The organism is Streptomyces sp. NPDC003023 (assembly GCF_042888225.1).
Lineage (GTDB): Bacteria > Actinomycetota > Actinomycetes > Streptomycetales > Streptomycetaceae > Streptomyces.
In genome coordinates this window covers 356,267-413,937 of the sequence record NZ_JBIAPL010000001.1, presented here as the reverse complement: position 1 = coordinate 413,937, position 57,671 = coordinate 356,267, and the positions used below count along the sequence as shown (strand labels likewise).

The 57,671-nt window shown below is 72.0% G+C and carries 41 protein-coding genes and 1 pseudogene (1 of these 42 cut by a window edge); 15 read left to right on the top strand and 27 right to left on the bottom strand.

The window, feature by feature from the left end:
* Nucleotides 1–26: 26 nt before the first annotated feature.
* A pseudogene (locus ACFYV1_RS01535) lies at nucleotides 27–464 on the top strand (glycoside hydrolase family 92 protein); the annotation flags it as partial.
* 153 nt (nucleotides 465–617) lie between these two features.
* The gene (locus ACFYV1_RS01530; protein ID WP_389393306.1) at nucleotides 618–1,553 is read left to right on the top strand and encodes an FG-GAP repeat domain-containing protein; all 936 of its coding nucleotides are present in this window, start codon (nucleotides 618–620) and stop codon (nucleotides 1,551–1,553) included.
* 69 nt (nucleotides 1,554–1,622) lie between these two features.
* Here the strand turns inward: ACFYV1_RS01530 and ACFYV1_RS01525 are convergent, their stop codons facing one another.
* Together ACFYV1_RS01525 and acnA are read right to left on the bottom strand one after the other, a co-directional pair.
* Nucleotides 1,623–2,720 (bottom strand): lytic polysaccharide monooxygenase, encoded by a 1,098-nt coding sequence (locus tag ACFYV1_RS01525; protein ID WP_389393305.1) that lies wholly within the window; start codon nucleotides 2,718–2,720, stop codon nucleotides 1,623–1,625.
* Between the two features lie 212 nt (nucleotides 2,721–2,932).
* A complete protein-coding gene (gene acnA, locus ACFYV1_RS01520) occupies nucleotides 2,933–5,650 on the bottom strand; it encodes an aconitate hydratase AcnA (protein ID WP_389393304.1) in 2,718 nt (905 codons plus the stop codon).
* Nucleotides 5,651–6,023: 373 nt separating this feature from the next.
* Here acnA and ACFYV1_RS01515 point away from each other — a divergent pair, with 373 nt between their 5' ends.
* Entirely contained in the window at nucleotides 6,024–6,377 is a 354-nt protein-coding gene (locus ACFYV1_RS01515; RefSeq protein ID WP_389393303.1) for a VOC family protein, read from the top strand.
* Between the two features lie 403 nt (nucleotides 6,378–6,780).
* On the top strand, nucleotides 6,781–7,665 hold the full coding sequence (locus ACFYV1_RS01510; RefSeq protein WP_389393302.1) for an aminoglycoside phosphotransferase family protein: 885 nt from the start codon (nucleotides 6,781–6,783) through the stop codon (nucleotides 7,663–7,665).
* Here ACFYV1_RS01510 and ACFYV1_RS01505 read toward each other — a convergent pair.
* Both ACFYV1_RS01505 and ACFYV1_RS01500 read right to left on the bottom strand, forming a co-directional pair.
* A complete protein-coding gene (locus ACFYV1_RS01505; protein ID WP_389394540.1) occupies nucleotides 7,650–8,282 on the bottom strand; it encodes a response regulator in 633 nt (210 codons plus the stop codon). The two genes, ACFYV1_RS01510 and ACFYV1_RS01505, sit on opposite strands and share 16 nt — an antisense overlap.
* A complete protein-coding gene (locus ACFYV1_RS01500; protein ID WP_389393301.1) occupies nucleotides 8,282–9,577 on the bottom strand; it encodes a sensor histidine kinase in 1,296 nt (431 codons plus the stop codon). Before ACFYV1_RS01500 ends, ACFYV1_RS01505 begins: the two co-directional genes overlap by 1 nt.
* Nucleotides 9,578–9,847: 270 nt before the next feature.
* Here ACFYV1_RS01500 and ACFYV1_RS01495 point away from each other — a divergent pair, with 270 nt between their 5' ends.
* From ACFYV1_RS01495 to ACFYV1_RS01485, 3 genes are all read left to right on the top strand, one after another.
* A complete protein-coding gene (locus tag ACFYV1_RS01495; RefSeq protein ID WP_389393300.1) occupies nucleotides 9,848–11,377 on the top strand; it encodes a helix-turn-helix domain-containing protein in 1,530 nt (509 codons plus the stop codon).
* A gap of 42 nt (nucleotides 11,378–11,419) precedes the next feature.
* Nucleotides 11,420–11,914 carry a hypothetical protein gene (locus ACFYV1_RS01490; RefSeq protein ID WP_389393299.1) on the top strand — a complete coding sequence of 165 codons (495 nt, stop codon included), beginning with the start codon at nucleotides 11,420–11,422 and terminating at the stop codon, nucleotides 11,912–11,914.
* Nucleotides 11,915–12,008: 94 nt separating this feature from the next.
* Complete coding sequence (locus ACFYV1_RS01485) at nucleotides 12,009–12,527, top strand: GNAT family N-acetyltransferase (protein ID WP_389393298.1); 519 nt, start codon at nucleotides 12,009–12,011, stop codon at nucleotides 12,525–12,527.
* A 154-nt stretch (nucleotides 12,528–12,681) separates the two neighbouring features.
* Here the strand turns inward: ACFYV1_RS01485 and ACFYV1_RS01480 are convergent, their stop codons facing one another.
* A complete protein-coding gene (locus tag ACFYV1_RS01480) occupies nucleotides 12,682–12,813 on the bottom strand; it encodes a hypothetical protein (protein ID WP_389394616.1) in 132 nt (43 codons plus the stop codon).
* On the opposite strand from ACFYV1_RS01480, the gene ACFYV1_RS01475 reads away from it, so the two are divergent.
* Nucleotides 12,803–13,405: a helix-turn-helix domain-containing protein gene (locus ACFYV1_RS01475; protein ID WP_389393297.1), complete on the top strand. Its 603-nt coding sequence runs from the start codon at nucleotides 12,803–12,805 to the stop codon at nucleotides 13,403–13,405. The two genes, ACFYV1_RS01480 and ACFYV1_RS01475, sit on opposite strands and share 11 nt — an antisense overlap.
* A 131-nt stretch (nucleotides 13,406–13,536) precedes the next feature.
* Nucleotides 13,537–14,418 (top strand): class I SAM-dependent methyltransferase, encoded by an 882-nt coding sequence (locus tag ACFYV1_RS01470; RefSeq protein ID WP_389393296.1) that lies wholly within the window; start codon nucleotides 13,537–13,539, stop codon nucleotides 14,416–14,418.
* Nucleotides 14,419–14,617: 199 nt separating this feature from the next.
* On the opposite strand, the gene ACFYV1_RS01465 is transcribed toward ACFYV1_RS01470, so the two are convergent.
* Both ACFYV1_RS01465 and ACFYV1_RS01460 read right to left on the bottom strand, forming a co-directional pair.
* The gene (locus ACFYV1_RS01465) at nucleotides 14,618–15,394 is read right to left on the bottom strand and encodes a MerR family transcriptional regulator (protein WP_389393295.1); all 777 of its coding nucleotides are present in this window, start codon (nucleotides 15,392–15,394) and stop codon (nucleotides 14,618–14,620) included.
* Nucleotides 15,391–16,488 (bottom strand): serine hydrolase domain-containing protein, encoded by a 1,098-nt coding sequence (locus ACFYV1_RS01460; protein ID WP_389393294.1) that lies wholly within the window; start codon nucleotides 16,486–16,488, stop codon nucleotides 15,391–15,393. Before ACFYV1_RS01460 ends, ACFYV1_RS01465 begins: the two co-directional genes overlap by 4 nt.
* Nucleotides 16,489–16,773: 285 nt before the next feature.
* Between ACFYV1_RS01460 and ACFYV1_RS01455 the strand changes: the two genes are divergently transcribed.
* Nucleotides 16,774–18,420, top strand: a complete 1,647-nt coding sequence (locus ACFYV1_RS01455; RefSeq protein WP_389393293.1) for a PHB depolymerase family esterase — start codon at nucleotides 16,774–16,776, stop codon at nucleotides 18,418–18,420.
* Nucleotides 18,421–18,556: 136 nt separating this feature from the next.
* Here ACFYV1_RS01455 and ACFYV1_RS01450 read toward each other — a convergent pair whose 3' ends face one another.
* The 4 genes from ACFYV1_RS01450 to ACFYV1_RS01435 are packed head-to-tail and all read right to left on the bottom strand — an operon-like array spanning nucleotide 18,557 to nucleotide 25,527.
* Entirely contained in the window at nucleotides 18,557–21,811 is a 3,255-nt protein-coding gene (locus ACFYV1_RS01450; RefSeq protein ID WP_389393292.1) for an SAV_2336 N-terminal domain-related protein, read from the bottom strand.
* Nucleotides 21,812–21,822: 11 nt separating this feature from the next.
* Entirely contained in the window at nucleotides 21,823–22,842 is a 1,020-nt protein-coding gene (locus ACFYV1_RS01445; RefSeq protein WP_389393291.1) for an AAA family ATPase, read from the bottom strand.
* A 49-nt stretch (nucleotides 22,843–22,891) separates the two neighbouring features.
* Nucleotides 22,892–25,126 carry a trypsin-like peptidase domain-containing protein gene (locus tag ACFYV1_RS01440; protein WP_389393290.1) on the bottom strand — a complete coding sequence of 745 codons (2,235 nt, stop codon included), beginning with the start codon at nucleotides 25,124–25,126 and terminating at the stop codon, nucleotides 22,892–22,894.
* Between the two features lie 2 nt (nucleotides 25,127–25,128).
* Nucleotides 25,129–25,527: a CU044_2847 family protein gene (locus ACFYV1_RS01435; RefSeq protein ID WP_389393289.1), complete on the bottom strand. Its 399-nt coding sequence runs from the start codon at nucleotides 25,525–25,527 to the stop codon at nucleotides 25,129–25,131.
* Between the two features lie 180 nt (nucleotides 25,528–25,707).
* Between ACFYV1_RS01435 and ACFYV1_RS01430 the strand changes: the two genes are divergently transcribed.
* Together ACFYV1_RS01430 and ACFYV1_RS01425 are read left to right on the top strand one after the other, a co-directional pair.
* Nucleotides 25,708–26,427: an alpha/beta fold hydrolase gene (locus ACFYV1_RS01430; RefSeq protein ID WP_389393288.1), complete on the top strand. Its 720-nt coding sequence runs from the start codon at nucleotides 25,708–25,710 to the stop codon at nucleotides 26,425–26,427.
* Nucleotides 26,428–26,519: 92 nt separating this feature from the next.
* A complete protein-coding gene (locus ACFYV1_RS01425) occupies nucleotides 26,520–26,981 on the top strand; it encodes an SPW repeat protein (protein ID WP_389393287.1) in 462 nt (153 codons plus the stop codon).
* Between the two features lie 120 nt (nucleotides 26,982–27,101).
* Here the strand turns inward: ACFYV1_RS01425 and ACFYV1_RS01420 are convergent, their stop codons facing one another.
* The 3 genes from ACFYV1_RS01420 to ACFYV1_RS01410 form a co-directional block, all read right to left on the bottom strand.
* Nucleotides 27,102–28,586: an MFS transporter gene (locus ACFYV1_RS01420; RefSeq protein WP_389393286.1), complete on the bottom strand. Its 1,485-nt coding sequence runs from the start codon at nucleotides 28,584–28,586 to the stop codon at nucleotides 27,102–27,104.
* Between the two features lie 183 nt (nucleotides 28,587–28,769).
* Nucleotides 28,770–29,168: a RidA family protein gene (locus ACFYV1_RS01415; RefSeq protein WP_389393285.1), complete on the bottom strand. Its 399-nt coding sequence runs from the start codon at nucleotides 29,166–29,168 to the stop codon at nucleotides 28,770–28,772.
* Nucleotides 29,165–30,304 carry an acyl-CoA dehydrogenase family protein gene (locus ACFYV1_RS01410; protein WP_389393284.1) on the bottom strand — a complete coding sequence of 380 codons (1,140 nt, stop codon included), beginning with the start codon at nucleotides 30,302–30,304 and terminating at the stop codon, nucleotides 29,165–29,167. Before ACFYV1_RS01410 ends, ACFYV1_RS01415 begins: the two co-directional genes overlap by 4 nt.
* Before the next feature lie 140 nt (nucleotides 30,305–30,444).
* On the opposite strand from ACFYV1_RS01410, the gene ACFYV1_RS01405 reads away from it, so the two are divergent.
* The gene (locus ACFYV1_RS01405) at nucleotides 30,445–32,061 is read left to right on the top strand and encodes an AMP-binding protein (RefSeq protein ID WP_389393283.1); all 1,617 of its coding nucleotides are present in this window, start codon (nucleotides 30,445–30,447) and stop codon (nucleotides 32,059–32,061) included.
* 4 nt (nucleotides 32,062–32,065) lie between these two features.
* Nucleotides 32,066–32,878 carry a PaaX family transcriptional regulator C-terminal domain-containing protein gene (locus ACFYV1_RS01400; protein WP_389393282.1) on the top strand — a complete coding sequence of 271 codons (813 nt, stop codon included), beginning with the start codon at nucleotides 32,066–32,068 and terminating at the stop codon, nucleotides 32,876–32,878.
* Between the two features lie 140 nt (nucleotides 32,879–33,018).
* Here ACFYV1_RS01400 and ACFYV1_RS01395 read toward each other — a convergent pair whose 3' ends face one another.
* Nucleotides 33,019–35,430, bottom strand: coding sequence for a bifunctional salicylyl-CoA 5-hydroxylase/oxidoreductase (locus ACFYV1_RS01395; RefSeq protein ID WP_389393281.1), 2,412 nt, complete (start codon nucleotides 35,428–35,430; stop codon nucleotides 33,019–33,021).
* A gap of 1 nt (nucleotide 35,431) precedes the next feature.
* Nucleotides 35,432–36,259, bottom strand: coding sequence for an enoyl-CoA hydratase family protein (locus ACFYV1_RS01390; protein WP_389393280.1), 828 nt, complete (start codon nucleotides 36,257–36,259; stop codon nucleotides 35,432–35,434).
* Nucleotides 36,260–36,489: 230 nt separating this feature from the next.
* Here ACFYV1_RS01390 and ACFYV1_RS01385 point away from each other — a divergent pair, with 230 nt between their 5' ends.
* On the top strand, nucleotides 36,490–36,915 hold the full coding sequence (locus ACFYV1_RS01385; RefSeq protein ID WP_389393279.1) for an ATP-binding protein: 426 nt from the start codon (nucleotides 36,490–36,492) through the stop codon (nucleotides 36,913–36,915).
* A gap of 270 nt (nucleotides 36,916–37,185) precedes the next feature.
* Here the strand turns inward: ACFYV1_RS01385 and ACFYV1_RS01380 are convergent, their stop codons facing one another.
* The 11 genes from ACFYV1_RS01380 to ACFYV1_RS01330 all read right to left on the bottom strand — a co-directional run.
* The gene (locus ACFYV1_RS01380; RefSeq protein ID WP_389393278.1) at nucleotides 37,186–38,616 is read right to left on the bottom strand and encodes an amino acid permease; all 1,431 of its coding nucleotides are present in this window, start codon (nucleotides 38,614–38,616) and stop codon (nucleotides 37,186–37,188) included.
* A gap of 123 nt (nucleotides 38,617–38,739) precedes the next feature.
* Nucleotides 38,740–39,792 (bottom strand): ornithine carbamoyltransferase, encoded by a 1,053-nt coding sequence (gene argF, locus ACFYV1_RS01375; RefSeq protein WP_389393277.1) that lies wholly within the window; start codon nucleotides 39,790–39,792, stop codon nucleotides 38,740–38,742.
* Between the two features lie 74 nt (nucleotides 39,793–39,866).
* The gene (locus tag ACFYV1_RS01370; RefSeq protein WP_389393276.1) at nucleotides 39,867–41,099 is read right to left on the bottom strand and encodes an arginine deiminase; all 1,233 of its coding nucleotides are present in this window, start codon (nucleotides 41,097–41,099) and stop codon (nucleotides 39,867–39,869) included.
* A gap of 69 nt (nucleotides 41,100–41,168) precedes the next feature.
* The gene (locus ACFYV1_RS01365; RefSeq protein WP_389393275.1) at nucleotides 41,169–43,439 is read right to left on the bottom strand and encodes a hypothetical protein; all 2,271 of its coding nucleotides are present in this window, start codon (nucleotides 43,437–43,439) and stop codon (nucleotides 41,169–41,171) included.
* A complete protein-coding gene (locus tag ACFYV1_RS01360) occupies nucleotides 43,436–45,565 on the bottom strand; it encodes a hypothetical protein (protein WP_389393274.1) in 2,130 nt (709 codons plus the stop codon). Before ACFYV1_RS01360 ends, ACFYV1_RS01365 begins: the two co-directional genes overlap by 4 nt.
* On the bottom strand, nucleotides 45,562–48,120 hold the full coding sequence (locus tag ACFYV1_RS01355; protein WP_389393273.1) for a hypothetical protein: 2,559 nt from the start codon (nucleotides 48,118–48,120) through the stop codon (nucleotides 45,562–45,564). The genes ACFYV1_RS01360 and ACFYV1_RS01355 overlap by 4 nt, the downstream gene beginning before the upstream one ends.
* Entirely contained in the window at nucleotides 48,114–51,854 is a 3,741-nt protein-coding gene (locus tag ACFYV1_RS01350; RefSeq protein ID WP_389393272.1) for a tubulin-like doman-containing protein, read from the bottom strand. The genes ACFYV1_RS01355 and ACFYV1_RS01350 overlap by 7 nt, the downstream gene beginning before the upstream one ends.
* A 51-nt stretch (nucleotides 51,855–51,905) precedes the next feature.
* Nucleotides 51,906–54,362: a VWA domain-containing protein gene (locus tag ACFYV1_RS01345; protein ID WP_389393271.1), complete on the bottom strand. Its 2,457-nt coding sequence runs from the start codon at nucleotides 54,360–54,362 to the stop codon at nucleotides 51,906–51,908.
* Between the two features lie 6 nt (nucleotides 54,363–54,368).
* Complete coding sequence (locus tag ACFYV1_RS01340; protein WP_389393270.1) at nucleotides 54,369–54,905, bottom strand: Pycsar system effector family protein; 537 nt, start codon at nucleotides 54,903–54,905, stop codon at nucleotides 54,369–54,371.
* An 86-nt stretch (nucleotides 54,906–54,991) separates the two neighbouring features.
* Complete coding sequence (locus tag ACFYV1_RS01335; protein ID WP_389393269.1) at nucleotides 54,992–56,230, bottom strand: hypothetical protein; 1,239 nt, start codon at nucleotides 56,228–56,230, stop codon at nucleotides 54,992–54,994.
* Nucleotides 56,227–57,671, bottom strand: the 3' portion of a protein-coding gene (locus ACFYV1_RS01330; RefSeq protein WP_389393268.1) for a hypothetical protein. Its footprint extends 877 nt past the window's final position; 1,445 of the gene's 2,322 nt are visible here — the last part of the coding sequence; its start codon lies off the right edge, out of view — the gene reads right to left on this strand; the stop codon is at nucleotides 56,227–56,229. The genes ACFYV1_RS01335 and ACFYV1_RS01330 overlap by 4 nt, the downstream gene beginning before the upstream one ends.

Genomic DNA, 57,671 nt, shown 5'->3' with positions numbered 1-57,671 from the left:
GGATGCCTGGGCTGACTTCCGCTTGCCTCCAGTTCGACATGGGGCCGAAGCCGTCCGCATGGGGCACGGGGAAGGACGCGGCCCCCGTCTCGATCACCCAGGACGACAAAGTGCCCGCGCCGCGGCACGACGCGATCCCCGCGGGCGGACCGCTGTTCGACAACACCTCGGGCACCTCGGCCACCTTCACCTCGGTGGAGCTGCCGGTCGCGTCGGCGACCAGGGCCGTGCAGTACACGCTGACGTCCGCGGGGAAGGCCAAGGCCCCGTCCGGCTGGGTGCTGCAGGGCTCCGCCGACGGCACGTCGTGGACGGACCTCGACAAACGGTCCGGCGAATCCTTCGACTGGGACAAGCAGACCCGCGTCTTCGGCATCGACGAACCGGGTTCCTACGAGCACTACCGGCTGATCGCCACCGGCGAGGCGACACTCGCGGAGGTCGAGCTTCTCGAATCACAATAAAAGGGACCGAAGCGCACAGGGCAAGGCGAGTCGCTCGTAAACGAGTTGACACGTAAAGATCCTGTGGAACGATCCTGTGGAAACCGTGACCTGCCGCGCCGGCTTCGGCGCGGCAGGTCACGGTCATGACCACTTCGATCGGGGAGTAACTACGTGGCCAAATTCTCTGGCCTCAAGAGCACGGGCTTCCTCGCCCGTGCCACGGTCGCGGCGATAACCGCCGCCCTCGTCGGCACCACCACCAGCGCGGTGGCGGCCGACGGCCCGCAGGGCGCCGCCGAGGCGGCGTCCGGCATCCAGCAGTCCGCGCCGGCGGCCGGGACCTTCGGTGCCCAGGCGGACACCTCCGAGGCCGCCGACGCAGAGTTTCGTGCGCTGTACGGCCTCTCCGGCCCGACGCTGTACCAGTACGTGCCGAACGGCTCGGGTGGGTACGACGCGCGCGAGTGGCTCACCGACCAGTGGTCGTCCATCAAGAACGCCCAGCAGGCCGACAATGACGGCGACGGCTTCGCGGACGACTTCTGGGTGTGGGACACCTACGGCTACATGGCCTACGCGCCGGGCGAGGGCGACGTCATCGAGGTCGGCAGCGGCTGGAACATCTACAACAAGGTCATGTCGCCCGGCAATCTCGGTGGCGCCTCCGGTGCCGACCTGATCGCCCGGGACTCGGCCGGGGTCCTGTGGATCTACCTCGGCTACGGCGACGGCAGGGTGACCGGCCGTACCAAGGTCGGCGCCGGCTGGCAGATCTACAACCAGATCGCCGGTGTGGGTGACCTCAGCGGTGACGGCAAGGCGGACATCGTCGCGCGCGACGGTTCCGGCGTGCTCTACCTCTACAAGGGCACCGGCAACTACAAGGCGCCGTTCGAGGCTCGCACCAAGATCGGTGCTGGCTGGAACCTGTTCAACAACCTCGTGGGCGTGGGCGACCTCGACTACGACGGCACGAGCGACCTGATCGCCCGTGACAGCGCGGGTGCGCTGTACCGCTACTCGGGCACCGGCAACGCCGCTGCCCCGTTCAAGCCGCGCGTCATGATCGGCACCGCAGGCTGGAACACGTACCGCCTGATGTTCTGATCCACGGCGGCACCAGCGCACAACCGGGCCGCGCCCCTCTCGGGGGCGCGGCCCGTCCTGCGTTCCGGCTCAGCCGAGCCGGCAGGCGAGACCCGTGGCCGTGTCGGCCGCGGGCCCCGAGGCCACGTACCCGAAGGTGGCGGTCTCACCAGGGTCGAGACCGCCGTTGTGCCCCGCGTTGTGGACCATCACCGCCTGGCCCTGGGCGGTCATCGATCCGTTCCAGAGACTGTCGATGCGGTGCCCTGCGGGCAGGGTCCAGTCGACCATCCAGCCGAGCATGGGCACGGTGCCGGTGTTGGTGACGATCACCTCGGACTGGTAGCCGCCTCCCCAACTGCCGGTGGTCTTCCGGGTCGCGGAGCAGTCACCGGTCCCCGGCGGGTCGGTCGGGTCCGGGTCGGGGTCCGGGTCGGGGCCACCGCCGTCGCCCGGGTCCTTGACGCCGGTCACCTCGCCGTTGCCGCCGTCGAAGACGACGTCGGAGCAGGAGTAGAAGGTCTCCTGGCTGTCGGAGCGCTGCCAGACCATGTAGACGATGTGGCGGCCCGACTTGTTCGCGGGCAGTGCGCCGGTCCACGAGTAGTTGGCCTCGACCGTGCCGGGACTGCCGTTCAGCGGCGGGTGGTCGACGGTCAGGAACGGCTGGTCCTCGACGTCGTCCCAGGTGAGCGTCGACTTCGGGTCGAAGCCGTCCTTGGTGATGTAGACCTTGAACCAGCCCGGGTGGGCGGCCCAGGCGTTGTACGAGAAGTCGATGGTGGCGCCCGAGGTCAGATGGGTGAGCGGCCAGTCGTCACGGGCGGCGTCGAAGCCCGTGAAGTTGGTGTTCCCACCGCTGCACAACTGCCCGTCCGGCACGAAACCGCGGGTGCGGCCGGCTCCGTCGGAGCGCAGCACGGAGAACCAGTTGTAGAAGGGTGTGGTGCCGCTCTGCTGGGCCGCCGCGTCGCACGCCGGGTTGACCGGCTTGATCTCCCCGGTGTCGGTCAGCCCGTCCTGCCAGCACAGGAAGGTGCGGCTGGCCGGTTTCATGGGCGTCCCGTGTGCCTCGGCGGACCCGCCGGTGGTGAGGACGAGACCGAGGGCGGGGACGGTGGTGAGCAGGGCAAGGAGGGTCAGCAGCAGGGCGCGTGGTCGGCTCAGCGCCGTTGGTCGCCGGATCATCCGGTTGTCCCTTCGGGGATGTGGGGGTTCCTGGGCGGGCGGGAGCGACTATGGGAGCGCTCCCACGACTCAACCGGTGAAGCTAGCGCGGACCCGGCGGGCTGTAAACGTCTTGCGCACGGCACAAGCGGGAGAAGACGGCGAAGGGCCGCCACCGCGCACGGATGTGCGGGGTGGCGGCCCTTGCCGACGGGACGTCAGGCGCGGCTGGCTCAGCCGCGGATGAGGTTCCGCAGGACGTACTGCATGATGCCGCCGTTGCGGTAGTAGTCCGCCTCACCGGGGGTGTCGATGCGGACGACCGCGTCGAACTCGACACCGGTGTCGGTGGTCACCTTGACCGTGCGCGGCGTGGTGCCGTCGTTGAGCTCGGTGACGCCGGAGAAGGAGAAGGTCTCCTCACCGGTCAGACCGAGCGCGTCGGCCGAGCCGCCCTCCGGGAACTGCAGCGGCAGGACGCCCATGCCGATGAGGTTCGAGCGGTGGATGCGCTCGTACGACTCGGCGATGACGGCCTTGACGCCGAGCAGCGCGGTGCCCTTGGCCGCCCAGTCACGGGACGAACCCGAGCCGTACTCCTTGCCCGCCAGGATGACCAGCGGGGTGCCGGCGGCCTGGTAGTTCTGCGAGGCGTCGTAGATGAACGAGACGGGGCCGTCCGCCTGGGTGAAGTCGCGGGTGAAGCCGCCCTCGGTGCCCGGCGCGATCTGGTTGCGCAGGCGGATGTTGGCGAAGGTGCCGCGGATCATGACCTCGTGGTTGCCACGGCGCGAGCCGTAGGAGTTGAAGTCACGACGCTCGACGCCGTGCTCCGTGAGGTACTTGCCGGCCGGGGTGTCGGCCTTGATCGCACCGGCCGGGGAGATGTGGTCGGTGGTGACCGAGTCGCCGAGCTTGGCCAGCACGCGGGCGCCGGAGATGTCCTGGACCGGGGCCGGCTCCATCTCCATGCCCTCGAAGTACGGGGGCTTGCGCACGTAGGTCGACTGGGCGTCCCACTCGAAGGTGTTGCCGGTCGGGATCGACAGCGCCTGCCACTGGGCGTCGCCCGCGAAGACGTCCTGGTAGGACTTGTTGAACATGTCCTCGCCGATGGCGTTGGCGACGACGTCGTTGACCTCGGCCTCGGTCGGCCAGATGTCCTTCAGGTAGACCGGCTTGCCGTCCTGGTCGATGCCCAGGGCGTCCTTGGTGATGTCCACCTTCATGGAGCCGGCGAGGGCGTACGCGACGACCAGCGGCGGCGACGCCAGGTAGTTCATCTTGACGTCGGGGTTGATCCGGCCCTCGAAGTTGCGGTTGCCGGAGAGCACCGAGGTGACGGCCAGGTCGTGGTCGTTGACGGCCTTGGAGACCTCGTCCGGCAGCGGGCCGGAGTTGCCGATGCAGGTGGTGCAGCCGTAACCGACCAGGTTGAAACCGACCTTGTCGAGGTACGGCGTCAGACCGGCCTTGTCGAAGTAGTCGGTGACGACCTTCGAGCCCGGGGCGAGGGTGGTCTTGACCCACGGCTTGCGGGTCAGGCCCTTCTCGACCGCCTTCTTGGCCACCAGCGCGGCGGCGACCATGACGTACGGGTTCGAGGTGTTGGTGCAGGAGGTGATCGCGGCGACGGTGACGGCGCCGTGGTCGATCTCGTAGGTCGAACCGTCGGGGGCGGTGACGGTGACCGGCTTCGACGGTCCGCCGTTCGGCGTGTTCGCCGGGGCGTCGGAGGCCGGGAAGGACTCCTTGCTCGCCTCCATGTCGTCGGTGACGTAGTTGCGTACGTCCACGGCGAACTGCTGCGCGGCGTTCGCGAGGACGATGCGGTCCTGCGGACGCTTCGGGCCGGCGATCGACGGCACGACGGTTGCGAGGTCGAGCTCGAGCTTCTCGGAGAAGTCGGGCTCGGCCGCCGGGTCGAGCCAGAGACCCTGCTCCTTGGCGTACGCCTCGACCAGCGCGACCTGCTGCTCGCTGCGGCCGGTGAGCTTGAGGTAGTTCAGGGTCTCGTCGTCGATCGGGAAGATGGCGGCGGTGGAGCCGAACTCCGGCGACATGTTGCCGATGGTGGCGCGGTTGGCGAGGCTCGTGGCGGCCACACCCTCGCCGTAGAACTCGACGAACTTGCCGACGACGCCGTGCTTGCGCAGCATCTCGGTGATCGTGAGGACCAGGTCGGTGGCGGTCGTACCGGGCTTGAGCTCACCGGTCAGCTTGAAGCCGACGACGCGCGGGATGAGCATGGAGACCGGCTGGCCGAGCATCGCGGCCTCGGCCTCGATGCCGCCGACGCCCCAGCCGAGCACACCGAGGCCGTTGACCATGGTGGTGTGCGAGTCGGTGCCGACGAGGGTGTCCGGGTAGGCCTGGCCGCCTCGGACCATGACCGTACGGGCCAGGTGCTCGATGTTCACCTGGTGGACGATGCCGGTGCCGGGCGGGACGACCTTGAACTCGTCGAAGGCGGTCTGGCCCCAGCGCAGGAACTGGTAGCGCTCCTTGTTGCGGCCGTACTCCAGCTCGACGTTCTGGCCGAAGGCGTCCGCGGTGCCGAACTTGTCGGCGATGACGGAGTGGTCGATGACCAGCTCGGCCGGGGCCAGCGGGTTGATCTTCGCCGGGTCGCCGCCGAGCTCCTTGACGGCCTCACGCATGGTGGCGAGGTCGACGACACAGGGAACACCGGTGAAGTCCTGCATGATCACGCGGGCCGGTGTGAACTGGATCTCCTGGCTGGGCTGCGCCTGGGAGTCCCAGCCGCCGAGCGCCCGGATGTGGTCGGCGGTGATGTTCGCGCCGTCCTCGGTACGGAGCAGGTTCTCCAGCAGAACCTTGAGGCTGTAGGGGAGGCGCGCGGCGCCCTCGACCTTGTCCAGCCTGAAGATCTCGTAGGACTCGTCGCCCACGCGCAGCGTGCTGCGGGCGTCGAAGCTGTTCGCCGACACGACAGTCTCCTTCATCAATGTGCGCGTACTACCTCAATGCTGCCGCCACGGCTCCTCGCCGATCCGCTAAGGTAAGGCTTAGTTAGGTAACCCTTACCGACTGGCGGCTTGCGGTACGCCTTCGGCAGATATCTCGATGTCGAGATAACTCTAGTACATGACCGCTGAGGGTCACGCCCGGACACCCGCTGTCCTTGGACAGTGGAGTCAGTCGCACTGTCATCCAACCAAGGCGTTCGACAGCGAAGCCAGTCGTCAGCGCCCTCTTTGCCGGAGAACCTGGCCCCGTGAGGCAAACGCGCCGGGGGTGGTGGGGTGGGAAGAGTGGCGGCTCTGCAGGGGCGGGTCGCCGGTCTGCCTATGCTCAGGCCCCATGGCACTGGAATGGGAACAGATCATCGTCGACTCCGCCGACCCCGTCGCTCTCGGGCGCTGGTGGGCCGAGGCTCTCGGCTGGGTCGTGGTCGACGAATCCGAGGAGATCATCGAGATCCGGCCTGAGCCGGACCGGATGCCGGGCCTGCTCTTCGTACCCGTCCCCGAGGGCAAGACGTCGAAGAACAGGCTCCACCCCGACTTCCGTCCCGACGACCAGGAGGCCGAGGTCGCCCGGCTGCTCTCCCTCGGCGCCCGGCGCGTCGACACCGCGCCGGACGAGCAGCACTGGGTGACCCTCCTCGACCCGGAGGGCAACGAGTTCTGCGTCCTGAGCAGGCGCAAGAGCTGAGCGGGGACCGGGCAGTCGCCCGGGGCCCCGACGTCCGTAATCGACGTCCTTGATCGACGCCAGGAGTGGCGCACGCGCTCCGGGCGATCACACTTGCCGGTGCCCGGCCGCCGATCGCCGCCGACGACATCGGGGTGCCGCCCTCCGGGCCGCGTGCCCTTGTTCGCGCCTCGCTGGGCGTGCCTCTCGGCACGCGGCGCCCATGGGAACGGCTGAGCCGTGCGATCACCGTCCTGCCGGGCCGGTCGGTGGCGGACCCCCCGGCCGAAGCGGGCTTCTCCGCCCAGGCGCACATGAGCAGGACGTCCCGCGATCCGATCGTTCGCACGCCGGCGTCCCTGCGCCCCTCGGGCCGGCGGATATCGGGTTGACGGGCCCAGCGTGCCTTCGTTTGGCTCGCCGTATGCGAACCGAAGAAGCCCCCCTCGACGTTTCCCTGGTCCGCGCACTGCTCCACGACCAGTTCCCGCAGTGGGCCTCGCTCCCCGTCGAGCGGGTCGGCACCGCGGGCACCTCCAACACCATGTACCGGCTCGGCGACGACATGGTCGTACGGCTCCCCCGCACGGCCGGGTCCTCGGAAGACGTCGAGAAGGAGCACCGGTGGCTTCCGCGGCTCGCCCCTGCCCTTCCGGCCGCGGTCCCCGTACCGCTGGGCAGGGGCCGGCCCGCGGCCGGCTTCCCCTGGCAGTGGTCCGTCTACCGGTGGCTCGACGGTGAGACGCCGACCGTCGGGCGGATCGCGGAACCGGAGCGACTGGCGCTGGACCTGGCGGAGTTCGCCGCGGCGCTGCACGGGATCGACGCCGCGGGCGGCCCTCCTTCGTACCGCAGCGAACCACTCGCCGCGCGGGACGCCATCACCCGCGAGGCGATCGCGGACCTCGCCGGAGCCGTCGACACGGGCCGCGCCCTGACGGTGTGGGAGGCGGCCCTCGCGGCACCGGCGTGGCACGGGCCCGCCGTGTGGATCCACGCCGACCTGCAGCCGGGGAACCTGCTGCTGGACCGGGGCGGGCTCGGCGCCGTCATCGACTTCGGATGCCTGGGCCTCGGTGAACCCGCCGTCGACCTGCTGCCGGCCTGGTACGTGCTCCCGGCGGGGGCGCGGGACACCTTCCGCGACCGGCTGGGCGCCGACGACGCCACCTGGACGCGGGGTCGGGGCTGGGCCCTGTCGGTCGCTCTGATGGAGCTGCGGCACTACCGGGAGACGAATCCGGTGATGGCGACGATCGCGCGTCACGTCATCGGCGAGGTCCTGGGGACCTCTCACCCACGGAGGTAGGCCAGCACGGCCAGGACGCGGCGGTGGGTCTCGTCGGCCGGGGGCAGGTCCAGCTTGGCGAGGATGGAGCCGATGTGCTTGCCCACGGCCGCCTCGGAGACGACGAGTTGCCGGGCTATCGCGTTGTTGGACTTCCCCTCCGCGACCAGGCCGAGCACCTCCCGTTCGCGCGGGGTCAGACGCTCCAGCGGGTCGCGGCGACGGCGGATCAGCTGGCGCACCACCTCGGGGTCGACGACTGTTCCGCCCGCGGCGACGTCCTGCAGCGCGGCGTGGAACTCCTCGACCTGGCCCACCCTGTCCTTCAGCAGGTAGCCCACTCCGGCGCCGTCCCCCGAGTCGAGGAGCTCAGAGGCGTACGCGCGCTGGACGTACTGACTGAGGACCAGCACCGGCAGCGCCGGCCGCTCCGTACGGAGGCGGACCGCGGCCCGCATGCCCTCGTCCTGGAAACCGGGCGGCATCCGCACGTCGGTGACGACCACGTCCGGTGAGTGCTCGGCGACCGCGGCCTCCAGTGCGTCGGCGTCGCCGACCGCGGCGACCACCTCGTGGCCGAAGCGGCCCAGCAGCGCGATCAGCCCCTCGCGCAGCAGCACACTGTCCTCGGCCAGCACTACGCGAAGCGCTCGGTCCACTCGCAAGGGATCTCCACACGCAGCAGGGTCGGCCCACCGGGCGGGCTGGACACGGAGATTCTGCCACCGAGGACGGACACCCGGTCGGCGAGTCCGGTCAGTCCGGTGCCCCCACGGGCGTCGGCGCCGCCCCGGCCGTCGTCCCTCACCTCCAGGGTCAGCCGGCCCTCCTCGTGGCGGCCGGTCACCTCGGCGCGGTTCGCCCGGCTGTGCCTGCCCACGTTGGCGAGCGCCTCGCGGACCACGAAGTACGCGGCCGCCTCGACGGCTTCGGGGAGCCGCCCCGGCAGGTCGAGGGCGACGTCCACCGGGACGGCGGACCGGTCCGCCGCGTCGGTGACGGCGGCGTCGAGGCCGTGGTCGGCGAGGACCTTCGGGTGGATGCCCCGGATGAGCTCGCGCAGTTCCTCAAGGGCTCTGCCCGCCTCTTCGTGCGCCTTGGACAGCTGGTCGGCGAGCGGCCCGGGTGGGGCGTCGAGACGGGCGAGGCCCAGGGTCATGGTGAGGGCGACCAGTCGCTGCTGGGCCCCGTCGTGCAGGTCCCGCTCGATCCGGCGCCGTTCGGCCTCGAAGGCGTCCACCAACCGGAGCCGGGAGCGCACGAGTTCCGCCTCCCGCTCCCCCGGCTCCCCCGGCTCCTCCGGCGGGGCGACCAGCATCCGGGTGAGCTCGGCGCGGCCACAGGCCACGACGCCGAGCGCGTACGCGCCGACCGCGAGCAGCGGCACCCCCGCGGCCGCGGCGCCGAGCGCCTCCGGCCAGGACGTGGCGAGCCAGGTCTTCAGGACGCGTACCTCCTCGCCCCCGCCGACCGTCGCCATCAGTACCGGTGCGCCGATCAGCGACAGTGGTACGCCGAGCGCGAGCGCGGCCGCCAGCAGGTCCAACGGCCACAGCAGGGTCGCGAAGGCCAGCGTGTGACCGAGTTCCCGCCAGGTGGCGGGCTCCCGCAGCCGGGTGGCGACCCATGCCTTCAGCCCCGGCGCGGCAGGTTCGACGTGGGGTGTCGGGGCCGGTCTGCGGTCCACCAGCCGCAGCCGGCCGCGTTCCAGCGCGGCCACCGGCAGTCCGGCGAAGGCCAGCGCCGCGAGCAGCGGCAGCCCGATCAGGACCACCGCGAGCGTGCCGCCCACCACCACACCGAGGAGCAGCACGACCAGCACCACGATGCCGATCGGCGCACTGCTGAGCAGGTAACCGGCCGCCCGCCAGGGCCACGCGGAGAGCAGAAAGGCGGGTCGCGCCAGGGCCTGACGCAGGTTGAGGGGAGGCATGCGGTCACGGTAGGAGGCGGGCACTCCCCGCCGCCATCGGCCAGGGCGTAGGACGGTGGTATGGCCTGCCCCACCGCCCGACACGCCGGGAATGCATCCATTAACACCATTTGCAACTCCGCCTGTACGGACGCGCCCCGGTTGCCGGGCGCACGCGGATCGCCGAACATTGGAAACAGGCTGTGCGTACGGCCGGGCGTATGACGGGTCGTCACCCGAATGACCCACCTCGACGCGAGGGCATCTCATATGTGAGATAGCCTCCAGGGCATGGCAGACGACTACCTCGTACGTATCGGCAAGCTCATCCGTGACGCGCGTCAGCATCGCGGCTGGACACAGACGCAGCTTGCCGAAGCGCTCGGCACCAGCCAGAGCGCGGTCAACCGGATCGAGCGCGGCAATCAGAACATCAGCCTTGAGATGATCGCGCGCATCGGTGAAGCGCTCGACAGCGAGATCGTCTCCCTCGGCTACGCCGGACCGATGCATCTGCGGGTGGTCGGCGGCCGCCGGCTCTCCGGGTCCATCGACGTCAAGACGAGCAAGAACGCGTGCGTGGCGCTGCTGTGCGGTTCGCTGCTCAACAAGGGGCGCACGGTGCTGCGCCGCGTCGCCCGGATCGAAGAGGTCTACCGTCTGCTGGAGGTCCTGGGCTCCATCGGTGTGCGCACCCGCTGGATCAACGACGGCCGCGACCTGGAGATCGTGCCGCCGGCCGGACTCGACATGGCCGCCATGGACGTCGAGGCGGCCCGCAGGACCCGGTCCATCATCATGTTCCTCGGCCCGCTGCTGCACCGGATGGACAACTTCCGCCTGCCGTACGCCGGGGGCTGCGACCTCGGGACGCGGACCATCGAACCGCACATGATCGCGCTGCGCCGCTTCGGCCTCGACATCACGGCGACGGAGGGCATCTACCACGCGGTGGTGGACCGTTCGGTCTCCCCCGGCCGCCCGATCGTGCTCACCGAGCGCGGCGACACCGTGACCGAGAACGCGCTGCTGGCCGCCGCCCGCCACGACGGCGTCACCGTCATCCGCAACGCGTCCTCCAACTACATGGTCCAGGACCTGTGCTTCTTCCTGGAGGCGCTCGGCGTCAAGGTCGAGGGGGTCGGCTCGACGACGCTGACCGTCCACGGCGTGCCGAACATCGACGTCGACGTCGACTACTCCCCCTCCGAGGACCCGGTCGAGGCGATGAGCCTGCTGGCGGCCGCCGTCGTCACCGAGTCGGAGCTGACGATCCGCCGGGTGCCGATCGAGTTCCTCGAGATCGAGCTGTCCGTACTCGAGGAGATGGGCCTCGACCACGACCGCACTCCGGAGTACGCGGCGGACAACGGACGCACCCGGCTGATCGACCTGACGGTACGGCCCTCCAAACTGGAGGCGCCCATCGACAAGATCCACCCCATGCCGTTCCCCGGCCTGAACATCGACAACGTCCCGTTCTTCGCGGCGATCGCGGCCGTCGCCCAGGGCCAGACCCTGATCCACGACTGGGTCTACGACAACCGCGCGATCTACCTGACGGACCTCAACCGCCTCGGCGGCCGCCTGCAACTCCTCGACCCGCACCGGGTCCTGGTCGAGGGCCCGACCCGCTGGCGCGCCGCCGAGATGATGTGCCCGCCCGCCCTGCGACCGGCGGTGGTGGTGCTGCTGGCGATGATGGCGGCCGAGGGCACGTCCGTGCTGCGCAACGTCTACGTGATCAACAGGGGCTACGAGGACCTCGCCGAGCGGCTGAACTCGGTGGGCGCGCAGATCGAGATCTTCCGCGACATCTGATTGTGCGGTGGGGCGTGCGAAAGGCCGTCTAAGCTCGGTCTCATGGGCGAAGATCATGAGACCGAGCCGGTCTTCATCCGCTCGAGGTGGGGGACGAACCGATATGTCTACAACCCGGCCAACCCGGCGGGACTTGTCCTGATCGCCTTCTCGCTGCTGGTGGCGGGCGGGGTGATGTACGGCCTCCGGGACGGTTCGTCGTGGAGCGAGGGCGAACTGCACGACGCCGTGCATACGGCTGCCGCGAGCCTGGAGGCCCGTCCGCAGCTGATGGACGCCTACAGCGGCGGTTACCAGGAGTTGATCCGCCGGGAGATCGAAGCCGCCGGCGAGGGCCCTGAGTACGGAGGGGTGAACGTCGCACTCGAGGAGTACGTGGACGACGGTGCGGGGGCGCCGGCCGGGTCCCACTTCGAAGTGGGTGCCGATGACGTCGAGGATCTGTACTGCCTGCGCATCTCGCCGCCGGAACCGGAGACCGTCCTGTCGAGCGTGACCGTCCGCCTGTCGGTGTCGGTGACGGCGGGCCGATGCTGACGGCCGTCCGCCGCGGGCGCCGTTCCTGCCCGGCCCCCCGTCCGCACCGGCGGCACCTGGCGCGCCCCGTCGTACCTCCGCAGGAGGTCGCGGCGTGAGCGGCATCACGGCCCGGCCCATCAGCACCGCGCGGCTCGACCTCGTGCCGCTGCTCGTCGAGCACGCCGAGGAGATGGCGACGGTGCTGGACGACCCGGCGCTGCACACCTTCATCGGCGGCGCTCCGGAGACTCCGCAGGGCCTGCGCTCGCGCTACCGGCGGATGGTCGCGGGCTCCCCCGACCCCGCCGTCTCCTGGCTGAACTGGGTGGTCCTGCTCCGCGAGGATGCGTGCCTGGCGGGGACGGTGCAGGCGACGATCAGTGCCTCCGACCACGGGCCCGTCGCCGAGATCGCGTGGGTGGTGGGAACTCGGTGGCAGGGGCGCGGGATCGCCTCCGAGGCCGCCCGCGGGCTCGTCGCCGGGCTCCCTCGGCAGCATGTGGGGACCGTCGTCGCGCACATCCACCCCGAGCACCGGGCGTCCGCGGCTGTGGCCGCCGCCGCCGGGCTCGCCCCCACCGACGAATGGCACGAGGGTGAGCGCAGATGGCGGCGGAGCCTCGGACCGTGACGCCGTCCCGGTCCGCTCCCGGCGAGGAACGAGGGCACGGACCGGACGTACGCCGGTCCGTGCAGTCCTGTCATCGGGCCGCGCCGGGCTCGATGCCCCTGCCTCGTCGGCCGCCGCACCGCACGACGCGGTGCCCGGGGACGCGCCGCGATCGTCAGGAGTCGGCGGTGCGGCTCCCGGCGGCGAGTGCCGCGTCGGAGGCGAGGCCGCGGCACGCGTCGGCGGGCCCTCCGTCGGCGGCTTCCGGGCGAGCGGGATTGCACCACGGGCATACGATGTTGCCCATGGCGCAAGGAGACGAAGAGCTGGACAGCCTGGTCCGTAAACGGATTCGCGCTCTGCGGGTCGCGCAGGGCTGGTCACTGGAAGAACTGGCCACCCGCGCCCGGCTCAGCCAGTCCTCGCTGAGCCGCATCGAGAACGGGCAGCGCCGCCTCGCCCTGGACCAGCTCGTCACCCTTGCCCGCGCCCTGGACACCACCCTCGACCAGCTCGTGGAGACCGCGAGCGACGACGTGGTCAGCAGCCCGATGATCGACGCCGCCCACGGCCTGATGCGCTGGCCCATGAAGGGCGAACCCGGCATGACCGTCGTGCGCCAGCGGATGACCGAGCCGCCGCCCGACAATCCCGCCCGGATGCGGGCACACCCCGGCCGGGAATGGCTCGTCGTCCTGTCCGGCACCGCGATCCTGATGCTGGGCCACCGCCGCTTCCGCGTCGAGACCAACCAGGCCGCCGAATTCCCGACGATGATGCCGCACGCCATCGGTGCCGAGCGGGGACCGTGCGAGATCCTGGGCATCTTCGACCGCGACGCCCGCCGGGGACACCAGCGCGACGACGGCGACTCCGGGGCCCGCAGCGCCGCCGAGTGACACGTCGCCGAGCCGCCCGGCACGCCCGCCACGCAGGTGCGTCTTGCGCGCCCGGCAGCGCAACCTGCCATCGCCTTGCGTAAAACGAAAGAGTCCATGCCGCAGGGGCATGGCCGTCCTACGGTGGTGGCATGACCCAAGCACACCCGCACCTCCCCCACCACCCTCACCACGGCGCACCGCACAGCCACGACCAGCAGCAGGACGCCGACGGTCAGGCCGAGATCCTCGACCTGGACGCGGAGGTCCTCGCCGAGCACATCGCCGCCATCACCTCATGGCTGCCCCTGAAGACCGCCCCCCGCCATTTCGTCGACCTGGGCTGCGGCACGGGAACGGGCACCTTCGCCCTCCTCGACCGGTTCCCCGAGGCACACTTCACCGCCGTCGACGCCTCCCCCGTACACCTCCAGCGCCTGTCGGAGAAGGCGTGCGCACGGAACACGGGCGACCGCGGGCGCACCGTGCAGGCCGACCTCGACGCCGCCGAGTGGCCCGACCTCGGCACGCCGGACCTGGTGTGGGCCTCCGCCTCGATGCATCACATGGCCGACCCCGACCGCGCACTGCGCAAAGTCCACGACATGCTCGCGCCCGGCGGCCTGTTCGCCCTCGTCGAGCTGGCCGGCTTCCCCCGCTTCCTGCCGGAGAACGCACCTGCGGACCGGCCCGGTCTGGAAGACCGCTGCCACGCCGCGACCGACCGCTTCCACACCGAACACGTACCCCACCGCGGAGCTGACTGGGGACCGATGCTGACCGCCGCCGGATTCACCGTCGAGGGCGAGCGCACCATCGCCGTGAACATCGAGGGCTCGGGCAATGATGCCGTGGCCCGTTACGCCCTGGGCATCCTGACACGCATCCGCGGCGCCGCCGCCGAATCACTTTCGAGCGAGGACCTCGCCGCGCTCGACCGGCTGCTCGACACCCGCGGCCCCGACAGCGTCCTGCGCCGCGACGACCTCTCGGTACGCACCGAGCGCACCGTCTGGGCCGCTCGCCGCAGCTGACACACTCCGCGCCACCGGTGATCCGAACAGCACGCCCGACCCGCGCGTCGCCCCCACCGGGTTCGGCTGCGTCGCGAACGGCCGATCGCGTAGGGAGACACGATGAAGGCCTTCGGTACCTCACCGACCTCCGGACGAACGAGGTCGCGTGGCGGGCCCCGGCCTGACGCGCGGCCTCTTCGGTGGCATGAGGATTCCGTCATCGGTGCGGCACGGGTACGCCTGCCGAGCGGAGTTTGGTCTCGGTGAGCGCGGTCAGCCGGGCCGCGACCGGTGCCTGGTCCTCGCGGTGGTTGTTGATCAGCTTGTACTGGGCCGAGGCCTCGGCCCATGCCCGCAGGCTGGCTTGATCCCCCAGCAGCGCGGGGTTGGCGAGGTAGCGATCGGCCATGGCCGTCGCGAGTTCCTCGATCCTCGGGTCGTCCGGCTCCCAGGTCTCCGCCTCCCAGCCTCGCTTGCACAGGCCGACGTACTCGGGGTCGTCCAGCCCGTGTTCGAGCTGCGCCAGGAAGCCGTCGAAACCCTCCGGCACCAGTGCCCGGGCCAGCACCAGGGCCTCGCGTTGCGCGGCCACGTAGTCGGGGCTGAAGCCGAGGCCGGGCATCCGGTCCAGGACCGCGCAGGCACGATCGGGCAGCAGGACCCGGTCGCCGTCGGCCAGCCGGTGCAGCGTGTCGCGGCGGGCGACGAGCTCATCGATGCGTTCGGTGAGCTGCCGTTCGACGTCGACGAGCGCGGCGCCGAACTGCGCGGCGTCGGCGTCGAGCATGGGCCCGATCTCGGCCAGCGGCACGCCCGCGGCGGCCAGCGTCCGTACCTGCACCAGCTGCAGCAGCTCGCCGGATCCGTACCGCCGATAGCCGGAGCTGTCACGTTCCGGCTCCGCGACCAGGCCGAGCTTGTGGTAGTGCCGCACCGTCTTCACCGTGACGCCGACGAACGACGCCGCCTGCCCGATCGTGACCCCGTTCCTCATCGGCCCAGCCTGCCGCAGAACACCGCGTCGACGAAACGCTGCTGGGCGGTCAGGAACGCCGGTGCTGTCGACAGGTCGGCGTCGTCGACCCAGGTCAGTCCGGCGGTCAGGGTCCTGCTGCCGTCGGGGGTTCCGTACATCAGCGCCGCCGAGCCCATGGTGGCGCCGTTGTGGTGGTAGACGGTTCCGCCTTCCGTCTCCTGTGCGAACACTCCCAGGCCGTAGCCGGCCGTCGCCTCCGGCGTGCGCATCTCGGCGAGCAGTTCGGCCGGCAGGAGCCTGCCGCCCATCAGCGCGGAGAAGTACGTGTGCAGATCCCCGGTTGTCGAGATCATGTCGCCGCCGGCTCCGACCCAGGACGGGTTCTGACGGGTGACATCGACCGTCCGCTCCTGCCCGGCGTCCTTGTAGCGGTAGTAGCCGTGGTTGTGCGGCTCGGGGATCTCCGGCGAGGCGCCCGGCGCCACGGTGCCGGTCATCCCCAGCGGCCCCAGGAGCAGCCGCTGCAACTCCTCGGCGAACGGACGGCCGGTGACCTTCTCGATCACCAGTCGGGCCAGCACGTAGTTGGTATTGGCGTAGCTCCAGCCCGTACCCGGCGCGAACCGCGTCGGCTTGGACAACGACAGCCGTACCAGCTCCTCGGGCAGGTAGGTCCTGAACCGGTTGTCCACCCACTCCTTGCCCTGCCAGGGGACCCCCGGAACGATCGTCCCGTCCTCGTAGAGCTCGCCGGTGTGGTTGAAGATCCCGCTGGTGTGCTGCAGCAGCATCCGCACCGTGATCCGCCGGTCGAGACCGAACTCGGGCAGGTAGTCGTGGGCCGGGGCGTCCAGGCGGATCCTGCCCTCGGCCACCAGCAGGAGCGCCGAGGTGGCGACGAAGTTCTTGGTGCTGCTGCCGATGCGGAAGTGACCGTTCGTCAGCGGCACGGCGCTCCGGCCCAGCTCGCGCAGACCGGCACTGCCGACCCACTCGCCCTGCTCGTCGTTCACCCGGACCTGGATCCCTACGAATCCGGACTCGGCCAACTCCCGGAGGGTCTGCCGGAGTTCCGTACGATCCTGTCCCTGGCCGGAAAGGTCGGTGGACATGTTGCTCCTTCACATCGGTTGTACCCGGGTCGGCGTCGTGCCGATGCGATGAGCCTCCACCCTGCCCCAGGGTCAACCTCAACTGTGATCCGGCCCACAGTCATGCCCTGCGGTCGCGACGACGGACGGCCGAACGTGCGGGCAACCGCCATGGCCCGTCAGCCGATTGTGGTCGCGGAGCCCATATACCGGGCCGTCACCTCGCCCTAACCTCCCGGCAACCTGACGCGGCGCCACAGGAGCGGTGGCTCCGCCGTCATCCCCCACACTCCCCTGGGAGGGCCCATGAGATCGTCGCCCGTCGGCCGGTTTCTCCGGCTGACCACGCTGCTGCTTCTGACAGGTGCCGCACAGGTACTCCCCACGACCGGCCCCGCGACGGCGGCCACGGACACCGCCACCGTGGCCGCCCCCGTGCCCGTGCCGGGCGAGCTCCGGCAGCACGACATCAGCGGCGTCTACAGCGCCGGCATCTCGTCCGGCGGCTACATGGCGACCCAGCTGCATGTGGCGTACTCCGGGACGTTCGACGGGTCGGCGGCATTCGCGTCCGGCCCCAACTACTGCGCGCAGAACAACCTGAACAAGGCCCTGCTCGCCTGCATGGACACCGTGCAGGGGCTCGAGCTCGACAAACTCGAACAGACGACGCGGGACTGGTCGGCCGCCGGCCTCATCGACCCGGTGGCCAATCTCGCCGGTGACCCGGTCTACGTGTTCAGCGGCTCGAACGACTCCACGGTCAAACGTCCGGTGGCCGACGCGCTGGCCGCGTACTACGGACGATTCGGTGCCGAGGTCCTCTACAACCGGAGCACCCCGGCCGGGCACGCCTGGATCAGTCCGCTCGGTCCGAACTCCTGCACGGTCACGCGGACGCCCTGGATCAACGACTGCGGCTTCGACGCGGAGCGCGACCTCCTCGGCCATCTGCTCGGCCCGGTCGGCACCCCGGCCGGCAGCCCCGGCGGCACGCTGACGCAGTTCGACCAGAACCGGTACGCACCGGGCGGGCAGGCCGGGCCGATCTCCATGGACGAGAAGGGCTTCGTCTACGTCCCGAGGAGCTGCGCGGACGGCGCGACGTGCAGCCTCGTGGTGGCGCTGCACGGCTGCAAGCAGGGGTACTCCTACCAGGGATTCGGCACGCGGTTCATCGACAACGCCCACCTCAACGAGCACGCCGACACCAACGGCCTGATCGTGCTCTACCCGCAGGCGGTCGCGACCACCACGCTCGACAATCCCAACGGCTGCTGGAACTGGTGGGGCTACCAGGGCGATTCCGCCTACGCCCGGCACGGCGGCAGGCAGATCGAGACGATCATGGCGATGGTGGACGCCCTCGGCGGCGGGACGGCACCGCCTCCCGCCGGGCACAGGCTGACGCTCGCGAGCACGGATGCTCAGGACGGCTACGTCAAGGCCGCGGCCGACGGCTCCGGCGCGGCGGTCGGCACCCTCGAGGACTCGTACGGCCTCGCGGTGGGCCGCGGCAGTGACGGCAGGTTCAACCGGTCGTTGCTGTCGTTCGACACGTCGCGCATCCCGGCGGACAAGGAGGTCACTCGCGCCTTCGTGACGGTGACCCGCAGCAGCTCCTCCGGTGACCCGTGGGCCTCTCCGCCGGGCAATCGGCTGCTGGTCGACGTGCAGCGCGGGTGTCTCGGTGGCTGTGCGGTGGAACCCGCCGACTGGTCCGCCGAAACCACCGCGGCGGGGGCCGCCGCGATCGCCGCCTTCTCCACCGGCAGCGCGGACTCCGGGGACCTGTCGGCGACCGGGCTCGCCGCGATCGACAGGAACGGTGTCACGCAGTTCCGGCTCCGCTTCGAGGCCGACCAGACGACGAACGCCTATCTGTTCCTGAACAGGGACGAGTCGGCGACTTTGACGGTGGAGTACGGGGAGGAGGCGTCACTCTCGGGATGAGTTGGGCGACGCCCGTCCCGTCCCTTCCCGTCCTGTCCCGTCTCCTCTCGTCTCCTCTCGTCTCCTCTCCGAGCGGGCCGGTCCCGGGAAGGCACGGGACCGGCCGTCGTGCCGACCGCGACCGGAATCAGGAGCCTCAGGACCGGAACCGCTCGTCCTCCCCCTCGTACCCCGTGCTGAAGTGGACCGGCCCGGGAGCGGACGCGGCGTGGAACACCGCGCCCGTCCCCGGCGATCCTGCGTCAACGCCCGGTGCCGACAGGTCGATCCGGGTGGGCAGCAGCTCCAGGAGGTCCTCGCCCGCCCGGTCGAAATCCTCGCCGAACAGGATCAGGTGAATGCCGAGGCGTGCGCCGGATTCCGCGACCTGCCGCAGGGCGGTACGCAGTTCCGGCACCAGTGCCATGATCCGGGGGAAGTCCTCCACGGCCACCACGAGGCGCGGCAGCCGGGGCAGGAAGGACCGCTTGGCGGCCTCTTGCTCCAGCACTCCGATGTCGTGGTAGCCGGTGGCCCTCTCCAGCACCTCCCGGCGCCGTTCGATCTCCCGCAGGAGTCTCGCGCACAGTGCCAGGGCTCCTGTGCCTTCGTGCCCGGAGTCGTCGCGCATGCCGAGGAAGGACGAGCCGCTGACGCGGTCGATGAACTGCTCGAGACCGCTTCGGCCGTCGAAGTCGGCGAGGAGCAGCTCGATGCCGGTGAGCGCCTGCCGTGTCAACTGCTCCAGCACACGGCGCAGAAGTTCCCTGCGTGCGCGGGCCGGACCTCCGCGGCCCAGCAGATGGGGGCCCTGACCGCCTCGGTGTTCGCTCTCCAGAGCCAGCCGCACCGGGTTCAGCTCGGTGTCGAACCCGAGGACGACCGTCAGCGGGTGACGCCCCGGATCCCCCTCCAGGGCCAGGGAGTCGAGTGCCTGGAGCAGCACGCCCGCGGTGGGCCGGCGGGCAGGGTCCGGTTGCAGGCAGGCGCGGAGGATGCCCACGAACGCGGGCTCGAGCCGCCCCTTCACCGCCGCGAGGGCGTCGGGAACACTGCCTTCGTAGTCGGGGCCCGTCGCCGCCGCGACCAGGACGCAGCCGAGCGCGTACACATCGGCTTCGGGCGACGGTGCGTCCACGCCGTCGGTCATTTCCGGGGCCCGGTAGGCGGAGTGCTGCCGATGACGGGACCGGTGCGGGCTGGGCCGGCCGTCCAGTGACGCCGTCATCCAGCCGGTGATCAGGGCGTCGCGTCCCGCGATCAGCACGCTTCTGGGTGTCAGGGACCCGTGGGTCAGTCGCGCCTCGTGCGCCCGGGTGAGAGCTCCGGCGAGCTGGCGGGCCACGGCGAGCAGCCCGGCATGGTGCAGCAGCCCGTGGTGCCGCGTGAAGCCCACCAGGTTCGGGGCCGGCTCGGAGGTGCCGTCGAGTGCGCACTCGACGGCGAGCCACGGCCGTTCCACGCTGACGTCCCAGGCGGTCAGCCGGGGCGCGTGGACGCCGTCCATGCGCTTGAGCGCGGCGACCTCTCTGGTCACGAGGTCCTCGGCGTGGGGCCGGCCGGGCATGCGGATGACCAGTACGCGGCCCTCGCCGTCGTGTGCGAGGAACATGCCGATGCTCGACCAGCCTCCTTCGTGTTCGGCGAACACGTCGTACGGCGGGGCGCCCCGTCCGCCGAACCGCGGATCCATGACCGTCAGCCGACGCCAGTCCGTCAGCTCCGGGTCCAGCTCGAAACCGGGGGGAAGCTCCCGCAGTTCCTCGCCGGGACGGGGCGGCGGCGCCGCCGGCTCGGAGGGTTCGGGAGACGAGACGCCCAGTCTGCGCTTGAGTGTGTCGTCCACCCAGCCGAACGGCTGCCGCGCTCCGGACCGCACCCGGTCCGCTCCCTCGGGGTGCGGCAGCCATGCGGGAAACCCGGCCGGGGAGCCGGCGAGATCACCGAGGTGTGCCGTCACCGCACGCGTGGTGCGCATCAGTTCGGGCGGCGGCACGGTGCCCAGCAGGATCTGGCGGGTCTCTTCCGCGAAGTCGAAGGTCTTCTGGTGCGGGAGGCACTCCGTTTCGTCGGCGCCGTGCATGAGCCCGCCGAGGAAGACCTCCGCCAGGTGGGACGTGTCGACCGGCGGCGTCATGGCGTGCTGGACGAGCCGCATCACCGGCACGGGAACCGGTGCCACGGCGGCCAGGTGCGCCGCGAGGCGGTAGGCCTCCGGGGAGGCCGTGTCCCGGAACCGCAGGACCACCTGCTCCGCGTCGGACGGCCGGCCCCGGTGAGAGCCGTACGTGCCGGTGCCGGTGGCGGTGGCCGGGAAGGCGAGCAGAGGCAGCACGGCGCTGTCCCCGGGGGAACCGATGAGCCGGGCCCAGGTGCCCACGCTGTCGTCGTCCGTGGTGAGCACCGGGACGGGCACCCCTTCGTAGGGGGCCAGTTCGGCGGGGAGCACCGGATCCTCGATGTCCCAGGACCGGTTGGCCGCGCCTCTGCGCCGTGTCGTCACCTTCCACTGCCGGACGTCGATGCCCGTGCCCGCCCACAGCCGCCGGGGAAGCGCGTGCACCAACGCCGTGGGCCCCGCGGACGCGGCCCTCAGCAGGGCGTCGTGCATGGATCCGTCCCGCCATGCGCGGCCCACCCCGTCGCTCACGACGAGCAGCAGCGTGTTGCCCGACGGATCGAGCACCGTGGACATCGGCAGGGTCGCGTCGCCGGAGTCGTACGGACGGCCGCTCAGCCGGGGGGCCTCTTCGCCGCGGGTGTCGAGGCCGTGGACACGTACATGGCGGAAGGCGCCACAGCGCTGCAGCAGCCCGAGCAGTTCTCCGGCGAGCCGCTGCCAGAGCAGCATCGAGACGCCGTCGTCGACGAGGACCGCCAGGTCGAGCCACTTGGTCGTCGCCGGGCGGAGCACGACTTCGGGAAGGCCGGTCTCCGCCATGGCCGTGACCGTGGCGTCGATGTCGACCTCGGTGCGCAGGGCGTCGGGACGCAGCTGTTTCAGGGGGCGCAGGGCCCGTCCGAGGCGGAGCTCCTCACCACCAAGCGCCTTGACTCCCGGGGCGCGTACGGCCATGGCCGCCCGGTCGGAGTGGGCGTCCCTGCGGCGGGCCGCCGGGGCGGCGTGGAGGCCGGTTCCGGTCGTCTCCCGGGGAGTCGGGCCGTCATCGGTGTCCGGGGCGGTCGTCTGCTGCCGGTCCTCGTCGGACGGCCGGGGGGCGGCCACGGCGGGGGCGGCCTCGTCCCGCCGGACGGTCGCCCGGTTGCTCGGCCCGGCCGCGGCGGCCACCCGCGCCAGCGCCGTGGCGGCCGCCGGGGGCAGGCGGCCCGCCAGCCACAGGGCGTCGAGGAGTTCTTCGGCGTCGAGGGGCTCGCCGTCGCCGGACAGGACGGTGCGGACCCTTCGCAGCACGGGCCCGTCGCTCACAGGGTTCTGCCGAGGCGGTGCAGTACGGCGTCCAGCAGGCCGTCCGCGTCGAGTTCGACGCCCCCGCGACGCAGGAAGACGGCGTTGAGCAGTTGGTCCGTCGCGAGTTCGCCACGTGCCCGGCGGGCGAGGAAGGCGCGCATCAGGTCGTCGACGCCGTCCGTGCCGTCGTCGCCGTTCGCGTCCAGGTGGGCGGAGACGATGGCACGCAGCCGTTCCTCGTCCGGTTCCGGGAGGTCCAGCCGGACACACCGGCGGAGGAAGGCGGGCGGGAAGTCGCGTTCGCCGTTGCTCGTGATCACGACGACGGGGAACTCGGAACACCGGACCTGGCCACGGACGACGTCCGTCCATGCGTCGGGGTCGGCGGTCATCACGGTCACGGTGCTGTGCTCCTCGGGAAGCCGCGCCAGTTCCGGGATTTCGAACTCGCCCTCCTCGAAGACGTTGAGCAGGTCGTTCGGCAGGTCTACATCGCCCTTGTCGAGTTCGTCCACGAGGAGCACCCGTGGGGACTTCGACGGCACCAGTGCGGTGCCGAGGGGGCCGAGGCGCACGTACGAGCCGATGCCCGGTTCCTCCGCCGGGGCGTCCGTGTGCCCTTGCGGATCGCGTCTCATGTTCGTCTCGCGGAGCCGGCCGATCGCGTCGTAGCGGTAGAGCGCTTCCTGGAGGGTGGTCCGGCTGTTGACCGGCCAGTGCAGGACGCGGCCCAGGGAGAGTTCATGGGCCAGGGCGTGGGCGAGGGAGGACTTTCCCGTCCCGGGGTGCCCGGTCACCAGCAGCGGTCTGCGCAGCAGCAGCGCGGCGTTGACGACGTCCGCCTCCTGGTGGCCGATCAGGTACGGGCGGTGGCGCCGGACGCCGCCCGTCTCCGGTGCCCCGAAGCGCCGCCACGGCGGCGCCTCGGGGAAGGCGACGCTTCTGGCCCGGCCGTCGCCCTTGAACAGCCGCCAGTCGGCGTGCTGCCCGTCGTCGGTCGCGCCGTGGTGCCCTCCGGGGGCCTGGGCCGTCATCGGATGTCCGCTCCTTGTCGTGGATCGTGCGTCGGTCGGGCGTCGGCTGTCATGGCGGGTCCGCGAGGTGCAGCGGACCGGGCAGCGGCAGTTCGGCGTCGTGCCAGACGAGGGCGGGTCTCGCCGCCGAGGGGTCCGCCCCGGCGCCGTACACGACCGATCTGAAGTTCTGGAGCCGTTGCGGGAGCTTGTCCAGCGGGCCGGTGGGGTCGAGATCGTCCATGCGGGCCGCGTCGTCGTGCGAGGCGGCGGCCCTGTCCCACAGGACGACGGGGACGCCCATGGCCAGGCACACGGGCAGCAGCGGGGCACGCTGCCGCGGCGGGCCGTGGAGCACGACCCGTGCGGTGTCGTGGTGCTCCTTCTTCAGCAGTTCGTAGAGGCGATGGACGTCGGTGGACGGCTCGGAGACCACGAGGGCACGGGGGTCCTCCGCAGCCCATCGCCGCCGCATCTCGCCGGCTGCGGTCGGGATGCGGCCGGTGAGTTCCGGGCAGCGGAGGGCCACCTGGTAACGGCTGCCCAGAGCCATGCCGAGCCCGGTGACGTCCGGGAAGACGTTCTGGAGTTCACCGAGCTCCGGCAGGATGTCCCCGAGTTCGTTGCCTGTCTCCCAGCCGTCCACGGGGAGCTCGAGATCCGCGGGACCGACGACGACGTCCACCTGGGAGGGAGCCGGCTCGTCACCCACCCTGCTGCCTTCGGCGGTTCTGCGTATGAGCCGGCCGATCTCCTCCGGTGGCAGGGGTTCCTTGGGAACGGCCACGCTCACACGCGTGCCGTCCTTGTGGCTGAGCCACAGCTCGCACAGGAACTGCCCCGGCCGGTCGGGGCCGGCGGCCGCGAGGCGGGTGACGATCCTGGCCACGGCGGAGGGCCGGTGAGCCGCCCACGCCTCGGCGTCCGCGCGTCGTTCCCCGAGGGCCGACGGGCTGATGCCCAGACGCCGGGCCACCCGGTCGCACCAGGATCGCAGTTCCTCGCGGCTCCGGGCACCGGCTGTGGCCGCGGCCGTGAACTCGGCCAGTCTGAGCAGCGCCGGGACGGGAGTGGAACGTGCCGGGCCACCGCGTCCGTCGGGGTAGTCCTCGAGGGCGAGGACGACCGTGTCGACGTCCGCCTCGGTCAGTCGCGAGGCGTGCGCCAGCGGGGCCGGGAGGGTCAGGAACCGGAGCGCCTCCCTCGCGGCGCGGGCGATCAGGCCGGGGTCGGCCACGACGACCGCGCGCAGGGCCGTGAGGAGCTGCCGGTGTTCGGTGAAGGACAGCAGCCGGACCTGGCCCTCGATGCGTCCGAGTGCCAGCAGGCGGCTCAGCGCACCGCGGCAGAACGTGTCGCGCTCCGCGACAGGGGCCAGCGACTCGGAGAGGGTGGCCAGGGCGCGGTCCTCGGTCAGCAGCACGGCCGCGAGCTCCTCCAGCGAGGGAGTCGGCGCCCCGCCGCCGCTCGGCGGTTCACAGCCGAGGTGGGCGGCGAGATCCCGGCAGTGGTCGGCACGCCTGACCGGATCGTCCAGCAGCGTGCGCAGCAGTGGCAGCACCGCCTGCACGGACGCCTCGTTCGCGCCGCTGCCGATGGGCCCGTTGCGCCGCACGACCTCGCATTCGTCGACGACGTCCGCGGCACCGGCGCGCGCCAGTTCGTCCCGTACCGTCTGCCAGGGCACCGCCCAGCCCCGCCGCACCGTCTCCTGCGCCCGGAGCGCCGCCGCGTCCGGCATCACCTGCGCGACGACCAGCCCGGCGACGGTGGAGTCGGACCGCACCCACAGCGGGCCCCCGCTGTAGCCGGGCCCGATGGCGGCACCCGTCAGGGCGCCGTCGAGATAGCAGCAGCCGTCGTCCTGGTACCCGGCCACGGTGTCGGCGTAGGTGATGCCCGCCCCGCCGCCGTGCCAGGCCCGCAGCTCCATCCCTTCGGCCATCTCCCGCCACACCACGGGCCTGGTCCAGTCGGGGGCGGGCTCCTCGAGGTCCAGCACGGCCAGGTCGCCGTCCCACACGATGCTGTCCGGCCGTCGCTGGGGCGGCAGCCACAGCGACAGGCGGGCGGTTCCCCTGCCTCTGGCGGCCTCGGCCCCGTAGAAGGCGATGCTGAACGCCCGGTCGTCGTCGGGCTGTTCCGCGTTCAGCAACTGCCGCCCCATGGCGTCGTTCACCACATGCGCACAGGTGAGGAGACGGCTGGGAGAGAGCAGCACCGCGGCGCCCGCGGCCCTGGAGTCGCCCTCGCGCAGCAGTGCCGTCTGCGAGCCGGGCGTCGCCCGGCGGTGGAACCATCCCATCCCTACGCCCTGGGGGCTTCGCCGGTGCTCTGGTTCCAGGTCGCGCTGACGGTCATCGTCGCCTGGCCGTTGGCCCCGACGATGCCGAGCTTGAAGTCCTGGCCGATCTGGATGCCGAACTCGACCGTGAGTTCCTGCGGCGGGTTGTCGGTGCCCGTGACGGCGGAGTGCACCTCTTCGAGCAGTGGCCCGAGGGGACGCAGCGCGGTCCGCAGGACGTCCTGGGCGAGCGTTGCGGCTCGCCCGCCGCGGGCGACGGGGGTGGCGGTGCCGAAGCCGTCGGGCAGGTCGGGCTCCGCCACGGCGTCCACGGGAACGGCGAGCGGCGCCGGCTCTCCGGCGTCGGCCAGCTCCACACGTAACGCCGCGCCGCCGAGGTCGAGTTCAAGGTATTCGGGCATGCCCCGCATTCTGCACGAACACCGAGGCCCGGTGCGTCGAATGGTGCAAGTACGGCCTCGTTCCCGGTCCTGTCCGGCGGCGTCCGGGCCGGGGGCGCCGGTGCGCGGCGGGCCGGTGTCCGACCGGGAGGCTACGTCGCCACCCGGCCCCTGTCGGACCGGGACGCTACGTTGCCGCCCATGACGAATTTCGTACTGGTGGCGGGCGCGTGGCTCGGAGCATGGGCATGGGACGAGGTGGCTCGGGAGCTGCGCGCCGCCGGACACGGGGTGCATCCGGTGACGCTCTCCGGGCCGGCCGACCGGCAGGGTGTGCCGGCCGGGCAGCAGACGCACGTACAGGACATCGTCGACGCTGTGCGGCAGCGGGATCTGCGTGACGTCGTGCTCGTCGGGCACAGCTACTCCGGCATCCCGGTCGGCCAGGCCGCCGAGCGGATCGGCGACCGGCTCGCCCGCGTGGTCTTCGTCGACTCGGAGGTGCCGGTCGACGGGGAGTCCTTCGCCTCCGGCTTCTGGCAGGGCAGCGCCGTGCTGGAGGCGGCGATCGACGCGAACGGCGGCTTCTGGGCGACGCCGACCGCCCCCGACTGCGCGGGTCAGGGCATGACCGACGAGCAGATCGCGCGGTTCGTGGCCGGCTCGACGCCGCACCCCGGTGCCACTCTGACCGAACCGGCCGTACTGGCGCGCCCGCTCGGCGGGCTTCCGGCAACGTACGTCAAGTGTCTGCTCGACGGCGCCGAGCCGAACGGCACCGTGGCCCGGCTGCTGGCGGGTGGGCACTGGCGGCTGGTCGAGATGGACACGGGGCACTGGCCGATGTTCTCCGAGCCGCGGGAGCTCGCCCGGATCCTGCGCCGGGCGGCCCTGCCGCAACCGTCCGGAGCGACCGGCTGAGACACGGAAATTGTGTATTGACCGGCCGCGGAGAGAGGCGTTCCATGGACATAAAGGACACATAAGGCTGCTGGTAGGAGGCGGCGTCCACCATGACCACGCACGCAGACATCGAGCAACACCCGGACCTGGCCGAGATGCGGTCCCGCTTCGAGCGGGCGACCAGCACTCCGCGCGCCCAGGCGATCGAGACTTTGGCCCTCGTCACGGGCCTCTACCTGGCGGCCTCGCCTTGGATCGCCGGCTTCAGCGGGCTGACCAACCTGGCCATCTGCAACCTGATCACCGGCATCGCGTTCGCCCTGTGCATGGGCGGGTTCAGCTCCGCGTACGAGCGCACCCACGCCATGGCATGGACAGCGTGCGCCATCGGCGCATGGACGATCATTTCCCCCTGGGTCGTTGCCGGTGAGATGGACACGACTCGCAGCGTCGTCAACAACGTCATCGTCGGTGCGGTCGCGCTGCTCTGCGGCCTGGCCATGGCAGCCGCGGCCGGCAAGCGGAGCGGAGGCGGCCGCAGGCGCGGTCCCGGCCCGAGCCCCATCAGCTGACCGCCGGACGTCCGGTCGAGACAAAGGCCCCGGCGAAGGAGCACCGGGGCCTTCCCCCTGCCCGTACGGCGCGAGTTGATCAGGCGCCTCGGCGCGGGTGGATCAGGTGGCGCGGGCGGATCAGGCGTCGGGGGGCGGGGCGACGCCGCCCTTGAGACGTTCCAGGTCGGAAGGGCGGACCTGGATGGCCAGCAGTGCGATCAGCGCGGCCAGCACGGCGAAGATCGCGGCCATGACGAAGGCGGCGGAGACGCCGGCCGTGAGCACCTGGTCGCCCCAGGGCGGTGGAAGTTCACCGGTGCGCCGGAAGGCGAGCCGTTCGGCCGGGGTGGCCTCCGCCATGAAGCGCGGGATCCGGTCCCGCGCCTCGTTGGTGCTCGCGGTGCCGAAGACCGTGACCAGGATCGACAGACCGAGCGCGCCGCCGACCTGCTGCGTGGCGTTCAGCAGTCCGGACGCCGCACCCGACTCGTGCACCGGGACGTTCGACAGCGCCATCAGCGTCAGGGAGACGAACTGCATGCCCATCCCGAGGCTGAAGACCAGCATCGGTCCCAGAATGCTGCCCGCGTAGGTGGAGTCGATGTCGGTCAGGGTCAGCCACGCCAGTCCGACGGCGGCCAGGACGGCGCCGGCCACCATGAACGGCTTGGGGCCGTACTTCGGCAGCAGCTGGGCGGCCAGGCCCGCGCCGATCGCGATGACCGCGCTGACCGGGAGGAAGGCGAGCCCCGCACCGAGCGGGCCGAAGCCGAGCACGTTCTGGACGAAGAGGGTCAGGAAGAAGAACATGCCGAACATCGCCGCGGCGAGCGCCAGCATCATGCCGTACGTGCCCGCGCGGTTGCGGTCGGCGAACATGTGCAGTGGTGTGATCGGCTGCCGGGAGCGCCGCTCGACCATGAAGAAGGCGCAGAGCAGCACGAGTGCGGCTGCGAACGAGGCCAGGGTGTACGCGTCGCGCCAGCCTTCCTGGGCGGCGCGGATGAATCCGTAGACCAGCGCGGCCATGCCGAGGGTGGAGGTCAGGGCGCCGGTGAGGTCGAACCGGCCGGGGTGGCGCTGCGACTCCTTGATCCAGCGGGGTGCGGCGAAGGCGATGAGCAGACCGATCGGCACATTGACGAACAGCACCCATCGCCAGTCGAGCCACTCGACGAGCATGCCGCCGGCGAGCAGCCCGATGGCGCCACCGCCCGCCGACACGGCCGCGAACACGCCGAAGGCCCGGTTGCGTTCCGGTCCCTCCGTGAACGTGGTGGTGATCAGTGCCAGGGAGGTCGGCGAGGCGATGGCGCCGCCGACACCCTGAAGGGCGCGTGCGGCCAGCAGCTGGCCGGCGTTCTGGGCGAGCCCGCCGAGCAGGGAGGCCAGCACGAAGAGCAGTACGCCGAAGACGAAGACCCGCCGTCTGCCCAGGATGTCGCCGGCCCGCCCGCCGAGCAGCAGCAGGCCGCCGAAGGTGAGGGTGTAGGCATTGACCACCCAGGACAGGGTGGTGGTGGAGAACTCCAGCGAGTTCTGGATGTGCGGCAGTGCGATGTTCACGATGGTGATGTCGAGAACCACCATCAGCTGGCACGAGGCGATGACGAGGAGGGCCATCCCGTTCCCTCCGCCCCGGTCCGGGACGGAGGTCTGCACTGCGGGTTTCGGCTGCGGGGTCGTCATGGCGCATCGTGCCTCGAGGAGGATCCCCTGCACGGGTCGTGGAGGGGGCGGTCCACTGTTCGACGTTAAGCCCGCCGGGTGAGGCGTCACCAGTCGATCAAGCGGTGGCCGACCGGTTCACGGCAGGACCGCCACCCCGTCGATTTCGACCAGGCACTGCTCGTCCCAGAACCGTACGACCCCGATGACCGCCATCGCCGGGTAGTCGCGGCCCGCCAGCCGGCGCCAGATGCGGCCCAGTTCGGCCGCGTGCGCGCGGTAGTCGGCGACGTCGGTGGTGTAGACGGTGACGCGGGCGAGCTCCCGCGGGGTGCCGTCGGCCGCCGCGAGGGCGGCGAGGAGGTTGGTCAGGGCGGTCTCGAACTGCTCGGGAAGCGTCTCGCCGACGACTTTTCCGTCCGTGTCGAGCGCGGTCTGGCCGGCGAGGAAGACCATGCGGGTCCCGGTGGCCGTGACGGCGTGGGAGAAGCCGGTGGGCGGGGAGAGTTCGGCCGGGTTGTGGCGGGACAGGGTCATGCGGGCCCCTCCTCGGGGTGGCGTTCCTCTGAGTAGAGCTCCTTGGCGATGATCGTGCGCTGGACCTCGGTGGCCCCCTCGTAGATGCGCGGGGCACGGACCTCGCGGTAGAGGTGCTCGAGGAGGTGGCCGCGCTGGAGTGCCCGGGCGCCGTGCAGCTGGACGGCCGAGTCGACGACGTACTGGGCGGTCTCCGTGGCCAGCAGCTTGGCCATCGCCGAGCGCTTGGGGACATCGGCGGCCCCCGCGTCGTACGCGGATGCCGCGGCGTAGACGAGCAGCCGGGCGGCTTCCGTGCGGGTGGCCATCTCGGCGATCCGATGGGCCACGGACTGCAGGTCGGCGAGCGGGCCGCCGAACGCCCGGCGGTGGGACGTGTGGGTGAGGGCCGCGTCCAGGGCGGCCTGGGCCATGCCGACGGCGAAGGCGCCGACACTGGGGCGGAATCGGTTGAGGGTGTCCATGGCGACGCGGAAGCCGCGGTCGGGTTCGCCGAGTGTGTCGTCGGCGGTGACCGGTACGTCGTCGAAGGTCAGCGCCCCGATCGGATGCGGGGAGAGCATCTCCAGTGCGCTGCCGGTCAGGCCCCGGCGGTCGGCGGGCACGAGGAACGCGGTGACGCCACGGGCTCCGGCGCCTTCGGTGGTGCGGGCGAAGACGGTGTAGAAGTCGGCCTCCGGGGCGTTGGAGATCCAGCGTTTCTCGCCGCTCAGCCGCCAGCCACGGCCGTCCGGCACCGCCTTGAGTGCGAGAGCCGCCGCGTCGGAACCCGCGTCGGGCTCGCTGAGGGCGAAGGCGGCGACCGCCCGTCCCGCGACGACCTCGGGGAGCCAGCGACGGCGCTGCGCCTCGGTACCCGCCTGGACCAGCGGGGAGGTGCCGAGGCCCTGGAGGGCGAGGGCTGTCTCCGCCTCCGTGCAGCCGTGGGCCAGTGACTCGCGGAGCAGGCACAGTTCGAGCGCGCCCGACGTGAAAAGGCGTTCCAGCAGACCGAGTTCACCGAGGGCCTGGACCAAGGGGCGGTTGACGTGCCCCGGTTCGCCCTTCTCCGCGAGGGGCCGGAGGTGTTCCGCGGCCAGGGTGCGCAGCTCGTCGCACCAGGCGGTCTGTGACGGATCGAGCGAGAATACGGGCATTCGTGCTCCCACTGACGACGGCCTGAGGGCCCGGGGACCGTGCCGGGCGCCCTCGTGAAAGCACGGTATCGCGAACTGTTGACTGTCGTCACCATCACGATACGCTCGTCTGGCGACGCCGACCCGACAGGGGGCGAACCATGGAGCTGACACCCTCGGCCCACAGCGACACCTTCGCGCGCGACCATCTGCCGCCCGCGGAACAGTGGCCGGAACTTCTCTTCGACCTGCCTTCGCTGCGGTACCCGCAGCGGCTGAACTGCGGCGCGGAGCTGCTCGACCGCACGATCGAGCGGCTCGGCGCGGACCGCCCCGTCTTCCGCTCCGGCGGCGGCGAGGTCTGGTCGTACGGTGACCTGCGCGAGCAGGTCGACCGGATCGCGCATGTGCTCACCGCGGAGCTCGGGGTCGTACCGGGCAACCGGGTGCTGCTGCGCGGGCCGACGACCCCGTACCTCGCGGCGTGCTGGCTCGCGGTGATGAAGGCGGGCGCCGTGGCGGTCACGGTACTGGCCCAGCACCGTGCCAAGGAGCTGGCCACGGTGTGCGAGATCGCCGCCGTCTCCCACGCGCTGTGCGACGTACGGAGCGTCGACGACCTGGTCAAGGCGGAGGTGCCGGGTCTGCGGATCACGGCGTTCGGCGGCGACACGCCCGACGATCTGCTGCGGCGGGCGGCGGCGGGGACGGCCCGGCCGTACAAGGCGGTGGCGACGGCGGCCGACGACGTGGCGCTGATCGCCTTCACCTCCGGCACCACCGGCCGTCCCAAGGGGTGCATGCACTTCCACCGGGACGTGCTCGCGATCGCCGACACGTTCTCCGAGCATGTGCTGCGACCGGAGCCCGACGACGTCTTCGCCGGCAGCCCGCCGCTCGGCTTCACCTTCGGGCTCGGCGGCCTGGTCGTGTTCCCGATGCGCGCAGGTGCCTGCGCGCTGCTGCTCGAACAGGCCGGGCCGGGGCAGTTGCTGCCCGCGATCGCCGAGCACCGGGTGTCGGTGCTGTTCACCGCCCCCACCGCTTACCGGGTGATGCTCGACCAGCTCGACGGTCACGACACACGCTCGCTGCGACGCTGCGTCTCCGCCGGTGAGAACCTGCCGGCCGCGACATGGCAGGCATGGCAGGAGCGGACCGGGCTGCGGATCATCAACGGCATCGGCGCGACGGAGCTGCTGCACATCTTCATCTCCGCCGCCGACGAGTCGATCAGACCCGGCACCACCGGCGTCCCCGTACCGGGATGGCAGGCGCGGGTGGTGGACGGCGAGGGGCTGCCGGTGCCCGACGGAGAACCGGGTCTGCTGGCCGTGCGCGGCCCGGTGGGCTGCCGTTACCTGGCCGACCCCCGGCAGGCGGAGTACGTCCGCGGCGGCTGGAACGTCACCGGCGACACGTACGTGCGCGAGAGCGACGGATGGTTCCGCTACGTCGCCCGCGCCGACGACATGATCATCTCGGCCGGGTACAACATCGCCGGGCCCGAGGTCGAGGACGCGCTGCTGCACCATCCGGACGTGGCGGAGGCTGCGGTCGTCGGGCGGTCCGACGACCTGCGGGGCCAGATCGCCGTGGCGTTCGTCGTGCTGCGCGACGGCGCCTCGGGGGGCGACGGGACCGCGGAGGAGCTCAGGGACTTCGTCAAGCAGCGGCTGACACCGTTCAAGTGCCCGCGGGAGATCGTCTTCCTGGACTCCCTGCCGCGTACGCCGACCGGCAAGCTTCAGAGGTTCCGGCTGCGAGCCATAGAGTGATCACGTGGCCGAGCAGCACACTCCGAGATCCCTGATCGTCACCCTGTACGGCGCGTACGGACGCGAACGGCCGGGTTCCCTCGCCGTGGCCGAGCTCATCCGGCTGCTGGGCGCCCTGGGCGTCGACCCGCCGTCGGTGCGCTCGTCGGTCTCCCGGCTGAAACGGCGCGGGCTGCTCGTCCCGGAGCGGACGGCGGAGGGCGCGGCCGGGTACGCCCTGTCCGCCGACGCCCGCCAACTGCTCGACGACGGCGACAGACGCATCTACGCCCCCTCCTGCGCCGACCTGTCCGACGGCTGGGTCATCGCGGTCTTCTCCGTACCGGAGGCCGAGCGGCACAAGCGGCATCTGCTGCGGTCGCGGCTGGTCAGGCTCGGGTTCGGGTCGGCGGCCCCCGGCGTGTGGATCGCGCCCGCCCGGCTGTTCGAGGAGACCCGGCACACGCTGCGGCGGCTCCAGCTGGAGACCTACGTGGACCTGTTCCGCGGGGAGCACCTCGGCTTCGCGGCGACGGCGGAGGCGGTCTCCCGCTGGTGGGACCTGGCGGCCGTCGCCAAGCAGCACGAGGAGTTCCTGGACCTGCACGAACCGGTGCTGCGCTCGTGGGAGGCACGGGAGGACACCCCCGCGGAGGACGCCTACCGGGACTACCTCCCGGCCCTGGACTCGTGGCGGCGGCTGCCGTACGCCGATCCCGGCCTGCCGGGCGAGCTGCTTCCGCAGGGCTGGCCGGGCGGCCGCTCCGCGGAGGTGTTCGGGCGGCTGCACGCGCGGCTGCGGGACGCGGGGGCGCCGTTCGTCACCGGCGGGCCGTGACGGAGCCGGGGCCCGCCGCCGGCGGGCCGCGGCCGTGAACAAGCCGGACCCGGAGCGCCACTGACGGCGGCTGCGGGCGTCGTGGCGCGCGGGGCGTCGTGGCGCGCGGGGCGGCACCCGGCCCGCCTGCCGCCGCCGTCTCAGTTCAGGGTGAGCCTCGGTTTCGGGTCGTCGGTGCGGCCGGTGGGCGGCTTGCGGCTGCCGGCCCGGTACGGCAGGGGCCAGGGCGCGGCGTCGCCCGCGTAGCCCTGGTCGGCCGCCGCGTGGAGCGTCCAGTGCGGGTCGTACAGATGAGGGCGGGCCAGGGCGCAGAGGTCGGCGCGGCCGGCCAGCAGGATCGAGTTGACGTCGTCCCAGGAGGAGATGGCACCGACCGCGATGACCGGGACATGCGCCTCACCCCGGATCCGGTCGGCGTACGGGGTCTGGTACGAGCGCCCGTACTCGGGGCGTTCCTCGGCGACGACCTGGCCGGTGGACACGTCGATGGCGTCGGCGCCGTGGGCGGCGAAGGCACGGGCGACGGCGACGGCGTCCTCCGCCGTCGTGCCGCCGTCGGCCCAGTCGGTGGCCGAGATACGGACCGTCATGGGTCTGTCGTCCGGCCAGATCTCGCGCACGGCGTCGAAGACCTCGAGCGGGAAACGGAGCCGGCCCGCGAGGGAACCCCCGTAGGCGTCCGTGCGTTGATTGGTCAGCGGTGAGAGAAAGCCCGACAGCAGATAGCCGTGCGCGCAGTGGAGTTCGAGCAGGTCGAAGCCGCTGCGGGCGGCGCGTCGGGCGGCGGAGGCGAACTGCTGCCGGATCTCGGCGAGTCCGGTGCGGTCGAGTGCGTGCGGGATCTGGTTGGTCCCCGGGCGGTACGGGATCGGGGAGGCCGCGGACACCGGCCAGTTGCCCTCTTCGAGCGGCTGGTCGATGCCTTCCCACATGAGTCTGGTGGAGCCCTTGCGGCCGGAGTGACCCAGCTGGACGCCGATCGCGGTGCCTGGCGAGCTGTGGTGGACGAAATCGGTGACGCGGCGCCAGGCGGCGGCCTGTTCGGAGGTGTAGAGGCCGGTGCAGCCGGGGGTGATGCGGCCCTCGGGGCTGACGCACACCATCTCGGTCATGACCAGGCCCGCTCCGCCGAGGGCGCGGGCGCCGAGGTGGACGAGATGGAAGTCGCCGGGAATGCCGTCCTCGGCGACGTACATGTCCATGGGTGAGACGACCACGCGGTTGCGCAGCGTCAGTCCGCGCAGCCGGAAGGGGGTGAACATCGGCGGGGTTCCGGGCGGGCAGCCGAAGTCCCGTTCCACCGCCTCTGTGAAGGCGGGGTCGCGCAGCCGCAGGTTGTCGTGGGTGACGCGGCGGCTGCGGGTGAGGAGGTCGAACGCGAACCGGTGGGGCGACTGGTCGGTGCGGAAGGCGAGTTCCTCGAACCAGCGCAGGCTGGCGGCGGCCGCGCGCTGGGTCGACTCGACGACCGGGCGGCGCTCGGCCTCGTAGGCGGCGAGGGCCGCAGGCAGGTCGGGCTGCTCCTCGACGCATGCGGCGAGCGCGAGGGCGTCCTCGACGGCGAGCTTGGTGCCGGAGCCGATGGAGAAGTGAGCGGTGTGCGCGGCGTCGCCGAGGAGCACGATGTTGCCGTGCGACCAGCGGTCGTTGACGACGGTGCGGAAGGCGATCCAGGTCGAGGAGTTGCCGCGCAGCGGGCGGCCTCCGAGAGCCTCGGCGAAGACCTTGGCGCAGCGTTCGGCGGACTGCTGCTCGTCGCAGGCGTCGAGACCGGCGGCGCGCCAGACCTCCTCGCGCATCTCCACGATGACGGTGGAGGCGCCGGACCGGTTCTGCGGCCCGCCGAGGCCCGTCGAGGGGTGGTGGTCGGACGACGGGCGGGCGTAGGGGTAGGCGTGGAGCTGCATCACACCGTGCTCGGTCTCCGCGATCTCGAAGCGGAAGGAGTCGAAGGCGAAGTCGGCGGCGAGCCAGATGTAACGGCAGCGGTGGGTGGTGACGCGGGGCGCGAAGACGTCGGCGTGCGCCTCGCGGGTGGCGCTGTGGACACCGTCCGCGGCGATGACGAGGTCGTGGGCGGCGGCGAGTTCGACGGCGGGCGGGGCCTCGGTGCGGAAACGGATGCGTACGCCGAGGGATTCGCAGCGCTCGTGGAGGATCTCCAGGAGCCGGCGGCGGCCGAGGGCGGCGAAGCCGTGTCCGCCGGAGGTGAGGGTGTGTCCGCGGTGGGTGATGTCGATGTCGTCCCACCGTGCGAACTCCTGCTGGAGGGCGCGGTGGACGACGGGGTCGGCGTGCTCGATCCCGCCGAGGGTCTCGTCGGAGAGGACGACGCCGAAGCCGAAGGTGTCGTCGGGCGCGTTCCGCTCCCAGACGGTGATCTCGCGGGCGGGGTCGAGGCGCTTGAGCAGCGCGGCGGCGTACAGCCCGCCGGGGCCGCCGCCGACGACGGCGACACGCAGCGGGCGCGGGGCGCCGTCGGCGTGTCCGGGCGTGGGGGCGGAGACCGGTCGTCCCCCGGGTGTGCCGGTCGGGGCCGGTGCCGGAGCCATGTCAGCGGCCCTGCCACTTGGGCGGGCGCTTCTCGGTGAAGGCGGCGTGGAACTCCGCGTAGTCCTCGCCGTTCATCAGCAATGCCTGGGTCGCCGCGTCCAGTTCCACCGCCGCGGCGAGCGGCATGTCGAGTTCGGCGGTCAGCAGCGCCTTGGTCTGCGCGTACGCCAGTGCCGGGCCGTCGGCGAGCCGGCGGGCCAGCTCCGCGGCCCGTTCGAGCGCCCCGCCCTCGTCGGTCAGCTCGCTGATCAGGCCGATCCGCTCGGCCTCCGCGGCGCGTACCGCCTCCCCGAGCATGAGCAGCCGGGTCGCGTGGCCGAGACCGACCACGCGGGGGAGCAGATAGGCCGCGCCCATGTCACCGCCGGAGAGCCCCACCTTGGTGAACAGGAAGGCGAAGCGGGCGGAGGGGTCCGCGATCCGGAAGTCCGCCGCCAGCGCGAGGACCGCACCCGCGCCGGCGGCGACTCCGTGCACCGCGGCGATCACGGGGAAGGGGCACTCGCGGATCGCGCGTACGACCTGGCCGGTCATCCGGTTGAAGTCGAGGAGCTGGGCGGTGTCCATGGCGAGGGTCGCGCCGATGATCTCGTCGACGTCTCCCCCGGAGCAGAATCCGCGGCCCTCGCCGCCCAGCACGAGTGCCCGCACCGAGCGCTCCCGCGACAGCTCGGCGAGCAGGTCGCGCAGGTCCGCGTAGGCGCCGAAGGTGAGGGCGTTGAGCTTGTCCGGGCGGGCGAGGGTGACGGTCGCGACACCGTCGTGTCTCGTCAGCCGCAGATGGCGCCAGTCCTGCGTGTGTGGCACGGAACCGGTGAAGGGGCTCATGGAGTGGGGCCTCCTTGGGCGCGGGCGGTCTGCTGCACTGCCTCTGCCTTCGAAGTTATCACTCATTCGTGACTCCCGTCACGAGTACGCGATACGACTGTCCCGACTCCGCGAAAGTCCCGTCCCGGTTGTGGCACAGGTCCCGGCCGGGACGGGCTCCGGTCTCTGGTGGGACGTCCTGTTCTCCGTAGGGTTGAGAACAGGAACTGCCACCGAACGGGAAGACCGCCTTGCCACCAGCCACCGGCCCCGCCTCCTGGCGCGTCGCACTGCCGCACACCACGGCAGCCGTGCCCATCGCCCGCGCACTGGTGCGCGCGGCGCTGGAGGACAGCGACCACCCGGTGTCGGCGGACCGCCACACCGCGGAGCTGCTCACGGCCGAGCTGGTCGCCAACGCGGTGGAGCACACACCCGGCGAGACACCCATAGAGCTCGTGGTGGAGCTGCTGCCGACGGGCTGCCAGGTCGAGGTGCACGACGCCGATCCGGCGCCGCCCCGCGGCCTCTCGCCGAACGCCCCGATGCCGCAGCCGGACCCCTGGCAGGAGCACGGCCGCGGTCTGCTGCTGATCCGGACGCTGAGCGCGGCCTGCGGCCACCGGCCCACGGCGCGCGGCAAGGCGGTCTGGTTCAGCCTCCCGGCAGAGGCCTGACGAGGGCAGCGCCCCGGGCTGCCCCTGGGCCCGCACCAGGGCCCGCGCCAAGGCCCGCACCGGACAACAACGCCGGCGGCGCCACGATCGGCCCGTCGATCGACGCGGGACCGGTCGACGGGCTGCCGCAGCGCCTCGCGCCGGTCGTGCCCGTCGTGCCCGTCGTGCCCGTCGTGCCCGTCGTGCCGGGACGCCCCCGTTCTCCGGTGGAGCGCCGCGCACCGCGACGTCACGTCGCGGTCCCTGCGCCGTTACGTCACCGGATCCGGATCAGGCGTCGACGAGCGGCTCGCTGTTGTCGCGCGCAGAGGGCCCACCGGCGGCGAGGCGGGAGTGGCGACGGCCGTAGACGGCGTACACGACGGCTCCGGCCAGCAGGAACACCGCGAACTGCACCCAGGTCGCCCGGCCCGTGCCCCAGATCAGGTAGAGACAGCAGACGACGCCGAGGACCGGGGTGAGCGGGTACAGCGGCACGCGGAACTTCTTCTCGGTGTCCGGGTGGCGCAGACGCAGCGCGATCACGGCCACGTTGACCACTGCCATGACGGCGAGCGTGCCGATGGTCGTCAGGTTCATCACCACGTCGAGCGGCACGACGGCGGCCGGGACCGCGAACGTGGCCGCGACGATCCAGGTGCCCGCGACCGGCGTGGACGTCTTCGGCGAGACACGTTCGAAAACACGCGGGATGAGGCCGTCGCGGGACATGGCCAGCAGGATCCGGGTCTGGCCGTACATCACGGCCAGTACGACGGAGGCGATGGCGACCACCGCACCGAAGGCGATGACCCCGCCGCCGACGGTGGAACCGGTGACGTCGTTCACGATCATCGACAGTGCGGCGGGCCTGTCGGCGACGTCGTCCGCGGACATCGCGCCGATGGCGGCGAGGGCGACGGCGCAGTAGAGCAGCGTGACGACGCCGATGCAGATCATGATCGCCAGCGGAATGTTCCGCCTGGGGTTCTTGACCTCCTCACCCGCCGTGGTGATCGCGTCGAAGCCGATGTACGAGAAGAAGGCGAGCGACGCCCCCGACGTGATGCCCGCCAGGTGGTGCGGCGAGAACGGCGAGAGGTTGTCCGAGGTGTACGCGGTGAACGCGATCGCGCAGAAGAGCAGCAGGATCGCGATCTTGACCACGGCCATCACGGCGGTGGCGCGGGCGCTCTCGCGGATGCCGCGGACCAGGAGAGTCGCGGCAAGGGCCATCACGACGACGGCGGGGACGTTGACGATGCCGCCCTCGCCGGGAGGGTTCGACAGCGCCGCGGGCAGTGAGAGCCCGGTGACGCTGTTCAGCAGCTCGTCGAGGTACTGCCCCCAGCCGACGGCGACCGCGGAGGCGGAGACGCCGTACTCGAGCAGCAGGCACCAGCCGACCAGGAAGGCGATCCGCTCGCCGAGCGTGGCGTAGGCGAACGAGTAGGAGCTGCCGGAGACCGGGATGGCGCTGCCCAGCTCCGCGAAGGAGAACGCGGTGAACACGCAGGTGATCGCCGCGAGTACGAACGACACGACGACGGCCGGTCCCGCCGCGGCGACCGAGTCGGACAGGCCCACGAAGATGCCTGTTCCTACGATGGCGCCGACGCCGAAGCACACGAGCTGGAAGAGCCCCATGGTGCGCTTGAGGCCGTGGCCCTCGAGGTCCGCGCCGGATTCGGCGACGAGTTGGGCTGGGCTCTTGATGCGCATGGGGCCGTTCTCTTCTGCGGTGGTACGGAAAACGCGGGTGGGGTCCGGGCGTGCGAGCCCGGACCCCACTGGCGGCGGACATCGTAGCCCGCTTTACGTATGATCACCCAATTTGACGCATCGCTATACGGGAGTGCCGACCGCAGAGCCGTCCGCGCCCGCCGAGCCGTCCGCCGCTCCCGCGAGCGTGGCCACCAGGACGGCTTTGATGGTGTGCATACGATTCTCCGCCTCGTCGAAGACCACGGAGTGCTCCGACTCGAAGACCTCGTCGGTGACCTCCAGCTCCGTCAGACCGTGGCGCTCATGGATCTCCATGGCGACCTTGGTCCCCAGGTCGTGGAACGCGGGCAGGCAGTGCAGGAACTTGACGCCCGCGTTGCCGGTCGCGCGCAGCACGTCCATGGTCACGGCGTACGGCGCGAGGGCCTTGATCCGCTCGTCCCAGACCTCCTTGGGCTCCCCCATCGACACCCAGACATCGGTGGCGACGAAGTCGGCGCCCCGCACACCCTCCGCGATGTCCTCGGTGAGCGTGATCGTGGCGCCGCTCGCGCCCGCGACCTGGTGCGCCCGGGCGACGATCTCCTCAGCGGGCCAGAAGGCCCGGGGTGCGACGATCCGCACGTCCATGCCCAGCAGAGCGCCCGTGATCAGGTAGGAGTTGCCCATGTTGAGACGGGCGTCACCGAGGTAGGCGAAGGAGATCCGGTCCAGGGGCTTGTCGCTGTGCTCGGTCATGGTGAGCACGTCGGCGAGCATCTGGGTGGGGTGCCAGACATCGGTGAGCCCGTTGTAGACGGGCACACCGGCGTGAGCGGCCAGTTCCTCGACGGTGCCCTGGCCGTCCCCGCGGAACTCGATCGCGTCGAACATCCGGCCGAGGACCCGGGCGGTGTCCTTGGCGGACTCCTTGATGCCGATGTGCGAGCCGGCCGGGTCGATATAGGTCGTCGAGGCCCCCTGATCGGCGGCCGCCACCTCGAAGGAGCAGCGCGTACGCGTGGAGGGCTTCTCGAAGATCAACGCGATGTTGCGGCCGCGCAGCCGCTGGACCTCCGCACCCGCACGCTTGGCCGCCTTCAGCTCGGCGGCCAGGTCGATCAGGCCGCGGAACTCCTCGGCGGTGAAGTCGAGCTCCTTGAGGAAGTGGCGGCCTTCGAGATGTATCGCCATGGTGGCTGCTCCTGCGTGGCGGATGCGATGACACTGGAACTCTATACGATCCAATGCATCTCTATACAGCGTCTCTATGCAGCGTCCCGCTCAATGGGACAGCTCATACAGCGCGGACCCCCGCGTCCCCTGCCCAGTTCGCTGCCCGGGATCTCGATCACCTCGATGCCCTGCTTGCGCAGATGGGTGTTGGTCGTGACGTTGCGCTCGTAGGCGACGACGACGCCGGGCTCCACCGCCAGGACGTTGCAGCCGTCGTCCCACTGCTCGCGCTCCGCCGAGTGCACGTCCTGCGTCGCCGTCAGCACCCGGATGTCCCGCAGCCCGAGCGCCGCGGCGATCGCGTCGTGCATCTGCTCCGGCGGATGGTCGCTGACCTTCAGTCCGCCGCCGCCCTGGGCGGGCTCGATGGTGTACGAGCGGAGCATGCCGAGGCCCGCGTACTGGGTGAACGTGTCCGAGTCGACCATCGTCATCACGGTGTCCAAATGCATGAGGGCCCGGCGCTTGGGCATGTCGAGGGCCACGATCGTCCGGGCGGAACCGGCCGCGAACAGACCGCGGGCCAGCATCTCCACCGCCTGCGGTGTGGTGCGCTCACTCATCCCGATCAGCACGGCGCCGTTGCCGATCACCAGGACGTCACCGCCCTCGATGGTCGACGGGTAGTCGTCCTGCCCCTCCGACCAGTGGTGGAAGGGCCCCGCCTCCGGACCCGTGAAGAGCGGGTGGTGCCGGTAGATCGCCTCGAAGTGGACGGTCTCACGTCTGCGGGCCGGCCAGCGCATCGCGTTGATGGAGACACCGTCGTAGATCCAGGCCGAGGTGTCCCGGGTGAACAGGTGGTTGGGCAGCGGATGGAGCAGGAAGTCGTCCAGGTCCATGACGTGGAAGCGCACCGACGTCGGCTCCGGATGGCCCGCGAGGAACTCCCGTTTGGTCATCCCGCCGACGAGCGCCTCGACGAGTTCGGCGGTGGGCAGTTCGTCGAACGCGACCCGCAGATGGTCGGTGGCGAGCGGACCGTACTCCTTTTCGTCGAAGACCCGGTCCAGGACGAGCTTTCTGGCCTCGGGGACGTCCAGCGACTCGCGGAGCAGGTCGCCGAAGAGGTGCACCTCCACTCCCCTGTCGCGCAGCACGTCCGCGAACCCGTCGTGCTCCTGCCGGGCCCGGCGCACCCAGAGCACGTCGTCGAAGAGCAGTGCGTCCTTGTTGCTCGGAGTGAGCCGCTTCAGCTCCAGATCAGGACGGTGGAGTATGACCCGGCGCAGCCGCCCGGTCTCGGAGTCGACATGGAATCCCATGCCCCCATCCTGGCCGTGCGGACCGCCGGGCACACGCCGTACGCGGTTGTTGGACAGCGCGCGTCGCCTTCAGGACACCATGATGATCACGACGAGCATGATCACGGCCAGGACGCCGAAGCCTCCCACGACGACGACGAAGGCCCGGCCGTCCCCGGAGGCCTGGTCCTGGGCACGGCCTGTGCCAGGCGGCTTCCGCCGGTCGCGCGATGCGCGCGCCGGTTCGTCCGGGGGGTAGTGGGTACGTGTCCGCGGCTGCGCCCCGGTGTCGCGCGCGGGGCCCGAGCCGTGGCCGGGGTGCCCGCCGGGGCCCGGCGCGGGCCGTGGTTCGGGAGGCCGGTGGGCGTGGCCGCGAGGGTAGTGCGGCTGCGGGTCGTGGAGCCGGGGAGCGGGCGGTGGGGCGTCGTTGGGCCGGGAGGCGGGCGGACGGTGCGTCTGGTCCGCGGGCAGGAGCGGCTGCGGTTGTGCCGGCGGCGGTCCGGAGGGTGGGCCCGAGTGTGCTGCGGGCCCCGCGAGCAGCTTCTGCCACACCTGGAACGTGATCCCCGGATCGTCGGCGCCCGTCAGTATCTGCTCGGCCGCACCTCGCCCGACGCGATCGGTCCCGTGGAGCAGCCGGGGCAGCAGCTTCCTCAGCTCCCTGTCGACGTGCGGCTCCGCCGCGAAGGGGCGCACCGCCCACCGGTACAGCACCGCCGCGTTCGCGGCGCGGACCGCGTCGTCGGGGCCGGCGGCGGCCGCTGAAACGTGGCGCGACAGAAAGAGGTTCGCGCGTACGACGGACTCGCACAGGCTCCGGCGGTCGTCGGCCGTCCAGTCCTGCCAGCGTTCCGCGATCCGGTGCACCACCAGGGTCAGCACGCTGTACGACGGGTCGCTCGACAGCACCAGGAGCAGATGGTCGTTGGCGGCGTCCCGGATCACACGGGCCCGCTCCCCCTCGCTGCGGCAGCTCCGCAGTTCCGCCAGCAACTGGTCGCCCCCTCGCGCAGCGGATCTGCGGCCGAGGACCGGGAGCCGGCGGGGCTGTCTGTTCGGCTCCGGCCAGGTGGGCCGCACCACCGGAAGCGCTTCGGAAACGACGGGGACGGCCATGGCCGGCAGCGCCGTGGGAGGCGCGGCCACGTCGGCGCGGGCCTGCGTCGCCGGCACCGGATCGAACGAGGAGGGGGTGAACAAGGACGAGGACGAGGAGGAGGAGGGGGCGGGGGCGGGGGCGGGGGCGGGGGTGGAGGCAGGCGGGCGGGCGGAGACTTCCTGCGGCGTTCCCTCCGCGAGGGGCCGTCGGGGCTCCGGCCACTCCTGCTCGACCCGTCCGGACTCCGGCCACTCCTGCTCGACCCGTCGGGACTCGGGCCGATCCCGTGCGGGCCGTTCCCGTTCGGGCGGCGGGACAGGACGTGTTCGCCGTTCGCGTGCCGCGCGGCGGTCGAGGGACGCCAGCGCGTCCTGCGCGGCGAGCAACAGCGTCCGGCTGTCTCTGACGGCACCCGTACCGCGCAGCGCGGCACGCAGGGCGTCGGCCAGCTCGAACTCGTGCGCGTCGCCGCGCTCCACGGCACCCAGATAGCCGCTCACCAACCGCTCGGCCACCTCACGGGGCAGGTCGTCGGGCGGCTCCCACGGGTCGGTACGGACCCGCGGCCCGTCCTGGTCCGGCGAACTGGACCAGCGGCTCACGAACATGAATCCCAGTTGACGGCTCTCCGCGGTGTCGTGCGTCGCGAAGGTCCACTCCCGTGGCAGGACCCCGCTGAAGATCCCGTGCAGGGCCCACAGCAGTCGGCACGGCCCGTCGTCCCCCATGCGGTCGAGCACGGTGTAGAGCCCGTCGGGGTTCCGCAGCACCTCTGCGGCAACCGCGGTCAGTTCGGGCTCCGCCTGGCGCAGTCCTCCGGCCAGCCGCCGCCCGCCCGCGAGGGCGGACTCCCCGAGCGCCGCGAGCGGGACCGGTTCGAGCGGTCCGCGCACCTCGCCGAGCGGGATCCCGCTGCCCTCCCAGTCCCAGGCGTGCAGCCCGAGGCAGGTCTCGGGGTCGAGGCCGTCCCTGGGACCGTACAGGGCGTGGCACAGGGTGTCCTGGCGTCCTCCGACGCCACGCCCCGGCCTGCGGTGCACCAGCATCGCCGTCGGTGATTCGTCGCTCACCAGACGGACGAGCGCGGGCGACGTGTCCCGGCCCGCCGACCTCAGCAGATGGGAGATCGGCCTGAACAGCCGGGCCACCTGGCTTCGTTCGCCGGACCAGGCGACCGGGCCGAAACCCGTGTTGCCGAGTGGGTTGGCCCCGTCCCAGCGGAAGACGATCTGGTCCACCGTCCCGGCCTGACGCGTGGTCATACGCCTGTCTCCCTCAACTCGTTCCCGGGCAGCAGCCCGCACATCGCGAACACGGAAAGCAGCGGGGCCAGGACCCGGCGCGGCCGCACGCCGTGCGGGAATGTCTCGCCCTGCTCCTGGCCGCCGGTCGCGGCCACGAAGTGCAGCGTGCAGCGTGCGCAGTCGTCGAACGGCTTCAGCCAGGCCTGGCTGCCGTGGTGGCGCACGAAGGCGTGGACGTCGCGGCTCTCCTCGCGCAGCACCTTGTCGTCCAGGGCGGTCGGCAGAGCGCGTGCCAGCCACCGGTCGACCGAGGGGTCGAAACGCACCAGGTCGCTCTTGTTCAGCGCCACGGCGGCGGGGGCGTCGATGTACGGGCCGGTGCGCGGGATCCTGCCGAGCACGGTGGAGAAGGCCTCGTCGCCGAGGTCCTGCCGGTTCAGTCCGGTGCGCTCGCGCACCGGTTCCAGCTGCGGCAGCCTCAGCGCCCGCAGCGGATCGAGGACGAAGATGAACGCGCCCACGCCCATGAGGAACCGTGTCACGTCACTGTTCTGCGCGAGGTCCTCACCGGCCAGGTCGAAGAAGACCACCGGTCGCGTCCCGCCGTGCCCGGAGACCAGCAGCCCGTCGGCGAACTCGGCGAACCGCACCTGGCCGGTCCGCCGCAGGACCTCTCCCCGGTGCAGCGGATGAACCATCTCGGCGAGGTACTCCCGGTGCTCCTCCGGGTTCAGCGGACGGCACTTGAGCCCGTACGGCTCGAGTCCACCCTGCTCGATCTCGCCGAGCATCGCGGCCAGCAGATGGGTCTTGCCGGCTGCGGAGCTGCCCACCATGGCGACGGTGAGCGGCTCGCCGCTCGTGAGGTAGGGGACGGGCAGCCGGTGAGGCTGGTTCTCGTCCGCGTGGGGGCACATCTGGAACGCCTGGCGCAGTGCGTCCTGACGGTGCATCGGGCGGCGCTCCGTGCTCAGGTCCAGTCTCCTGGGCTCCCTCCTGCTGTCGAGGGTGAACAGCTGCGTCTCGTCGTAGTCCACCGGCAGCAGGCAGTGCGGGCACAGCGGAGGCGTCGCCGGCGGCGGTGCGGCCGCGGGGACCTCCGGCCGGGTCACGGCAGCCCGGCCACCGCCACCGCCTCCGCCCAGCAGTCGGCGCAGCGAGAGGCGGGGCACGGCCGCCGCCGGCTCCTCGAACTCCTCCTCGTCCTCGTCCTCTCCCTCGTCGAGTCCGAGACGGGCACGCTTCTCCGCCAGCCTCTCGTCGAACTCGGCGCGCGCCCGGCCCAGCGGATCCGGCGCCGAGGAGACCGCTGTGAGCGGATCGCTCACGTTCAGCAGACGCATCAGCTCGGCAGGGCCCGCCCGCGTCCCGGCCGTGGGTCCGAACACGCCGCCCTCGGCCAGCGCGGCGAGCCTGCGGAACCCGCCGAGGTCGTCCGGTGCCCTGTCCGCATGCCCGGGGCGTCCGGACAGCAGGAAGTACATGAGCTGCGCCACCGACCACAGGTCGTCGCGCGGATCGGCGGTCCCGGTACCGTCGCGCTGCTCGGGCGCGGCCCAGGGGGGCTCGCCGAACGCCTCGCGCGGCTCACCGGCACGCTGGGTGCGGTACGGCTCGCACAGCCGTACGTGGGAACCGTCCCAGCGGACCGTGTACGGGGTGATGGCCCGGTGGACCAGCCCCACGTCCTCCAGCAGGCGGACGGCGAGCGTGAGCTGGCTGAGCACCTTGAACTGCTCCGCCACGGCCAGCGCGCCCTGCCAGGCGGCGATGGGCCGGCCCGTCGGCGCCTTGTAGAGGACGAACGGCTCGGGCGCGTCGAGGTGGAAGCCGACCAGGCGGGTGAAGAGTTCGCAGTAGGACTCGGAACCGTGCCGGCGCTCCACCGCGACCGCCGCGCTCACCTCACGTTCGAGGGTGCTGTAGGCACCGGCGCCGTCGCGCGCGGAGCGCGGCAGACGGTACTGGATCGCCCGCCCGCCTCTGCCGAGCACCACCTGACGGGCGAGGAACGGAGCCCACTCGGGCCGGTGGACGTCGTCGGCGAATCTGGCGGCGAAACGGACCGGGTCCTGCTTGTGGGTGAAGAACTCCAGCTCCTCCGTGTGCTCCACCGGTGCCCCCGCATTGTCCGACAGGGTCATGGCGCCCCGCCTTCCTCTCCCCTGACCGACCTGACCGTCTCCGGACGCATCGGCACCAGTTTCACGACGCCCGCATGCCGTCCGCCCGCCGTCCAGATGACGTCCTCCGCGGCGGCGGGCCACGCGTCCTGGCCGCTCTCCGGCTCCGCGCCCCTTCGCATGGCCTCGGGCGCGAACCGGAACAGGCGTGCCGCGTGCGGGTCCTTGGAGAGCAGCCGCCGGTGCTCGGCGCCGCAGAGCAGGACCGGGTCCTCGTCGCCTCCGTCTCCCAGCAGGCGGCCCACACGGTCGGACGAGACGCCCAGCAGACTGGCGATGCCGGGCCGGTTCGCGGGATCGGCGGCGTACGGCGGCGGAGCGGCGGCCCCGTCCCTGATGAGCCGCCGGTGCTCCTCGTCGAGGAGTTCGTCCATCCGGGGACGCAGCGGCACCCGGCCCGCGGTCGCCGGTTCGCGCTCCACGGCGGCCCAGCGGGTGGCGAGGATGTGCACGGCTCCGCCGGCCAGGTCGGCGACCAGTGTCTCGACCAGTTCGGGTCCTCCGTCGCCGGTCTCCCGCTGGAGCCAGGGCGGGCCGTCGCCGTCGCCGGACGGCCAGAGGTCCCGCAGCGCGTGCGGCCTGCCGTCGGCAGGCGGGGCCGAGTGGTCCGGTGCGCCCGCCGGTTCGGGCCACGGCGCGGCGTGCGACGCACGGCCGGCTCCGAGGTCCGGGCCGTGGCCGGACGCGGCATCGGCCACGAGAGGCTCTGACCAGTCGTCGGACCAGCCGTCGTCGGCGCCGTCGCCCCAACTGTCCCAGTCGAAGGAACCCGTCGCGTCGGCGGCCGGAGCGTCCGGTTCTTCCGCCGGCAGCGGCCGGCCGGCGCCCCGGCCGCCGTCCATCCTGTCCTCGACGGTCTCTGCCAGGCCGCGCACCAGCAGCGCGACGGCGCGTGCCGCGTCGGAGCAGTGGTAGCGGGCGTCGGCGAGCAACCAGTCGTGCACGACCGTGTCGGCCAGCAGTTCGTCGACGTCCGCCACCGCGCGGGAGGCGAACGTCCAGTCGGTCCGCGACCACCAGTCGTCCACCGCCGCCGTCCAGTCCCGCACCGCCAGCAGCACCAGAGCGGTCAGCGCGGCGAGCAGCGCGACGGCGCCCGCCCAGGGCGGCAGGGACAGCGCCGAACCGCCGGCGGCACCCAGCGCGCCACCGGCCACGCCGGCACCGAGTCGGGTGAGCGCCCGGGTGTCGCCGCCTCCGTCGAGGCCGCCGTCTCGCGTACGGCTGGGCCGGCGCCGCAGCATCAGCCCGGCGAGACCCGCGGCCGCCAGCGCGGTGAGCGGGCCGGTGCCCCAGCCGTACACCGGCCACAGTCCGGCGACGGCACAGATCAGGAACGCGAGTCCGGCGTCGAGGAACCACGGGCCCCGAGTCGTGAACACGGGCGGCCGGCAGAGCGCGGCCACCCGCTCGGGCGGACAGGCTTCGTCGAGCCGCCGCAGACCGGCGGTACTGCCCGCAGGCGCCGACCCGTCGGAGATCGCGTTGAGCTGTGCCGCGACCGACCGCAGCGGCAGCCGGTTCCGCAGCAGGCGCTCGGTGTGCTCGCGCAGCGCCGGGCCGACGCTCGCACGCGTCACCTCGGGCACCTCGACGAGTTCGATGCCACGCTCCAGCAGCCTGCTGCGCTGCTCCGGCCGGATCCGGTCGCCACCGCCGTCACCGAGCGCGCCCGCGACCTCTGCGCGATACGCCGCGAGCGCGTCGGAGAGGCGCTCGAACCGGGCCGGCAGGTCGGCCTCCTTGCCCGCCCTGCCGAACAGGCCCGCGGCGCCGCGCGCACCCTCGTATGCCGCCCTGGTGTCGTCCAGGGCGTCCAGGCACTCCTCGTGCCGGGCATCCAACTGTCCGCCGGGCGTCAGCCACGGCCGGTCGGCGAGGCTGCGCGGCACCGACCGGCCGAGCAGGAGGGCGAGTCCCGGTGTGAGACGGTCGGGACGGCCCGCCCCGGCGCCCGGTCCGCCCTCACCGCCGGGCGGCGGCACGGTGGCGAGCACTTCCTGGCCGGCGAGATGGTCCAGCGCCTGCCGCCAGGCCCGCGAACGCGCGTCGTCGGTCAGGTCGTGTTCGAGCACGTGGACGGCGGGCACGGCGACGCCCTGCGGCACGTCCGCCAGGTCCCGCAGCACCGCGTCGAACACCTCGGGTTCCCGGAGGAGTTCGACAAGCGGACGCAGCGACGTCTCGAACCCCTCGGCGCCCGGTGGAGCGCCGGCGAGCGTGTCCGGCACCCACAGCACACCGGCCTCCGGCGGACCGAGCGGCAGCGGCCTGCGGAGCTGCCGCTGCTCAGGGGCACCCACCGCGAGGCACACCAGCCGGGCCGGTCCGTACGAGTACAGCCGTTCGTGGAGCAGTTGATGGCCGACGAGGTCGGCCGCGCCGTCGATGACGAGGAACCGCCGGACGCGGTCCTGCTCCGTCGCCTTGAGCGCCTCCTCCACCGACTCCGACGCCCTGTGGCGCAGGTCCACGAGGACGACATGGGCAGAGCCGCTCCGTGCCTGGTTCACCATCGGTCGCCGTCCTGGTCCCGGCCGGGCTGTCCCCAGTCACCCTCGTCCCAGGGGTCGTCGCCGCGGGGCGGCTCGGGGTGGGGGTCGTCGTGGCGGGGCGGCTCGGGGTGGGCCACGGCGTCGTCCCGGTCATGGGCGGGCGGCGCGGGCTCGGAGTCGTACGTGTCACGGTCGCGGTCCCAGTCCCGGTCACGACGGGGCGGGGGCTCGGAGTCGTGCACGTCGCGGTCGCGACGGGGCGGGGGCTCGGAGTCGTGCACGTCGCGGTCGCGACGGGGCGGGGGCTCGGCGCCGCGCACGTCGCGGTCACGATCCCAGTCCCGGTCCCGGTCCCGGTCCCGGTCACGACGAGGCGCGGGCTCGGAGTCGTACACCTCACGATCCCGGTCACGACGAGGCGCGGGCTCGGCGCCGCGCACATCGCGGTCACGATCCCAGTCCCAGTCCCGATCCCGGTCCCGGTCCCGGTCACGACGAGGCGCGGGCTCGGAGTCGTACGGGGCGCGACCGGGTTCCTCGGACCGGGGCCGTGCGTACTCCCGCTCGTGCCGGGGGCCCGGGTCGTGCTCCGGACGTGGCGGAGGGACCGGGCCGCTCCGGCGGCGCAGGGCGCCGCCCTGGGAGTAACGCTGGTCGAGCGCCCGCAGGTTGGGGCGGGTGGGTTTGGTCGCGCCGGGGAAACGCAGTTCCATCGCCGCGGGGAAGGTCTGCTCCCAGAAGGCGCGCAGCGGGACCAGCCACTCCTCGTCCTCCGCGCCGAACTGCCCGGTCAGCTCCTTGATCAGCGCGAGCTGGCGGGGCGCCACCTCGTGGACCAGTCGCTGGAAGAGCGGCGACGGCGTCTCCGGGGTGTGGGCGAGACCGTTCGGCTGTGCGCTCATCAGCCGCTCGCACACCTCCTCGACGATCCGGCCCTCGTCGAGCAGCGCCCACTCCTCGTAGGCCCGCAGCAGACCAGCCCAGCTGGAGACGTTGTCGTCGAAGGCCTCGAGGCGCAGCGTCATGGTGGCCGCGCCGCCCTCCTGGAGGCGGATGCGGATCTGCTCGGGCGAGTCGGGTGGCCCCTTGACGTCGACCAGGCCGTTCCACACCGCGCACAGGATGCGGTGCAGGATCCTGCACCGGTCCTCCTCCGTACTGGCCAGCCAGTCGTCCCGGTAGCCGAGGCGCTGACGCCAGTGCAGGAAGTCGTCCGCGCCCGCGGCGTTGCGCGCCTCCGCCCAGAGGCGAAGTACGTGCCGCACCTCGGAGACGTCGGTGAGGCTCATGCCGCTGCGGAACAGCACGACCGTGATCGACTCCGTGTCGACGGCCCTGAACTCGGGCACCGTCCCGTAAGGAAGGCGCAGTTCACGCCTCAGGAAGGACGCCGCGCCCGTTCCCGCCTCGCTCTGCGGATGGACGATGAGCACCTTCAGCGGGCCGCTGCCGTCCGGCTCGAAACCGACCGGGAGCAGACCGACGAGCTGGGAGCGGAACTGCTCCAGCCATCGGGCGTCCACCTTCGCGGCGGCGTCCTCGTCACCGGCCGCGGCCTGCAGCAGTACGCCCAGGGAAGGCAGCAACGGACGGTCGCCGAGCACGCTCGACTCCACGAACAGGCCCTTGACGCGCCGTTCGATGACCTGCTTGATCTCCTTGACCCCCGCCTGCGGCGAGCGACGCACCGACTCGAGGGCCCGCATCCAGTCGTCCGGCCGGATCAGTTTGGCCACCAGGCGGGCGGCGCCCGGGTTCTCCGGCAGGTCCTCGTGCTGGTAGAGCCTGCGGATCACGTCGTCGTAGAACGCGGCGAGGGTGTTCTGCGGGGGAAGCAGGTACAGCACACCCTTGCGGTCCTTGCGGTAGAGCTCCTTGCGCCGCTCCGCGAAGAACTTGCGCTCGTCCTCCTCATGACCGCGCAGCGCCTTGACCAGTTCGCCGATCTCCTTGGTGGTGCGCAGCAGCGGCGGCCGCCAGCGCGACTCCTGGTCCTTCCAGCCGCGGTGCCACTTCTGCCGGGCCCGCCACTCGTACCAGGCGTCCTGCTCGTCGAGGGCGATCTGCACGTCGGGGTCGCCCCAGCGGGCCGGTACCAGCCCGCCGACCGCACGCTTGATCAGCGGAATCTGCGGCGGGTGGATGTCCACGCCCTCTGCGCGCTCCGGGTCGTTCCTGCGGTTGTCGAGCATGCCGATGAACCCGGCCTCCGCCACCCGCTGCGGATGACCCGGCAGTCCGGTGAGCAGCTTCTCCAGCTTGAACGGGTCGATGGCGCCCAGCAGTTCGCGGGCGCCGGGCCCCGGTCGGAACTCCTCGACCAGCCGTGGGATCTCCGCGTCGAGTTCGCGCTGGAGCCGGCTCAGCGCGTCGTCCATGTCGCCGAGCCGGTTCCGCAGTGCCTGCATGATGGCTTTGGTGCCCTTGGGCAGCGGGTCGGGTGGCACCACGACCGGTGCCTCCCGCGTCCACAGCCGGCCGACGGCGGAGCGGTCGAACATGTCGCGGACCCGGTCGGTGCCGTCGTCGGCCGGCTTGCGCGCCTCCTCGTCCATGGCCCGCACGGCCTGCGCCAGCAGCCGGCCCGCCACTATCTCGGCGAGATCGTCGACCGGGACGGTGAGCGAGGCGGCCAGGCTGGTCGACATGGAACGGTGGCCGATGCCCGACCTGGACGGCTTGGAACGCTCCACGCTCTTGTTGACGAAACTCGCCGCGAACGACTGGTAGTCGCCCTCGGTACGGCCCTGGCCGTTGTCGTCGCCGAGTTCCGTGCCGATGAGGGACATCACCATCGCGGTGATGGAGCGGCGCAGGTCCTCCGGCTCGATGCCCGCGGTGCGGCTGAACAGGAACGCGGTCTGCACCGTCGACGGGCGCAGCGCGACCGTGCCCTCGCCCGGATAGCGCACGCCGAGCGAGCCGTGCTCCTCCACGTCGCCGAAGTCGGACCTGGCGCTGGGCACGTTCTGGTCGTCGACCAGGCGGGACAGGTCCACCAGGGCGCGGGACGAGTTCAGCTCCGCCTCGCGCCCGCCGCCGGCCTCCGGCGGGAACGCCGAGGGCATGACGACCAGCGGATAGATCTTCACGCCCTTGACCTTGGACCTGCGGAACTCATGGCCGATGAGGTGGATGAAGTCGTAGAAGATGCCGGCTCCCGTGCCGCCGGCCACGGAGAACGCCACGAACACGTCACAGCCGCGGATCTGCCCGCCGCCCATCTCCCGCAGGTCGCCCTGCGCGGCGCTGATCGCGCCGATCGCCTCGCGCAACTGCCGCAGCACCGGCTCGAGTCCGCTGCGCAGTGTCGCGAACAGCGCTGCCCTGCCGACCGTGGGCAGCTGGCCCGCGCCGGTGTGCAGGGGGGCGACCCTGGGCTGCCGTTCCTGCGGTGGCAGCCAGTCGTGGGTCTCGTCGTGCAGTGCGACCCGCAGCATCCGGGCGACCTCGGGCGAGCTGTCGTAGTCGGTGGGGAGCAGGTCGTGGATGATCCGCGAGGTGCGGGCGTGGGCGGCGGTCTCACCCGCTTTGAGGCCGGCGGGCTGCAGCCGGTCGAGTTCCGCCTCGCTGAAGTCCGCGTAGACGAACTGCAGGCAGTCCGGCAACTGGAAGGGCAGCCGACGGCCGTCGGTGACCAGCTTGTTGCCGTCGGGGCCGCACAGCTCCCGGCGCAGTCCGCGCTCCAGGTCCGCGCCGATCCGGGCGCCCGTGCCGCCCAGACCGACGTAGAGCATGGGCTGGTAGATCTTCATGTCTTCTCTCCTTGCGCCGTCGTCGACGGCCGCTCATGGCCGAGAGGTGGTTCAGAAGTTGGGGTCGGGGCGCCGGGTGGAGCCCGCCTGGCCCGGTGCGGAGGAGGTGTCGTCGCGGGACCGGCCGCCGCCGCGCGGGCCGCTGCCGTTCGAGGAGCCTGCGGCGCTGCCGCCGCGTGGCCGGGGCATGCGCCAGCGGCCACCCTGTCCGCCGCCCTGTCCGCCGCCGCCCGGGCCGCCGCGTCCTCCTCGACCGCCTCTTCCGTTGCGGCCTCCGCTGCCGCCGCTGCCGCCGCTGCCGCGTCCGGAGTTCGTGCCGCCGTCGCCGACGACGAGTTCCAGCCCTTCGCCGAGGCCCACCGGATCGCCCTGCCCGATGGTCCGTTCCCGTCCGGTCGGGGGCTTGAGCAGCAGCTGTCCTGCGGGAGTGCGCCGCAGGCGGTACGGCTGGGCACCGCCACGCCGCAGCACCGGGGCGCCCGTGCCGGACCGGTCGACGCCGAAGAGGAACTCGCCGCCGGGGCTCTGGCCCGGCCTGATGGTCAGCGTGACCGGCGACCGCTGTCCCTCCGCGCGCAGTTCGAGCCTGGTGCCCGCGAGGTCCCGCCGGACTGCTCGTGCCTTCAGCCGTACGGCGACGACCGCGGCCAGAGCGAGCAGCAGCACCGCCGCCGCGGTGAACGCCCACCACCACTCGTCCCACAGGGTCGGCTTCGCGGTGACGCGCACCCCGAGGAACACGCTGTCCAGCACCCGGCCCCGGTCGCCGGCGTCGGTCACCGTGATCCGTCCCGAGAGCTCCCCCAGAGGGACGCCGGGGCCGACGGTGACCTTGAAGGCGGTGGAGCTGCCGCCGGGGGCGGCGTTCACCGTTTCCGGGGTGATGCGCAGGGCCGATCCCGGCGGCTGGTCGGCGAGGGCGAGACGCAGGGTGTGCGGGCCGGTGTCGTTGTTGGTGATGTCCAGGGTGCCCGTGAACGTACCGCCGGGGTGGAGCTCGCCGCCGTCGACGGTCAGTCCGGCGGTCAGGATCGGTGTGCCCTCGGAGACCCGCGCGTGCAGGGGCCTGCGGTCGCTGCTGACGCCGGGTGCCGCCATCTCGGTGATGAGCTGCAGTTCCCCGGAGGCGGCGGCGGGCATCGTGAACCGGCCGGTGTAGCGCACGTCGTTCGCCCGCGTGTCCGGCTTCGTGCCGTTGTCGGCCAGTGGTACGACCAGCGGTTCGAAGCCGTCGCCCGACATCAGCGCCGAGACCCGTACGCCCTTCAGCTGCCGGGGATCGGTGATCACCACGCCGCGACGGGTCTGCATCCGGACCTCGACGACGGTCTCCTCGCCGGGGCGCGGTGAGGCCGGGCTGAGGACGACCGTGGAGCGCAGCTTGCCCTGCCAGATGGCGCGCACGGCGACCTCGCGGTCGCGGTGGCCCTCCGGCGCCTCGATGTGGACGCGCCACTTGCCGGGCAGCGGGTTCTTCACCCGGAGCGCCTCGACGGGGCCGTCCTGTCCGCTGGTCTCGAAGGAGGAGCCGTCGAACTCGCCCTGGGTCGGCACCCGCCGGCCGTCGGGGTCGTAGTAGGTGACGGAGACCTTGGGGTCGTGCTTGCCGACGGTGATGGAGCCGTCGGTGGCGATCGGTGGGATCGTGACGTACAGATCAGCGGGCGGCCTTCCGACCGTTCCCTGGGCGAACCCTGCACAGCGGGCGGCGGCGAAGGTCTCCTGCAGCGCCTTGTCGATCTGGGCCGAGCTGTCGACCACCCGCATCTTCGGTGCCGCGTCGGGCAGGCCGGGGCAGCCGTTGCGGTACCCGCCCTCGGCCATGGCGGTCAGGGCGGCACGGTCGATCCGGTCACCGAAGCCGAGCGGCCAGATCTGTACGGACTCCTGGCGCGCACGGGCCAGTTCCTCCGCCAGCCGCTTGGCTCCGTTGGCCTGACGGCTCGCCTCGTCGGTGCCGTACTCCGGGCTGCCGGAGACGTCGAGCCGGCCGTCGGTGAGCAGGAAGACGACCTTGGGGATGTCCTTCTCGCCCTTCTCGACCAGCCGGTCGACCGCCTGACGCACGGCTGCGGGGAAGTCCGTCCCCGGGCCCACCTTCTTGTCGTCCCGGTCGGCCAGCTGCTGCACGCAGTCGCTGAGCCGCTGCCGTCCCGCGGTGTCGGCCGTCGTCAGCGAGCAGACCTCGCGGACGGGTGACTGGCCCCGCTGCTCCGAGCTGCCGAACCCGATGACCGCGGCGCGGGACCGCGCCGAGATCTCGCCCTGGGTGATCAGCGAGGCGGCCTCCACCTCACGGGCCAGGTCCTCGTCGGCCAGGCTGTCCGACTGGTCGACCACGACGGCGAAGTCGATCGGGTCGGGTCCGTCGGGCGCCGGTGCGGCCGAGGGTACGGCCGCCGGGCGCCCGAGGCCCGCCGGTCCGGCGGCCGCTCCGGGCGCCCCGGCCGACAGCGTCAGGAGCACGCAGGCCAGAAGCGGCACACTCGTCTTGCGGATCAGTCTCATCGTCTCTCACCACAGCTCGCCGAAGAGGACCAGCAGCGCGCCGAGGGTCAGCGTGCAGACCCCCATGCGCAGCCACCGGTATTTGGCGGCCAGGACCGCCCCGTGCACCTGTGCCTGGCCGACCAGCCAGCGCACTACGTCCTCGCCCGACTCGGTGAGCCGGGCGAGAAGTTCGTCGGCCGGCGTGCCGACCGAAAGATCCCGCAGGAAGGTGATGTCCGCGCCGGTTCGTGTGCGCGGCAGTATCACGCCGACGAGCATCAGCACGCCTGCCGCGCACAGCAGCAGCCCGACCGTCACGACGACCGCCGCCGGCCGGGCTGACGGCATCGGGAGTTCGTTGCGCGAGAACGCGACGGCCAGCGCGGCGACGGCCCCGGAGATCAGGATCGCCGCCTTCGCGTCGGCGCGGCCGATGTCCTCGCGCACGGAGCTGAGCAGCCGCTCCGCGACGAACCGCACGTCGGACACGGCACCGGCACCGCCACCGGGGTCGGGGCCGGACAGGCCGGGCGCGGGGCCGAGGTGTCCGGGGCCGGGCACGGGATGGTCCGGACGGGGACCGGGGGGTGCTCCCGGCGGGCCGGGGAGGCCGCCGGGGCCGGAGCCCGGCGCCGTACCGGCGGCGGTCATTCGTCCCCCCAGTCGTCGAAGTCCGCGCTGGGACGGGAGCCCTGCCCCGCGGCCGGCCGCCGCCCGTCGCTGTCGCGTTCGGCGGACGACTGCACCCGGGTGGGCTCGTAGACGTGCCCCTCGTCGTCGGGGTCCGCCGGGCTCGCGGGCGCGGCGTCCTCCGGCTCCTCGTCCCAGAACGGCCGCCTCGGCTCCGGGGTGTCGTCGGAGCGTGCGGACAGGGCGGGCCTGCGCCGGCCCTCTCCGGGTGCCAGCACCCGCTCGGTCACCCCGCCGATCACCTGGCTGTTGCTGTCCCGCAGGTACTGCAGCACTTCGTACATCTGCTCACCGACGTCGTGCCGTTCGAGCATGCCCGCGTCCAGCAGCCGGTTGAACATGTTGAGGTAGTCGGCCTGGCCCTCGCGCCTCTCCTGCCGGATCGCCTGGCGGATCTCCCACACCTTGTCGGGGTTGCTCGCCATCATGTGGATGATCTCGGCCTCCTCGCCCCTGCGGAGGACCTGTTCCAGCTCGGCGGCCCGCGACGCGACCCGCTCGCGTTCGTACCTGTCCCGGCGCCGCTCCGCCTCGGCCTCCGCCGCGTCCTTGCGCATCGCGAACGTGACGTTCTCGACCTCGACCACCTGGTCCCTGACCTGCTCGCTGAGGTCGATGAAGACGTGCACCCTGGTGCTCAGTCCGAGATCGCGGCCCAGGTCCAGCCGTCCGGCCCGCAGTTCGGCCTGCACGGCCTCGTCGGCGCGCTGCGCCTCGGTCAGCCGGAACCGCCGGGACACCTGGCGCAGCGCGTACAGCAGGTCGCCGTGGAGCATCTCGCGCACGTCCCAGACGGCCTTCTCCACCACCAGGTGCGGGTCCTCGACCTCCCACGTCACCTCCGCCCGTGCCTGGAAGGACTGCGCGTCGCCCGCGGTGGGCAGGTCCAGTTCGAAGGTGGTCACATGACGCCCGAGGATCACCTCGAAGACGCTGAACGGCGACCCGAACCACGGCTTGTTGACGTCCTCGCGGCGGCTCGGCCACAGCACGCTGTGGCCGCCGTTGGAGTAGAGGCAGACTGCCGCCACCTGACCGCTGCGCCGCTGGTACGGCAGTGCGCACTCGTGCAGCAGCGGCCCCTTGCGCGGCCCGTCGGGGTTCTGCCCGTCCAAGCCCTGTCCCCCGGGGCCCTGCGGCGCCCGGTGCCGGTCCTGCTGCCGCGCGGGAAGTTCTCCGGCGCCTGACGGGGTCATCGCATCGCTCCTTCTGCCACCACGTCCCACAGCAGGCGGGCGGCGTCCTTGTCCAAGGGGTCGTCCTCGTCCCTGACCAGGCGCGCCAGCAGGTGCCGCACCCGGTCGCGGTCCCTGCGCTCCCGCGTGATCAGCGGGAGGAAGCCGCACATCAGGTCCGAGTGGGTCGGATCGTCGGCGCACTGGCGCAGTACGCGCCCGAGGGCGTCGAGCGCCACCTCGCCGGACCTGGCGGTCTCGAGGGTGAGGCGCACGAGGTCGGCCAGTTTGCGTACCAGCGGACCGTGCTCCGCGATCAGCGCCACCAGCAGCGGCCGTCTGGCGTGCGCCTCTAGCACGGTCTCCTGGAGACCCCACAGGTAGGTGGTGCGCGTGGTGAGGGTGCCGAGCACGCTCAGCAGCACCAGGTCGGTCAGCTCCCGCCGTCCGCCGCGCAGCCAGTCGCCGAGGCGCGTCACGACCGTTTCCGGCTCCGCGCCGGCCAGCAGGCGGGTCACGCTGAACGCCGCGTTGGACAGCGTCGTCACATCACCGGAGCGGACCGCCTTCGCCAGCGCGTCGAGCGACGCCCGCACGGAGCCCGCCGCCATGCCGTACCCGTGGGTGAGCAGGGCCGTCGTCACCAGGGCCTCGTCGTCGGACTGGGCCCACTCCTTGAGCAGCGCGCCGACCGCGGGCTGCACCGACGGTTCACGCGACGCCTCCGCGAGCGCGGTGGCGGCCGACATCTGCTGCACGGGACTGGCCAGGGCCGCCATCGGCCCGATCAGCTCGCCCGAGCCGTGGATCCAGTCCCACGAGCAGAGCACTCCGGCGGCGACCGAGGCCCGCACCCACACCTGGGGGCGGGGGTCGTCGCACAGGGTGCGCAGCCAGCGCACGACCGGTCCGCGGACGTTGTGGTAGCCGTGCCAGACCTCGCGCAGTACGGCGGTGGCCAGGGCCTCGCCCTGGAAGCGGATCGCGCGTACGGGGATCTGGGCGTCGCCGAGGTCGAGCTCGGCGTCCTCGACGACCGAGCGGGCCAGGGCCGGACGGTCGTCGGCGTGCGTGCCGAACAGCCTTCGTCCGACCGGCTGTTCCGGATCGAGGGTGACCGACATCTCCCAGGCCAGCTGCTCGGCGGCCTCCGCCGCCAGGGCGTAGGGCGAGCCGTTGAACACGGCCACGGCGATACGGAAGGCGGCCGCGTTGAGCGTCGGCGAGGCCTCGGGGAGCGTGCCGGGGCGGTCGGCGCCCGCGAACCAGGAACGGGCCTGGGCGCGTACGAAGGTGGCGCAGCCGTCGAGGAGTTCGTCCTCGACGAGCTCTCCGCGGTGGTGGCGGGCGAGCAGGTCCGCGAGGCCGGCCGCCTCACGGGGACGCAGTTCGTCGAGTCCGAGCGCGCCCCGGACGTCCTCACGCCGGGCCAGTTCGCGGCAGTCGTCGAGGGCCTCCTGCG

Bases quoted from the DNA above. Each gene is read 5' to 3' on its own strand.
- ACFYV1_RS01525 (WP_389393305.1), bottom strand. From the start codon at position 2,720: ATGATCCGGCGACCAACGGCGCTGAGCCGACCACGCGCCCTGCTGCTG.
- ACFYV1_RS01515 (WP_389393303.1), top strand. From the start codon at position 6,024: ATGGCACTGGAATGGGAACAGATCATCGTCGACTCCGCCGACCCCGTC.
- ACFYV1_RS01510 (WP_389393302.1), top strand. From the start codon at position 6,781: ATGCGAACCGAAGAAGCCCCCCTCGACGTTTCCCTGGTCCGCGCACTG.
- ACFYV1_RS01500 (WP_389393301.1), bottom strand. From the start codon at position 9,577: ATGCCTCCCCTCAACCTGCGTCAGGCCCTGGCGCGACCCGCCTTTCTG.
- ACFYV1_RS01495 (WP_389393300.1), top strand. From the start codon at position 9,848: ATGGCAGACGACTACCTCGTACGTATCGGCAAGCTCATCCGTGACGCG.
- ACFYV1_RS01490 (WP_389393299.1), top strand. From the start codon at position 11,420: ATGGGCGAAGATCATGAGACCGAGCCGGTCTTCATCCGCTCGAGGTGG.
- ACFYV1_RS01475 (WP_389393297.1), top strand. From the start codon at position 12,803: ATGTTGCCCATGGCGCAAGGAGACGAAGAGCTGGACAGCCTGGTCCGT.
- ACFYV1_RS01480 (WP_389394616.1), bottom strand. From the start codon at position 12,813: ATGGGCAACATCGTATGCCCGTGGTGCAATCCCGCTCGCCCGGAAGCC.
- ACFYV1_RS01470 (WP_389393296.1), top strand. From the start codon at position 13,537: ATGACCCAAGCACACCCGCACCTCCCCCACCACCCTCACCACGGCGCA.
- ACFYV1_RS01465 (WP_389393295.1), bottom strand. From the start codon at position 15,394: ATGAGGAACGGGGTCACGATCGGGCAGGCGGCGTCGTTCGTCGGCGTC.
- ACFYV1_RS01460 (WP_389393294.1), bottom strand. From the start codon at position 16,488: ATGTCCACCGACCTTTCCGGCCAGGGACAGGATCGTACGGAACTCCGG.
- ACFYV1_RS01455 (WP_389393293.1), top strand. From the start codon at position 16,774: ATGAGATCGTCGCCCGTCGGCCGGTTTCTCCGGCTGACCACGCTGCTG.
- ACFYV1_RS01445 (WP_389393291.1), bottom strand. From the start codon at position 22,842: ATGACGGCCCAGGCCCCCGGAGGGCACCACGGCGCGACCGACGACGGG.
- ACFYV1_RS01440 (WP_389393290.1), bottom strand. From the start codon at position 25,126: ATGGGATGGTTCCACCGCCGGGCGACGCCCGGCTCGCAGACGGCACTG.
- ACFYV1_RS01435 (WP_389393289.1), bottom strand. From the start codon at position 25,527: ATGCCCGAATACCTTGAACTCGACCTCGGCGGCGCGGCGTTACGTGTG.
- ACFYV1_RS01430 (WP_389393288.1), top strand. From the start codon at position 25,708: ATGACGAATTTCGTACTGGTGGCGGGCGCGTGGCTCGGAGCATGGGCA.
- ACFYV1_RS01425 (WP_389393287.1), top strand. From the start codon at position 26,520: ATGACCACGCACGCAGACATCGAGCAACACCCGGACCTGGCCGAGATG.
- ACFYV1_RS01420 (WP_389393286.1), bottom strand. From the start codon at position 28,586: ATGGCCCTCCTCGTCATCGCCTCGTGCCAGCTGATGGTGGTTCTCGAC.
- ACFYV1_RS01415 (WP_389393285.1), bottom strand. From the start codon at position 29,168: ATGACCCTGTCCCGCCACAACCCGGCCGAACTCTCCCCGCCCACCGGC.
- ACFYV1_RS01410 (WP_389393284.1), bottom strand. From the start codon at position 30,304: ATGCCCGTATTCTCGCTCGATCCGTCACAGACCGCCTGGTGCGACGAG.
- ACFYV1_RS01405 (WP_389393283.1), top strand. From the start codon at position 30,445: ATGGAGCTGACACCCTCGGCCCACAGCGACACCTTCGCGCGCGACCAT.
- ACFYV1_RS01395 (WP_389393281.1), bottom strand. From the start codon at position 35,430: ATGGCTCCGGCACCGGCCCCGACCGGCACACCCGGGGGACGACCGGTC.
- ACFYV1_RS01390 (WP_389393280.1), bottom strand. From the start codon at position 36,259: ATGAGCCCCTTCACCGGTTCCGTGCCACACACGCAGGACTGGCGCCAT.
- ACFYV1_RS01380 (WP_389393278.1), bottom strand. From the start codon at position 38,616: ATGCGCATCAAGAGCCCAGCCCAACTCGTCGCCGAATCCGGCGCGGAC.
- argF (WP_389393277.1), bottom strand. From the start codon at position 39,792: ATGGCGATACATCTCGAAGGCCGCCACTTCCTCAAGGAGCTCGACTTC.
- ACFYV1_RS01370 (WP_389393276.1), bottom strand. From the start codon at position 41,099: ATGGGATTCCATGTCGACTCCGAGACCGGGCGGCTGCGCCGGGTCATA.
- ACFYV1_RS01365 (WP_389393275.1), bottom strand. From the start codon at position 43,439: ATGACCACGCGTCAGGCCGGGACGGTGGACCAGATCGTCTTCCGCTGG.
- ACFYV1_RS01360 (WP_389393274.1), bottom strand. From the start codon at position 45,565: ATGACCCTGTCGGACAATGCGGGGGCACCGGTGGAGCACACGGAGGAG.
- ACFYV1_RS01355 (WP_389393273.1), bottom strand. From the start codon at position 48,120: ATGGTGAACCAGGCACGGAGCGGCTCTGCCCATGTCGTCCTCGTGGAC.
- ACFYV1_RS01350 (WP_389393272.1), bottom strand. From the start codon at position 51,854: ATGAAGATCTACCAGCCCATGCTCTACGTCGGTCTGGGCGGCACGGGC.
- ACFYV1_RS01345 (WP_389393271.1), bottom strand. From the start codon at position 54,362: ATGAGACTGATCCGCAAGACGAGTGTGCCGCTTCTGGCCTGCGTGCTC.
- ACFYV1_RS01335 (WP_389393269.1), bottom strand. From the start codon at position 56,230: ATGACCCCGTCAGGCGCCGGAGAACTTCCCGCGCGGCAGCAGGACCGG.